This window comes from Pseudoalteromonas sp. APC 3495, assembly GCF_030407645.1.
GTDB classification, from domain to species: Bacteria; Pseudomonadota; Gammaproteobacteria; order Enterobacterales; family Alteromonadaceae; genus Pseudoalteromonas; species Pseudoalteromonas tetraodonis.
In genome coordinates, this window is the sequence record NZ_JASDDA010000015.1 from 13,631 (window position 1) to 71,301 (window position 57,671).

Consider the following 57,671-nt stretch of genomic DNA (forward strand, 5'->3'; position numbering starts at 1 on the left):
GTGGGTCATGATGGACTTGAACCATCGACCAATGGATTAAAAGTCCACTGCTCTACCAACTGAGCTAATGACCCGCTCATTGTGTTTGTTAACACATTGCGTAAATCCGCCGATTAAGAGCAAACTTTATTAACAATAAAGAATGGTGGGTCATGATGGACTTGAACCATCGACCAATGGATTAAAAGTCCACTGCTCTACCAACTGAGCTAATGACCCGCTCTTTTTGTCGCATTTCGAGTGGGGTTACCATTCGTTTGCTGCGGGCGCTTATAATACTTATTTATAAAATGAGTGCAACCGAAATTGTCTCTTTTTTTAAGTTTTTATGTCTAGTTGAGCAATTTTAGACCGCTTATGACAAAAAGCAGTCTAATCAAGCATCAACATTTATTTTGATAAGCGTTCTGTGGCTAATTTAGCAGCAGTTGTACTTGGGTACTGATTGATAAGCTCATTCAGTATTTTTTGTGCTTCTGCCTTCAAACCTTGCTCTTGTAAAAGTGTACCAAGCTTTAACATCGCATCTGGGCGTTTATTTGAATTTGGAAATTCGTTAACAACTACTTTAAAGTGCTCGGCTGCTTTTACACCGTCATTTTTAATCGTTAATAGTTGCCCTAGCCAATAATGTGCGTTTGAGGTGTACACTGAATTTGGATACGTTGTTAAGAACGCTTGAAATTCTGGAATAGCTTGGTCGTAGCGTTTATCTTTCATTATAAGCGCAACAGCACGTTCGTACGCTTCGTTTTCAGATAAATCGCTGCTGTAGCTCTGCTCATTACTAGGTTGTGTGTAGTCTGTTGTAGGCGCTGGAGCGGTCGGCTTTGCATACGCTTGGCTAACACGGTTCTCAATTTCTTGATAAAGCTCGCGTTGACGCTGGAGTACTTTTTCAAGCTTATAGCTTTGCTCTTCAGTTACTCCGCGTATTTGACTAACTTCATCTTGCAGTAAATTGAGCTGTTGCTGTAACTCTACTTGTAAAAAATTACGCTGTTGCATCATACTTTCAAGTGTTGCTAAACGCTTTTCAATGCTTGACTGTGAACTTGCAGCTTCTGAAACAGGAGCGGGAGCAGCCATTAACTGGGTGCTCCCGCTCAATATCATGGCTGCCAAAATAATTTTCGGCTTCATAATATCTCTTATCTTAGTAAACTAGTACCGCACGGCGGTTTTTAGCGAAAGCTGCTTCTGTGCGAGTCTTAACCATTGGCTTTTCTTCGCCGTAGCTAACTACTGACATTTGGCTTGCAGAAACACCTAAGCTTTGTAGGTATTTTTCAACTGCTTGTCCACGGTGCTCACCAAGTGCAATGTTGTACTCTGGCGTACCGCGCTCATCTGCGTGGCCTTCAATTAATACTTTAACAGAAGGATTTTTAACTAAAAACTCAGCGTGTGCACGAAGTAAGTCTGCATATTTGCTTTCAACCGTCGCTTTATCAAAGTCAAAGTAGATAATTTGCTCTTGACGAAGCGCTTCGTACTTTTGACGAAGTTGCTCTTCTGCTTGTTGCTCTGGCGTCATTGTGGCTACTTCAACTGTATCCGTTGTTGTTTGCTCAACAGTTGCTTGGTTTGACTGGTTAGCTGCATTTTCGTCGATATCTGAAGATGAGCTACAAGCTGCTAGTGTCATTACTGGCACAGCAATTAGCAGGCCTTTAAGTATTTTGTTAAGTTGCATTGAGTAGATTCCTATTTTGAGTAAACCAGCAATTATTACTGTAAATATGGCGACCAAGCCGGTGCCTTTACTTGTCCATCAAGCACAGGTAAACGTGCTTTAAAACGGCCGTCCATCGATACTAGCGCAAGTACCTGTTTATTATTGTGGAGCGTGCTGTATATAATCATCGAGCCATTCGGCGCTATGCTCGGTGATTCGTCAAGGCGAGTTCGTGTTAAAACTTGAAACGCACCTGTAGCCAACTCTTTCTTAGCAAGATGATACTGTCCGTTAGTACGGTTTACCATCACTAATTCTTTTCCGTCTGGCGAAATAGAACCCGCTAGGTTCATGTCACCGTCAAAGGTTAATCTTTGCGTTCTGCCAGTTTTTAAATTTAACTTATAAATCTGAGCATTACCACCCCTTTCCGACGTAAATACTATATCTTCACCATTTGGGTACCACGAAGGTTCGGTATCTATACTACGATGGCGTGTTAATCGCGTCTCTTTACGTGTTAGTAAGTCTAATAAGTAAACCTCAGTTGCACCAGTTTTATCTTTTGACAGCACTAGCAGTAACTTTTTACCATCTGGCGAGAATTGCGGCGCGCCGTTAATTCCCTTGTAGCTGGTGATCAATTCGCGTTTACCCGTATAAATGTCTTGAATATAAATTTGGCTCTGGCGATTTTCAAAGGTTACATACGCTAACTTAGTACCGTCAGGTGACCAAACCGGCGACATTAATGGCTCTTTTGAACGCAATAATACTTGTTCATTAAAACCATCGTAATCAGCAACCACTAACTGATAAGGCTTTTCTTCGGTATCACGTACAATAACATAGGCTATTTTTGTTAAAAACGCGCCTTTTTCGCCAGTTAGCTTTTCATAAATAACATCACTAATGCGGTGCGAGTATCGACGAAATCCAGTTTCACCAATTACGCTTTGACGTGCTTCTAAAATATGGTCTTGGCTTTGAACAAGCTTACCGTTGCTCATCATTTGTGTTTCACCGCCAGTAATTTGGCCGCGAATAACATCAACAAGCTCATAACGTACTAAGTAACGTCCGTTGGTTTGCTGTTCTACTTCACCCACTAAAACCGCTTCAACGCCTTTATTAACCCAAGCGCCGTAATCAATATCGCCGTCTTTATGTGGTTGTTGAGGCATTTGTGAAACGCTAACTGGCTTAAATTTGCCACTGCGCATTAAATCAGCAGCAATAACATCGCTAAGCTGCTCTGGAATAGGGCCAATACCTTGGTATTTAAAAGGCACAATCGCAATCGGTCTTGCACCGTCTATACCTTCAGTAATAACAATTTCAAGTGCCGCGTGTGCAACACCCTGAAACCCTAATATTAAAACTAAACAGGCTATTTTAATTTTGTTAAACATGTCATCCCTTAAAACTCTGGCGCGATGGTTATATTAATATTCTTTAATTGTTCGAATACGTCTTTATCTTTCGATACCGGTAATGTGTCGGCCATGCGAACCGCTCTTAAAGCAGCTTCACATACTAACTTATCACCACCTAACGACTTAACCTGCGTAACCAAGCCATTAAACCCAAGACGGAGATTAATGCGGCATTGCTGGTTTTTCATTTTTTCATCAATTAATAAGTTTTGCTGAATACGCGCCATAATTAATGCACGGTATTTATCAACTTCACTCACTACTTGCTGTTGACGTATTTTATTGCGTGCAGCCTGCTCTTTGGCAAGTTGCTCTTGCAGTATTTGTTCTTGCAATGCTTGCTGACGTTTACGCTCAGCTTCTTCAGCACGTTTTTTACGCTCTTCTTCCGCTTTTTTAAGCGCGGCTTCTTCGGCTTTGCGTTTGTCGGCAGCCGCTTTAGCAGCATCTTCAGCTTCTTGCTTTTGCTTTTGCGCTTGTTTGGCTTTTGCTCGCTCACGTTGTTCTATTTCGCGGGCTTTTTTAGCTTGAGCTTCGGCTTCGGCTCTTTCTTTCTCTTTAGCTTTGCGCTGCTGCTCTAGCTTTTTAATGCGTCTTGCTTCAGATTCACTTTGCTTACGTGCATCGGCTGCACGGCGCTCTAAATCACGAATGCGTTTATCTTCAGCGCGCTTTTTATCTTCTTCTTTTTTGCGTAACTCAGCAATTTTTTGCTCAACCTGCTGTTGATCCACGGTTACAGCAGACACCGCATTTTCTGGCTCAGGAATGGCGGCATTAAGCGTCACTTCCATTACTTTAGGTTTAGGTGGATGAATGTTTGCTGATGCATACAAAAATCCCCCTAATGCTAAATGCAGTATTACTGATTTGATTAACGACGTATTCATATGACTACTTGGTCCCCTCAAAGGATTCGGTCATTAAGCCTACCGATGGTACACCTGCATTTTTCAAAAAATCCATGAGCAGTAACACTTCTTGATACGACACTTTACCTGAGCCTTTAATCATTACTGGGGTATCAGGGTTTTTCATTAGTTGTAGTTTAATTACAGCGGCTACATCTAATGCTTCCATTGGCTCTTCCGGATCAGTACCTATGCTTACATAATACTTACCTTGCGAATCAATAGAGGCAATAATGGGCGGCGTATCTTTGGTATCAACCAAGTCTGACTCTTCCATTTTTGGTAGGTCTACTTTTACGCCATGGGTTATTAATGGCGCAGTGGCCATAAATATAATAAGCAACACCAACATTACATCAATGTATGGTACTACATTAATTTCTGCGACTGGGCGACGCTTTTTACGCTGGTACATTCGCTTGAGCCTCTATTTGGGTAGCTGCTTGACGGTGTAAAATATTGGCAAATTCTTCCATAAAGTTAATGTAATGAGATTCTAACTTTTCAACTTTATTAGCAAATCGGTTATAGGCAATAACGGCAGGAATAGCCGCAAATAAACCCATTGCTGTTGCAATCAAAGCTTCTGCTATACCTGGTGCAACCATTTGTAAGGTTGCTTGTTTTACTTCACCTAAGGCAATAAAGGCATTCATAATACCCCATACTGTACCAAACAAACCTATGTAGGGGCTAATTGACCCAACGGTTGCTAAAAACGATAAGCTTGATTCTAGTTTTTCTATTTCACGAGAAAGCGCAACCCGCATTGAACGGTGCGTGCCTTCCATAACAATGCCTGCACTTTGAAAGGTATTTTTTTTGTGGCGTGCAAACTCTTTAAAACCTGAGGTGAATAACGCTTCAATACCCGTTGATTGACCACCGCGTGATGAAATTTCGTTATATAGCTTACTTAAGTCAACACCAGACCAAAAACGTTGCTCAAATTTTTTGGCATTTGCTAAGGCGTCAGAGATGGCTTTTTTACGTTGAAAAATAATAGCCCACGACATAACCGACATAGCAACCAACGCTAGCATTACTAATTGCACAAGCAAACTGGCTTCTAGAATTAGATCTAAAAAATTAAGCCCTGATCCCACGTTAAACTCCTAAATAATTAAAAACATCAAATTGATTTATTTGAGTAAGGTAACTTTGTAACACATTAGCCACCATTAAAGTTCAGCTAGTGTATCTAGTGTATTTCCTGCTGACAACGATATTGCTGTGAATAGCCAACAAAAAACGTTAAAAAAAATAGTTTTACTACTTAACTCTTGTTTTACTGTATAAATAAATAACAATAAAGCTATCTGTAAGCCCGCTTAACTTCACTAAAGAGTCACAAAAATACGCTGTTTATTCAAAATTAATGCATAAGCACTCATAAACACTACACGCTTACCTTAACGTAATAGTAAAACTAATACCGAACGTTTATATGTTAATATACATAAACAAAGCATTTCATTAACTTATAGAATTAATGGTTAATTAACAGGCAACATTAAGTAAAAACAGAAAACCCCTGCTATTAGTTTTTTTAATCTGAAAATATAAATTTTCTAGTTTGAACAAATTCTGCCGCTTCGGTATTATTCTTCCATACCGAGCTAGCGCATTAAATGAAAGCTATTTCATTGAATCCAGTTCTTCGTAATATGATTTATTTCGTATTACTTTTTTACTTCTTGGGGTATGACCTCAATAAGTAAAACGTAGTTCCCTAGATTACTTCCTTAAACTTGTTGTTTGCCCGCATTATTTGCGGGCTTTTTTTTGCCCGCAATTTGTCAAATCAGCTACACTCAGCCTCAGTAACGTTACAGCAGGCGCACAATAGCCTGATATGTCTTAACGCTCAGTGAATTATTGGCAAAGTAAAATACGTCTAAATTTAGCCTTTGCTCATACTAAAAAGCCACTGTCGTTAAAATGACAGTGGCTTTAGAAAGAGTCTAGTTATTCTGGTTATTTAATCTTTTTTAGGTAACAAGCCAAAATGGTGGTACGCATTATCAGAGACAATTCGCCCTCGCGGCGTACGCTGAATAAATCCTTGTTGAATTAAAAAGGGTTCAATCACATCTTCTATGGTTTCTTTCTCTTCGCCTATTGCCGCGGCTAAGTTGTCAAGGCCAACAGGGCCACCCATAAACTTTTCGATGATGGCGAGTAAATATTTACGATCCATGTAATCAAAACCGCTTTTATCAACGTCAATCATGTCGAGGGCTTGTTGAGCTACCTCAGCATTAACCGTACCGTCTGACTTTACTTGGGTGTAATCGCGCACTCGGCGCAATAAACGATTTGCAATACGTGGCGTACCGCGCGAACGTTTGGCTATTTCGGCCGCGCCATCGTCACACATTTCTAAACTAAGATAATGCGCTGAGCGCCCCACAATATGCGATAAGTCTTCCACAGAGTAAAACTCTAAGCGCTGAACAATACCAAAACGGTCACGCAGTGGAGAAGTTAATGATCCCGCACGGGTAGTTGCACCAATGAGTGTAAATGCGGGTAAATCAAGCTTAATAGAACGCGCTGCAGGGCCTTCACCTATCATAATATCGAGCTGGTAATCTTCCATTGCGGGGTAGAGTATTTCTTCAACTTGCGGGCTCAAACGGTGAATTTCATCAATAAACAGTACATCACCTTCTTCAAGGTTAGTGAGCAATGCGGCTAAATCGCCCGCTTTTTCAAGCACAGGCCCAGACGTGGTTTTAATATTTACGTTTAATTCGTTCGCCACAATATTAGCAAGCGTGGTTTTACCTAAGCCTGGTGGGCCAAATATCAATAAGTGATCCAACGCTTCGCTGCGGCTACGCGCAGCTTCAATAAATATTTCCATTTGTTGCTTAACATGCGGCTGACCACGATAGTCGGCCAGTAACTTAGGCCTAATAGCACGGTCTATGGTGTCTTCGTTGGTTTTTTCAGCAGCATCTATTAAGCGATCAGCTTCGATCATAATTTACTCACAGCATTGATTTCAAAGATTCTTTAATTAGAACCTCAGTCGACATATCGGGTTTGCTTACTGATTTTACTGCTTTTTGCGCTTGTGGCAATTTATAACCGAGCGCCACTAACGCCGAAACCGCATCATCGGCCGCATTATTGGCTATAGTTGCATCGCTCGCAGGCTCTATTACGGCGCTATCGCTAAATGGGGTAAATAAGTCATTACCCCAATTTTTTAATCTGTCTTTCATTTCGAGCACTAAGCGCTCTGCGGTCTTTTTGCCCACCCCTGGCAGTTTAACCAAGGCAGTGGCATCTTCATTATTTACACAACTTACAAACTGCTGCGCCGACATGCCCGACAAAATGGCTAAGCCTAATTTAGGCCCTACTCCATTGGCTTTTAACAGCTCTCTAAATAACGCACGTTCGGTTTTATTATTAAAGCCAAACAATAACTGTGCGTCTTCGCGTACTACAAAATGAGTGTACACAATGGCGTTGTCGCCTACTTTAGGCAAATCGTAAAAACAGGTCATTGGCATTTGTACTTCGTAGCCAACGCCGCTCACTTCTAATAGTATTTCTGGGGGCTGTTTTTCAACTAACACGCCGTTTAAGCGACCTATCATTGTTATTTCCTTAGACGTCCTCTAACGGTTTTGCTTGCGCTACCCGCTAGTTTTATTAAATTTTGTTCAGAGTGGGCATGGCAAATTGCAATTGCAAGCGCATCCGCCGCATCGGCTTGCGGCGTACCTGGCAGTTTAAGTATGTTTTTAACCATATGTTGAACTTGCGATTTATCTGCCCCACCGTTACCCACAACGGCTTGCTTTATTTGCCGTGCTGAGTATTCAAAAACCGGTAAGTCGGCCATAGAGGCACCGACAATCGCAGCACCACGGGCTTGACCTAGCTTTAAAGCAGAATCAGGGTTATGCGCCATAAATACTTTTTCTATAGCAAATGTTTCAGGCGAAAATTGCTCTATAAGTTGCGTAATGCCCTGGTAAATCATTTTAAGTCGGGTGGGAAAGTCATGATCGGCTAATTTAATACAGCCACTGCCTAAGTATGTAAACTTGGCACCTTGATGCGCAACCACACCGTAACCCGTTAAACGCGAGCCCGGATCGATCCCTAAAATTATGGCCAAACAGCACTCTCATTATTGTTATTTATTAATAGTGCTAATAATGCCAGAGCACTGTATAAATTACCAGTACAAAGCAAAAACAAAAATGCCTACTTAAAAAGTAGGCATTTAAACGCTATTTGGCTGGAAAGTTTACGCTAAAGCGCGCACTAAGCCTTGAGTATTTTGTTTAAGCGTACGGGCAATCATAAAATAGCCTAACCCTGCTACAAACACGCCACCAGCAACGGGGCCAATAACCCAAATATTAGGATGCAGCTTACCTGCCAAATCAAACATTTGCTGCTGTACTATTAACAGTGCTATATCACTGAAAAATGCAGCAACTAGTCCGGCTAAACCGCCCAGTAATAAAAACTCATACAAGGTGGCATTTTTTATTAATCGGCTTTTAGCACCTAACGTACGCAATATTACAATTTCTTGCATGCGCTCACCTAAGCTTGCTTGCACCTGCGATATAAGTACCAACGCGCCACACAACACCACAATAGCCAGTACAAAGCCAATAGCTAACGACACTTGCTCAATAGTCGATTGAATTTGTTTAACAAAGTTGTCTACATCAATCGCTGTAATAGTAGGGTATGCTCGCAATAGCTGGCTAAAGTCGCGCTTTTGCTCAGGCTCAATACGTACTGATGAAATATACGTGGCCGGAAAGCTGCTCAACACATCAGGGCTTAAAATAATGAAAAAGTTAGGTTTAAGCGTGGCCCAATTAACTTTACGTACACTGGTAATTTTAGCGTCGAACGACTGCGCACCAATTAAAAACGTGAGGGTATCGCCCATTTTCACATCAAGGCGCTTCATCATCGACTCTTCAAGTGAGGCCTCAGCTACTGCGTCATCGCCAAACCACTGGCCATCTATAATGTCATTTTGTGAGGGGACTTCGTTAAGCCAAGTTAAGTTAAGCTCGCGGCCAATGCCTGAGCGGGCTTCTTCGTCTTTTTTCTCGTTGTCTTGCAATGACACTTCACGTGCTACTGCTTCGCCATTTACTGCATTCACGCGGCCACGAATCGTTGGGTAAAACTCCGACACTTGAATGCCTTTTTGCGCTAAGTATTCATTTACCGGATCCAGCTCATTTTGCGTAATATTAACCAAAAAGGCATTAGGTGCATCGCTTGGTAACTGAGACTGCCAATCCGAAATAATGTCGTTTTTTAGCACAATTAAAAACAACAGTAATTTAATCGCTAGCGAAAAACTAATTAGCTGCACCGCATTAACATTGGCGCGCTTTTGAATAGACGCAATAGCCAACGACCAGCTGTTACCTGGCTTTAAGCCAAGCTTGCGGCCCCCGCCAAATATTAATTTAGAAATTAAAAACAACACTAAAATAAGCGCAAGCGTTGAGGCAAATAAAATAAGGGTAATTTTAATATTGTTACTAAATAACCACATTAATAAAAATACCGTTAAGGCGCTAAGTCCTAAATGGATTTTACTTACCGCAAGGCGATCGCCTAAATTACGGCGAAGCACTCTAAGTGGTGGAATATCAAATAAATCTAACAATGGCTTAATAGAAAACATAACCGCACAAATAACTCCGGTGCTAATGGCCACTAACCACGGTTTAAACCCTGCCATAGGCAGTTCGGTTCCCATGCTTTTTGCAAGGTAACCAGTTGCAACTTCTTGTAAGCCGTAACCAATAGCAAGGCCAACAACTACCGCCATCGTACACACCATTAATAAGTGCATAAGGTAAATTTTGCGGATCATATCGCGGCTGCCGCCTAAAGTTTTCATCATTGCGACAGGGTCGTATTGGCGCTCACAATAACGTTTAGCTGACACCGCAATGGCTACTGCAGCTAAAATAATGCCCAGTAAACCTGCTAACAATAAAAAGCTTTCGGCTCTGTTTAAGCTATTTGAAATAGGAGACTGGCGGTCTTTTACACCATACCAGTTTTGGTTTTCTTTGAGTTGCGGCTTTAACCAATCGTAAAAACTATTGATGTCGTTTTCATCACCTGCATATAACTGGCGGTAAAATACACGACTGCCTGGCTGTATTACTTCGGTTTTTGCCACATCATCTATGTTTATAAGCACCCTGCGGCTACTTGAAAACACATTAAATGGCGCATCGGGTTCTTCTACAATCACCTTTTCAACATTAAATAACGCGGCACCTAATTCAACTTGGTCGCCTACGTTTATGTTTAAGCTATAAAAAACTGACTCACTTAACCATACGTTACCAGGGCTTGGCGCACCGGGTGCAACCTCAGTTTGAGCATTCAAACCCGACTTAACTTTCAATTGGCCTTTAAGCGGGTAACTGTTTGATGCAGCCTTTACCGAGCTAAACTGCATTTGATCGTTTGCAAACAGCATAGTGTCAAAGTACACCATTTGTGCAGTTTGTAAGTTTTGTTGTTCTGCTTTGGTTATAAAGGCGGTATCTATGGCGTGATTGCTGGCAAGAACACGATCTGCTGCTATAAATGCACTGCTTTTTTGCGCAATACTTTGTGCAATTCGCTCAGTTACCATAGATAAAGTAAGCACGGTTAATACTGCCAGTGCAATGGCTGCGCTTATTACGGTTAGTTCACCACGGCGAAACTCACGAGAAAATAGTTTAAGCGCTAATTTAGCCCACATTTGCCATTTCCTCTGTTGAATTTTGTACCAGCTCCCCCGCCTCTATTTGAATAATGCGTTCACATTTTTGCGCTAAGGCTTCATCGTGAGTGACTAAAATGAGGGTTGTTCCGTTTTGCTTATTTAAATCAAATAATAACGACTCAATCATATGGCCATTTTTGCTATCTAAGTTAGCTGATGGCTCATCGGCAAACAATATTTTTGGCGAACCCACAAACGCACGGGCAATCGCAACACGCTGCTGCTCACCACCAGATAACTGCGACGGGTAATGATCAACCCGATGGCTTAAGCCTACTTTTTCAAGCAAAGCGAGCGCTTGTTCTTTGGCGTCTTCTTTACCTGCAAGCTCTGCCGGTAGCATCACGTTTTCAAGTGCAGTTAAACTTTGTACCAACATAAAAGACTGAAACACAAAGCCAACTTTTGCAGCTCTGAGTGCGGCCCGCGCTTCTTCGTCTAATTCGTGCAGCGGCTCCCCATCTAACATTACTTCGCCGCTGCTTGCCGTATCAAGCCCTGCTAATAAACTTAATAAAGTGGATTTACCTGAGCCCGACGTGCCAACAACAGCAACAGACTCACCGTGCTTGACATTAAAGCTGATGTCGCTGAGGATGGACAACTCACCTTCAAGGGTAGATACAACTTTAGACAAACCATTTACTTGAATTATATTTAATTGAGAAAGCGCTGACATATGACTCATTCAATCCTACGTTTTGTATTTATTTTATTTTTAATTATTAACCCGCTTACTGCGGCAGCTAACAACACGATTTTAATACTTGGTGACAGTTTAAGCGCAGCCTATGGCTTAAAACAAGAACAAGGCTGGGTGCAATTGTTACAAGATAAATACGATGCCGAGCAACGCAATATCAACTTAGTTAATGCCAGTATTAGTGGTGAAACCACTGGTGGCGCCCTGCGCAGACTTGATGCATTGCTTGAGCAATATCAACCAACTCATGTGCTCATAGAGCTTGGCGCTAATGACGGTCTACGCGGTTTTCCAGTTACTAAAATGCAAGACAACTTGACCGCTCTAATTGAAAAAAGCCAAGCAATAGATGCACAAACCGCGCTAATGGAAATTTATATTCCACCTAACTATGGCCCACGTTACAGTAAAATGTTCACCGATAGCTTTGCCAGTGTTAGTAAAGCCACAGGCTCGTATTTAATGCCGTTTTTTGTACTTAAAGTAGCAGGCAAAAGCGAGCTAATGCAAAACGATAACTTACACCCTAACAAAACTGCGCAACCAATACTACGAGATGAAATGTATAACACGATCAACCAGTGGTTAAATAAAGAGTAAAGCCGTGTAAAACTTCTGGCGCAAGCGCTTAATATTAAACGCTTGCGCAATAAACATCCAAACAAACAAAAGCTTATTGATTTTTTTAAAAATACACGTACTATTGCAGTCGAAGTCGGTATGTGGCGCAGCTTGGTAGCGCACTGTCATGGGGTGGCAGGGGTCGAGAGTTCGAATCTCTCCATACCGACCATTTAAATCCCTTCAAAACTTAGTTTTATTCAATAAAAACCATTTTCCTTTCGTACTAGCTAATTTAATAATAAAAAATATCGCACATTTATCGCACCAACCAATTTATTGACTGTTTTCCTGCTTTTTATGATTTCAAAGATATTGAGATTATGCGACCCCACAGTTAAATACTTTTCAAATAATAAAGAAGCACGTAACTGCTTTAATTATTGATGTATTGGTTTGAGGTCATTGATATGCAGCTATGAGTAGATGCTAAATAGCCGTAATGTCTGAAGTCAAGATTTACCCCTATGGTTTTCTTCAACTCAAGCTCAACGGTGTAACAAAATAACGTATGTTATACATACAGCTCACCGAATGTTCCATAGATACCGGCGGGAGTTAGAAAGCGTTTGAGAAGAAGTTTCATTTTGGAGCTTTCTTACACGCATAGCCCCCCCGCAGGGTGCGGGTTACAAACTATTCAAATAAACTACTCTTTCAATATTTTGTCAATATTTCTTAAGCTTTGTATTGCTAGTATCAATTCATTCTTTGTTGGTGTAGTTATATTGCTTAGTGTATTAAGCTTAAATACGTTATTAAGCTTACATGTTTCAGATTTAATTAAATCCATCTTTCCATTAAGTGATTCATTATCGAATACAAGCTTTCGGTATGCATTTCTATTTTTCTCAAGCTCTTTTGTTAATTCTATAGTTTTATTATGAGCATTGAGATAAAGTTTATCAGCTTCAAGCAGTATTAGCTTATTGCACCAATAAGTATCGCAATTAAAAATCGCGACAAAGCTGCTGCCGTTTGTGTTAAGACTTCAGGCAAAGTTTACTTTGGTAGCGAGTGCCACACATAAATAGGCGTTTGGTAGAAATATTTAAGTTTGATCACTTTAGTTGGTTTATGTAATGGCAAAGCGAAGGTATTACTCACCATGGTCATTTTGTTAGCTACATCATATTTGAGTCTATCTTCAAACGCTAGCATACCAACAGGAAACAAGTAACACACCTGAGTAGACGCAGTACTGTGATAAGCATTTTTGAAGTCTTTGCGATAAAGAGTAAGGTTATTTAAACCCAAACTATATTTAATACGCACTAAAACCAACATACCCCAACCCGATCCTAAATCAATGTGCCTTTTTTAACCATAATGACTCGCTAAAATATAAGAAGAAACTATTAAAATGGGCATTTATATAACATGATCTTTCGCTAGATTTGCTGTTCATTACTTGTTCGACTATTACTATATTATGGGAACTAAATTTACTTGCGGGATGCTTGATGGACCTTAAAAAAGTAAATAAAAAATCTAACTCACCAAGTTTAACTGTAAATATGGATGAAGCATTTTTAACTCAACTAGTTAATTGTTTACCCATGGGGGCAATGGTAGTTAATACTGATGCTCAGATCCTTTTTGCCAATAATCAACTGTCTGAAATACTGGGCTATGAGGATTCAGAACTCATAGGGATGAACATAGATAATTTACTTCCAGCTCAATTTAAAGCCAATCATACCCACTTGATGAGTCAGTTTTTTGCTAACCCTCGAAAACGCTTAATGGGTGAAGGCCGTGAGTTATTTGCGAGTCAAAAAAGTGGTAAGCAAATCCCAATTGAAATAGGTTTAAACCCAATACAAGGACAACAAGAATTAGTTTTAGCCACACTGGTTGATATATCGCAAAGGCTGCGCGCTAATAATATGTTTCAACGCTCTATTCAAGCTGCACCACATGGTGTGTTAATAGTTGACCAAGCGGGCATTATTCAAGCGGTTAATCAATCGTTATGTAAATCTTTTGGTTACAGTGAAATAGAGCTACTCGATAAAAAAATGGAAATGTTATTACCGCAGCGCTACCAAGGGCATCACTCAGCACTTCGTCATTCATTTCACCGTGAACCCAGTGTAAGAAGTATGGGAGTAGGTAGAGATTTAACCGCGTTACACAAAGACGGTAAAGAATTCCCGGTTGAAGTAGGCTTGAGTCCTTTTATAAACACCAATGATGAAGACATGGTGTTTGTCTCGTTGTTAGATATAACAGAACGAAAACAAATGGAAACTGAGCTAAGAGAAAATAACACTAGCCTGAAAGAGTTTACCTATGTGGCCTCTCATGATTTACGCTCTCCATTGCGTGGCATTTCAAACTTAATTGAATGGATAAAAGAAGATTTAGGCACTACCACGCCTGAAGTAGAGTACAACTTAACGCGTATTGATGATCGTATTCATAAAATGGAGACGTTAATTGATAATTTATTGGCCTATGCAAGAGCTGGCAAAGCTACCCTAGATACTCAAGTAATCGATATGCATAAATTAATCTCTAACGTTACCGAACTATTAGATTTACCTGCTGGAATGAAGCTTCATAAAGACGTTCAATTAGATACTATCGTCACTGCATGGACGCCACTTGAAACCGTTGTCCGCAATTTATTAAGTAACGCCATTAAACATCACGACAGTAAAGAGGGAACTATAGAGATTCGTTGTGTAGCAGAAAATACGCTTTGCCATATCACTGTGACTGATGATGGCCCCGGTATACCACCAGAAGCTTACGAACGTATTTTTAGTTTATTTCAAACAACCTCTGACGATAAGTCAGGCTCAGGTATTGGGCTGTCTATTAGTCGGCGTCTGGCACAAGCTCATGGTGGGCGCATTTCCGTTAGCTCAAATGAACCGCAAAAAGGGTCTACATTTCATGTTTGGTGGCCGCGCTTTGCAAGGAAAGAGAATTTATGATCAAAAATCTATCTATACTGCTTGTTGAAGACGATGATGTTGCCGCGGAAGCCGTAACAAGAAGCCTAAAAAAAGTGGATCCTAAAATTAAAATAATTTGGAAACAAAATGGAAAACTTGCGTTAGATGCGTTACGAGAAAAAGCACAACAAAAAGTAATATCAGAGCCCTACTTAGTATTGTTAGACCTGAATATGCCAGTGATGAATGGGTTTGAATTTTTAGAGCATATTCGTAAAGATAAAAAATTAAACGATACCGTTGTATTTATACTCACGACCTCCAATGAGGATAACGATCGTACTCGCGCGTACCATAACAACGTAGCAGGTTACATGGTTAAACATGCAATTGGCCCGCAGTTTGCCAAATTAGCGACACTTATGGATGCTTATATACATGCCGTTGAGCTTGAATAAGCCATTTTGCAAGAGATATGGATATGATAACTTCAATAGATAATTTTGAAACCTGCGACAGTATTAACCTACTCATTGTTGATGACGATGCGGTTGATAGAGAACAAATACGTCGTATGATATCTCGCTCAAATATACAGGCGAAAATTTCAGAGGCATCCTCTATTGAAAGTTCGATGTCTTACCTTGAACATGGTGAGTTTGATTGTGTCATAGTTGATTACCGATTAGGTATCGGATCGGGGCTTACCCTGCTAAATAATATTAGAAAGACTGAAAATAACCACTGTGCTGTGATTATGATCACGGGCTTAGGAGATGAAAAAATAGCAGCAGAAGCTATGCGGCTAGGAGCAAGCGATTATTTACTTAAAAATCAATTAAAAAGCGATCAGTTGATACACTCTATATCTAGCTCAATTCAACGCGCAAACTTAGAAAAAAAACTTCATGACATGGCACACTACGATAGCCTAACAGGCTTAGCAAGCCGCCCTATTTTAATTGATCAACTCCAACAGGCCATTACATCTGAGCAAAAGCTCGCCGTTGCCTATTTAGATTTAGATAATTTTAAACCCATTAATGACAAATACGGTCACGAAACCGGTGACTTCGTTTTGAAAACTATTGCCCAAAGACTAAAAAGCACATTACGCAAAGAAGATACACTCGCGCGTATTGGCGGAGATGAGTTTATCTTTTTATTAAGAGGGGCTGCGCACACGATACAAGAATATGAGACTCTGTTACAAGAGGTGCTGATTGAGGTAAACGACCCAATAAAATTAGCAGAGTTTTCGTGCTCCGTTCAAATTTCAGTCAGCATCGGCGTTGCACTTCCCAGTGATGATGGCTTAACTTGTGATGACATTTTACGCAGAGCCGATCAAACAATGTACCAAGCAAAAAGATCAGGAACAAACCGAATTCTGTTTTTTGATCCAGAAGAAGAAAGCCTAAGGCATGCAAAACATGATTTATTATTGGCTGCTGAAAAAGGCATTGCTCGCAAAGAGTTTATTTTACATTATCAACCAAAGGTAAATTTGATGGATCACCAGTTGATTGGCGTTGAAGCCTTAATACGCTGGAATCACCCTACTTTGGGTTTACTTTATCCTGGTCACTTTTCAGAGGCATTAGAGCATCCACACATTGGTATTTTAATTGGTGAATGGGTACTTGCTGAGGCCTTAAAACAGCATAAAATTTGGACAAGAAATCATCTTTCTATGAGTGTAAACATCTCTCCAGCTCATTTACTTAGTGAGGGCTTTGTTGAAAACCTCAGAGAGTTACTCATCAGCACTAATAATATAAAACCAAAAACCCTCGAATTGGAAATTTTAGAGAGCACTACAATTGGAAACGTTGACCAAGCAGTCGACGTTCTCAATGGCTGCCGCGATTTAGGGGTAAGTATTGCGCTAGACGACTTTGGTACAGGTTATGCTTCGTTGAGTTACTTAAAAAAATTACCTTTAGATACATTAAAAATAGATCAAAGCTTTGTTAAAAAGCTCCTATCAGACCATGAAGACAAGTCCATCGTTACGTGTATCGTGGCGCTAAGTAAAGCATTTGGGTATAACCTAGTTGCAGAGGGGATAGAGTCACAAGAGCTCGAAAAAGTACTTATAGGCATGGGTTGCTATCATGGGCAAGGTTATTATATTGCCAAACCAATGTCTGCAGAGAAGATGAACTTATGGATAAAAAATATGACATCCACTAAGCACTGACCCTAAATAATACTCATCTATTTGGGTTGCCAGTGATACACATAAATCGGTGTTTGGTAAAAATCTTTAAGCTTGATAACGTTAGTTGGTTTGTATGATGGCAAAGCGAAGGTGTTACTCACAATAGTGATTTTATTATTAACTACGTCATGTTTTAACTTTTCTTCAAGCGCTACCATACCACCTGGAAACAAGTAACACACCAGAGTAGACACTGTACTAAAATCGGCATTTTTAAAGTCTTTACGATAGAGGGTAAGGTTATCTAAACCTAAACTATATTTAAAAAGCATTGAAATTAACCAGGGAAACCACGATAACTCATAGCCAATAACCTGTTTATTAGGATACTTTTTGGCAACCGCTATAACGAGCGTTCCCCAACCTGAACCTAAATCAATTAATGCGCCTTTTTCATCCATGCTTATTGCATTAAGCATAGCTTGTCGCGCTTTGCTTGAGCTCATCATCGGTGAAATTCCCGTTTTTAGCGTGCTCCAAACAATAGATAAAGCGATTAGAAGAACTAAAAAGAAAAATGCGGTAGCAATAAAGTCCATACTAACTAACACCTAATAACGGTTGAATCATCATAATCTCACCTTATCGATTATTTGTTTCTATATAGTAAAACCATTACAAAGAGCACCGTTAGTATAAATTTATTTTATATTTAACAACTGTTTAAAATAAACCACAAAAAAAGCGCCATTTGGCGCTTTTTAGATTAGTAGCAAGGAATTAATGCTTACGCCCTACGCCGTTGCGCACCATGTCTTGGCCGCTTTGAAAAATCTCTTCGGTAATTTCGCGTGCTAATAAAAGTTGTTGCTTGTCATCAAACACCGCAACAAAACGGCTGCCGTCAGCATTGTTAGTTGCCATGCCCACGCCTGCTACGCCGGTTAAACCTAAGCCGCCGTTTTCAACTTGCAGTAAAAAGCTTTCAAGTTCAGCGAGGGTGTCGATTGCAGTTAGTTTGTTTTCCATTGTGGTTGCTCTATGTGTTGCTCGCCATAGCGAGTCTGTCAATAATATGCGGTTATTTTACAGCACACAGTAAAAACTTAAACCACCTTATAGGCAAAGTCATAACAACATTCTGTAAAGCAAAATTAAAAGTATTTGTAAAAACCCCGCAAATGCGGGGTTTTAAGTATTAGCTTTGCTTCATTGTGCCTTGTTGTTCAAGGCGGGTATGCCAGCTGAATGCTTCTTCTAAAATATGAGGCGTATGGCCGCCACGTACACAAGCACGCTCGTAGTAATCAAGCATAGCGTTGCGATAATCTGGGTGTACACAGTGTTTAATTACTTCAACAGCCCGTTCGCGTGGCGCTAATCCACGTAAATCAGCAAGGCCTTGCTCGGTCACTAAAATATCAACATCGTGCTCGGTATGATCGACGTGGCTTACCATAGGTACCACGCTTGAAATAGCGCCGCCTTTAGCAATTGATTTAGTTACAAACACCGATACATGGGCATTACGTGCAAAGTCGCCTGAACCACCAATACCGTTCATCATTTTAGTACCGCATACATGGGTTGAGTTAACGTTGCCATATATATCAAACTCAAGTGCCGTGTTAATTGCAATAATACCTAAACGACGCACAATTTCAGGGTGATTCGACATTTCTTGTGGGCGAAGTACTAGCTTATCGCGGTACTTTTCAAGGTTATTAAATACTTGTGCGTTACAACGCTCTGATAAAATAATTGAACAGCCAGAGGCAAAATTAAGTTTACCCGCATCAATTAAATCAAAGGTAGAATCTTGTAGTACCTCTGAGTACATAGTGAGGTCTTTAAAATCTGAGTCTAATAAACCCATCATGACTGCATTGGCTATGTTACCAATACCCGCTTGTAATGGGCCTAAGTTTGCAGGCATGCGCTGTTGCGCTACTTCTTCTTTAAAAAAGTTAACTAAATGGCGGGCAATAGAGGCGGTATCGGCATCTGGGTCGGTTACTGTTGAAAATGAGTCACTTTGATTGGTAAATACAATACCCACAATTTTAGCCGGATCGATTGGAATAGCAGTACTACCGATACGGTCATCTACTTTCACTAGCGGCACTGGAGTACGCGTAGGACGATACGATGGAATGTATATGTCGTGCAGCCCTTCAAGCTCTGGCTGATGTAACATGTTAATTTCTACAATTACTTCTTTAGCAAAAATAGCAAAGCTTGCTGAGTTCCCCACTGACGTTGTAGGTACTATGTGGCCTTCTTCTGTAATAGCTACGGCTTCAATGACCGCTACATCTGGCATAGTTAACTGATGATTACGTAACTGTTCAACAGTTTCTGATAAATGCTGGTCAATAAACATGACCTCACCGTTGTTAATTGCTTTACGTAATGTGCTGTCTACCTGAAATGGCATACGACGCGCTAACGCACCTGATTCAGTAAGTAGCTTATCTAAATCGTTACCTAATGACGCGCCCGTCATTAGGTTAATTTTCATTGGGTTTTCACGTACACGCTCGGCAAGTGCACGTGGTACAGCTTTCGCTTCACCAGCACGAGTAAAGCCACTCATGCCCACGGTCATGCCGTCTTTAATAAATAAACTGGCCTGCTCTGCAGACATCACTTTGTTGTGTAAGTCAATACGACGAATTCGTTCTAATTGCATTTGGAACCCCTTAAACCCCATTATTATTTGGGCGCTATTCTAAGTATTTCCTTATGCTTCGTAAGCTAGACCTAAGTCTCATTTACGCATAGTTGGTATAAAAACGTTGCAGAGCGCTTTAATTTTGTACACTTTATTACTTAACTTATTGCTGTTATTGGGGTTAGAATACCAAAAGATTTATTCAGTGATTTAACTAAACAAGCTTAAAAGAAAATATAATTAATTTAAATCAATTGCTTATAAATCCAGCCAGGAAAGCTGAGATTATAAATTGTATAAAAATAAAGCCGTACAGGCCAAATCTTACGAAATAATAAACTGGTCATTCATTGGGCAGTAACCTTGTAAGGAATAGAATCTAGGATTTACGTATTAAGGAAAATACATGGATTTGTCTGACGAAGAAATTAACTTTTTATCTGGGTTGTTTGAACCTAGTCAAAGTACAGCATTAATTAATGAAACAAAACTAACAGTACAAACATCAATACCAGATGGTATTGCGCATTTACTTGGTCAGGCTAAATTAACCCTATTAGCAGAAGTAGCTCATTACCAACTGTGGTTTCCACTTCAATTTAAAACCGATGAATTAGGCCATTTCAGTACTGTATTAGCAGCCCCAGAAGTGATTGATACTAAAGGCACTCAACGTAGCTGGCGATTAAGTGAATTAAATATTCAAAGCCAAGGTTTTTGCATTGAATCTATCTCAAGCACAGGAATATTTTTAAAACCCACATCAATAAACAGTGAACTTGATGAGTTGCAAAATATGCAATTTATTTTACCCAATGAAGCGGCTATATCATTAGACATAGAACCCGTTAGGCACAGTGAGTGTGGCATAGCAGCTAAAATAAAGCATATTCACCATGGTAAAGAGCAGTTAAGAGCGTATTTATTTGAAGTGCATAAACGTGAATATTCAAGCTTATATCAACTTGAGCATAAGCAAGAACTGGGGCTATCAAACTAAAAAGCCACACTAATTAAGTGTGGCTTTACGGATTAAATAAACTTAATTTAGGTCATTTTTACTTTAATCGTTTTGCTATTTCAGCAACGCGCTCACCGTATAAACGAGCCGTTTCTAAATCGCCTGATGGAATAGCCGTTTCATCTGCATCAGTAGGTGATTGTACTAATACGCCAACCGAACCGCCTAAGTTATTGATGTCTTGACGGGTTGATTCCAATTTATTGGCGGGTGGTAACCCTAGGCTTACCCAAATTCCACCATGCTGTGAAGCTAACGTTTGCATACTAATTAGGGTGACTTGTTTGTCGCCATTTAGGCTGCCGCTATTAGTAAAACCGCCAAACACTTTATCTTTCCAACCCATGGTAAACCACACTTTAGAGGTGGCATCGACAAACTTTTTAAACTGCCAAGGGTATGAGCCCATATAGGTAGGTGCACCAAAAATAATGGCGTCTGCATTGTTTAATGCATCCCAATCGGTGTCTTTAATATCACCATTTTCATCGATTGCAATAAGCTGAGCGTTTGCTCCATCAGCCACAAATTCCGCCACTTTTTTGGTATGGCCATATCCAGAAAAATAAATAACCGCTACTTTACTCATGAACCTTCCTTTTGTTGTGATTTAATAACACGCTTTAAATATAGTATGGCCGCTTAATCTAAAATCAACTAAGCAGCGTGTTTAATTAAATTAAAAGGTACTCACTGAAATTTCTAAATTACTCACCGCACAGCCATACTGCTCAGCACTAATACGGTGATAAGCCGACTCAGGCTTAGTTGATAGACTAATAATAAACGCATCTTGCTGACCAACAGCTGTTTGTTCTTGGCTCAAGCACATGGCTTGCGTTAAAGAGCGCAATTTGGCATCCGTTAAAATATTGCCGAAACGCTGAACCGGCAAAGGCGGTATTTTAATTGCTGGCAATGCTTGGCTAATACTGCGCTGACTTAAGGTAAAATCATTATTTTTAATATCAATCACACTGCCAGCAGGCCAGTACGAGTAACTGTAGGTTTTAGTTTCAGCCTGAGCCTGCCCTGTTGATTTAACCATCACCACACCATTTTTACCAATTACGGTCATTAAATTCCCTGATTCAGATTTAATAACCACTAAGGCTGTGGTTTCGTCTACACCAAAACCAAATGCGGGTTGAGCTTGATTTGCACCAAAGCTGTCGAGCAAAGTGCCTAGTCTTAATGTACGGTTTCGCTCGCTAAAGTGTGTATCGAGTACACCGTAACTAAATGTGCCTAAACCCCCAAAGCGGTTGTAAGTTAAACTATCGCTGTTTGAGCGCTCACTGGGCGCATCAATGGCTTGCGCGCCTTCTTTCAATGCCGATAAACTTGTGCCATTAGTGATCATAACCACATTACCACCGTGCGCTTGCCCGCCACTTTGCACTGCGGTGCCTGCACTTGTACCTACAACAACAGGGCGAGACTGTAACGCTTTTGTCCATGGATATGGCTGATTATTTTCATCAAACAATACCTTGCGCGTTAAGCTTTGATCGCCGCCATTAAACATAACACCGGTACTATTTTTGATTAGCTGCACTAAAGCGTCTGTGCCGTTTTTACACAGCAAATATTCTGCTTGAGTGCGATCAGGGTAAATATGTTCACGTTGATATAGCCCCATTTCAGAGTGCCTAAGCGTGTTTAAATCATCACATTTATTGGTAGTTATTGCTTTAGCAAGCGCAGGAGTTAATGCAAGCCATTGTGAATTTACATTGGGAAAACGAAGTAATCCTTCGTAAAAATCAGCAGATTCATAAGGGTCTCTGCTTGAGGCGGTAATGGCTAGTATGCTCGGGTTAGTACTTTTTACTTTTAAACTGCCCGATATAAATTGCAAAATATCTGTCGCGGCGGATTCGCTATTAAGCGCGGTATTGACCTGCTCTTTTAGTCGCGTATTGTCGCCCTGCAGCTGCGCTACTTCAAGCATATCTATTACAAAATTGTATTCTTGATCCGTTAAACTATTGAGCTGTTTACTATCAATATCGCGCCATAACCATAACAGCTCTTTTTTTGACAATGTAGGTGATGATTTAGCCTGCATTGTTGCTAAATTTTTAATAGTTTTGTTTTTAGCTTGCGTATTTTTACTTGGCCATTGTTGCTTTATTTGACTAATTTTAGCGTGGGAGAGCGCAAATACATTATGTATTTTACCCGGAATTTGTGTGTTTTTTTCACAATTTTTAGGGCTTAAACTAGCACACGTTGTGAGTGCACCGCCGACTAATACTAACGTTTGTTCAGATTCTTTTGCGCTTAACTGCAGCGAAAAAGCAATAAAAAACGAAAAAAGAGCCGTTATTATGCGCGATTTAGCTAACCGTTTGTTTGGTAAATATATTCGTTCCATTATGTTATACTCATGTAAAAAATTATAAGAAATAACTTGCGAGAGCGTCTCTCACTTGCTATAAAAAAAAGGAACTTTAAAACGCGAGTAAGCTAGCACCCCTTTGCTGGCTTTGTCAAAAACCTTTTGGAATGAGAATTATGTTTAAAAAAGCACGTTTGCTTACAACATATTTCTACTCACCACACTACCTTTCGGAGTGGTTTGACGAGTAGCCCACCACCTCACTTTTTCACAGTGAGGGGCTTAGCGTGTCATTTCACCACTGCCCTGTCTAAAAATATAACAATTAAAAGCCACAGATCTGTTTGTATGTTTTTGTGCGCTTAAAAGACAAAAGGTATTTAAGATGTTTCGTCAACTAACAATTGCGGCCACAGTAAGCGCATTACTGAACCCGATCACTTTTGCACATGCACAAGAAACCAACACCGACACCAACATTGAACGAGTAGAAGTAACAGGATCTCGCTTAAAAGGCGTTGATCTTGAAGGAACTATCCCATTAACCGTACTAGACCAAGATGCAATCAAACGCTCTGGCGCTAATACCATTCATGAATTACTCAAAGATTTATCTGTTTTTAAGGGCGGAAGCGGCACATTTTCAACCTCTGAAAGTGGCGGTACGTCTACCTCAACACCAGCGGGTCAATCAGCTGCGAGCTTAAGAGGCATGGGGCCATCAGCAACGCTGACATTAATAAATGGCCGCCGAGTTGCGCCTAGTTCATTTGCTGCAGGTACTGAAAACTTTGTAGATGTGAATTCTATTCCGCTAGCGGCCATTGAACGTATTGATATTTTAGCCACCGGTGCATCAGCCGTTTATGGTGCCGATGCTGTAGCGGGTGTTATTAACTACATTTTAAAAGATGATTTTGAAGGCGCTGAAATCAATACTTCGTTTGCCGATAGCTTTGATCAGCATGACGAAAGTAAAAAACAATTAAACTTAGTTTATGGTACAAAAATAGGCGAAAGTAACTTAACGGTATTTGCTGATATATATGACCGTAACGCTTTTAAAGCGACCGATCGTAATTACACGGCCTCTCCCTCTTTAGTGAATGGTTACTCCTATTTACCTAAGCTGGAGAACTCACCTAATATTTATTATTTTAGCAGCCGAGATGGTAACGAACTTCCATCACCAAACTGCAAAACCGAATTAGTTACTACTGAATTTGATGAACAAATTTGTGCTTACTACCCTAATCAAGATGATTACCTAGAAACGCCATTTGAAAGCCTTTCAACCGGCTTTATGTTTAATAGTGAGCTTGGTGGTATGCAATGGCATACTGACTTTTTTTACAGTCAGACCAAGGCAAAAGCGTACTCATCGCCCTCACCTATTAACCAAATTAATGACGACGATGGCCCGTATGTTTTAGAGGACGCCTTATTTATTTACGATAATGCCGATGGTAGTAATGATTTATTAGATCAACTCTACATTGACCCATTTGATACCCAAAGTGGTCGAGAAGTGTATGGTTTTGCATTTGATGCGCGCTTTAATGCCCCAAGAACGGTGGAAGTAGAAACGAAAAACTTTCGCTTGGTAAGCAGTCTAAGTGGTGAAATTGGTGACTGGGGTTGGGAATCTGGGGTAACCTTTTCTCGCTCACGTTCAGAGCAGGAGGCGATTGCAGGGGTTTATAATCGTTACCAGTTCCATGGCGCTATCACCGGCGAGCTATGTTCAGACGGTACGCTGGCAAGTTTTGACGGTAGTGACTTAAACTGTGCATCGGGAGAACTGCTGCCTTTTTACAACCCTTTCCTTCAAGGCGACGCCGCTAATGATGCCGTTTTAGCAACAGCGCAAGCTCGCCCAACACGCAGCGGAGAAAGTACAGTTTACGGCTGGGATGCTAATTTTAATGGTGAGCTATTTACCTTTAATGACCTACCTGCCTATGCCTCATTTGGGGTAGAAGCACGCCGTGAAGAGCTAAGCGACATTCCTTCGCTTGATTCACAAGCTCAAGCAGATAAAGACTACCTTGTTGATGTATTTGGCTTTGGCTCTAGTTTATCAGAAGCCGATCGCACTCAATATGCAGCGTTTGCTGAATTAAGTATTTCACTCACAGAGCAAATAGAGCTGCAAGCAGCAGGTCGATACGATCATTACGATGATTTTGGTGGCACCTTTAATCCTAAAATAGGTTTGAGCTATCGCCCAACTGATTCGTTAGTTGTTCGTGGTTCATGGTCAACCTCGTTTAGAGCACCATCATTAACACAGGCTGGCGTTAAATTAAGAACCACACAATCTACTTTTGACTGTGGTGCAAACCAAGCTGTAGCCGATTTATACTGTATGGGTGATGGCACCCAAGTGAGTGTTAATTCGTTAGAGTTAGGTAACCCAAACCTAAATGCAGAAGAATCTGAGGCTATTAGTGTTGGTTTTGCATGGAGTCCCTCGGCTAATACTAATTTAACCATTGATTATTGGCAGTTTGATCATGAAGAAGTAATCGATACCAACATGACCGCTGTGTTAGATCGCGCCATAACCGATGCATCACTTCGTCACTGTGGCATTGTACCACCGGGCGAGCAAGGCATATCGTACGATGAAGCATTATGTGATGTCACCGACAACAGTGGTTTAAACATAGAGCAAGACGGCGCTAATTTAACTGAGATTTTAAGCAGTTATATAGATGAATTTAACCCACGTGATGACGAGCTATTTTTACCGTTGTTTCGCGATCATGCAATCCCACTTGAAAACACTGGTACACAAACATTAGCTGGCATAGACTTTAAGTTTGACCATAGGTTTGTATTACCAAGCGGCGATTTGACCTTTGCCTTTGACGGCACTCATTACCTTGAGTTTGAACGTAATAAACCGGGGTCTGACTCGTTAGAGAAGCTGGTGGGAACTTATCGCTACCCTGAAAATATTGCGCGTATGTCAATAGATTGGGAAGCGCAAAGTTACTACCTTAACTTAGGTGCAAACTACACCAGCAGCTACGAAGATGATATAGAAGGCCTGCGTAGCCGTGAAATTGATGAGCTAGATTCACTTGGCGTATTAGACTCAAAAGGTGAGCATCAGGTTGATGACTGGCTCGTTTGGGATTTATCAGCGGGTTACTATGTTAATAAATCGCTGACTTTGCGCGCGCGCATCAATAATATTTTTGATAAAGAGCCACCCACACTTTATGGTTCAAGCCGTGGCTTTGATTCAATCAACCATAATGCCCTAGGTGCTAATTACAAATTAAGTATTAGCTACCGTTTTTAACCGCTTAGCCGCAAAGCAAACGCTTTGCGGCATTCCTTTTATTACAGGTCATGGCTACAGTGACACTGCCTATTAAGTGCTAAAGTACGTTTAAGCGTTTATTTACGCATCAACACAATGACCTTTTATTAAAGTGAAATTATGAAACAAAAACAATTTTCTATGCCCGATGCAAGCATCATTTTGCTTTGCGTGGCTGTGATTGCCTATATGGCCACGGTATTTATTACCCCTGGGGTATTTAATGCAGAGCCTGACAGCCATACTGTGCAGCTTTCACAATATCAAGCAGTTAACGACCAACAATCACCACCTGTTTTTGCACAAGGTGGCGAGATTGGTTTAGCTAATGTATTGTTTGAAGGCCTCGTATCGGGTGATAAATATGGTGCAGCGATTGGCGTAATGGCGTTTATTTTAATCACTGGCGGTGCCTTTGGCATTATTATGAAAACCGGTGCGATTAATAACGGCATTATGGCACTTATTAATAAGACCCAGCGGGTTGAATGGCTGTTTATTCCCTTACTGTTTTTACTATTTTCGTTAGGCGGCGCGGTATTTGGTATGGGTGAAGAGGCTATTGCCTTTTGTATTGTGCTGCTCCCTATTATGCAACAACTTGGCTACGACGCTAAAGTCACTGTACTTACAACTTATGTGGCCACGCAAATAGGCTTTGCCACCTCATGGATGAACCCGTTTAGCATTGCTATAGCGCAATCGATAGCTGAAATCCCAGTGTTTTCAGGTGCGGGCTTTCGTATGTTAGCATGGGCTTGTTTTACCCTTGTAGGCCTTGTGTTTACTATGCGCTATGCAAAACGGATAAAAACACAACCCCAAAAAACGGGTGATCAGCCAACGATTAAACTTAGCCTAGCCGATGCACTCACATTATTAGTGTTTGTATTGGGCATAGCTTGGGTTGTATGGGGGGTGATGGCGCGCCAATATTATATTCCTGAGCTTGCTGCACAGTTTTTTTGCATTGGCCTTATCAGTGCAATAATTGCCATCGTGTTTAAAAAGCTAACCGCGAATGAGTGCGCGGATGCGTTTAAACACGGTGCACAAGAATTATTGCCAGCGGCGTTATTGGTCGCATTGGCTAAAGGCATTGTATTACTATTAGGGGGTAGTGATTTAACCACTCCCTCAACCCTCAACACCCTGCTTTATTACTGTGCAAACAGCATAGCCAGTGTGCCAGATTACATTGCAGCTTGGGGAATGCTGGTGTTTCAAAGTGTATTTAACTTTTTTGTTTCATCGGGTTCAGGGCAAGCTGCCATCACTATGCCACTGATGTCTCCACTTGGCGATTTGCTCAATGTATCAAGGCAAATTGTGGTATTGGCCTTTCAATTAGGCGATGGATTAACCAACATTTTAATTCCCACCTCAGCTAGTTTAATTGGTTGTTTAGGGGTAGTGAAATTAGATTGGGGAGAATGGGCTGCGTTTATTTGGCGCTTTGCCCTAGCACTTTTTGTATTAGCAAGCGGCTTTATATTTCTTGCTTACTTTATTAATTATCAATAAAAAGAATTTGTTATGTTAACTTTAATTCAAGGTGCAACCGTTTATGCACCTACCTTCCTAGGCACACAAGATGTTTTAATTGGCGGTGGTAAAATCATTGCTATTGACGAAAATATAACCCTCGACAGCAGTGTACTCGTCAAACGGATTGCCGGTAAAAATAAGCTGGTTGCGCCGGGGTTTGTTGATTCTTTAGTGCATATTACCGGTGGCGGTGGCGAGGCTGGATTTGCCAGCCGCACCCCTGAAATGAACCTAACCGATGCAACCTTATCGGGCACCACCACGGTGGTGGCCGCACTGGGTACCGATTCAAGCTCACGTACACTGACCAACTTGGTTGCCAAAGCAAAAGGCCTAAAAGAGCAAGGGCTGAATGTATTTTGCCATACCGGTTCGTATCATTTACCCGCGAAAACACTCACCCACTCAATTACTGACGACATCATGTATATAGAGGAGTTTATAGGTGTTGGCGAAGTGGCGATTTCTGATCATCGTAGTAGCCAACCTACGGTACAGCAATTAGCAGAATTGGCAGCAGAGGCCAAAGTAGCCGGTATGCTCAGTGGTAAAAAAGGCACTGTGAGTATTCATGTTGGCCCTGTTGATAGCCATTTAACTATTTTACATCAGGTGGCTGAGCAAAGTGATATTAAGCTTAAACAGTTTTATCCTACGCATATGAACCGCAATAAAGCACTTCTTGATGCCGGTATTCACTTTTGTGATCAGGGCGGTACTATCGACTTTACCACCAGCACAACCGACTATGATTTAGCCCATGGTGAATATGCAGCAGCCCATGCCCTTGCCTACTGCTTAGAACAAGGCGTAGCACCAAATCAACTCACTATGAGCTCAGATGGCCATGCCAGTTTACCTATTTTTGATAAAGACTTTAATTTATTAGGGCTTGAGGTGGGCAAAGAGGCATCTTTATTAACCTCGTTTCAGCAAGCAGTCAAAGAATATAACGTCCCTATTGAGCACGCTTTAATGAGCATAACCAGTAATCCTGCCGATATTTTAGGAGTTGATAAAGGCCGTCTTAAAGCAGCGAGCGACGCGGATGTTGTCCTTCTCGATAAAGAGACCCTAACCCCTGAGTATGTATGGGCTAACGGCACATTAATGGTGCAAAACACCCATGCAGTTATAAAAGGAGTGTTTGAATAAGCTAGTACAGCTAAAATGCTGCTGAGATATTTCAGCAGCATTTAACACCAAAGAGTTTTTTACCCTAGTTTAAACAAATATCAATCCAACAAGGTCACTAGAACCTAGTTGTTAAATTCAGCTACTTTTCGCCGTAGCTAAGTTTTTTGTCGTAAAAAGCAGACCATTTTGATTTATATATTCAGCATAAACCTGAGCACTCATAGGTTTAGAAAAGTAATAGCCTTGAAACTCTTTACATCCCATTTCGGACATTATTAGGACCTGTTCTTCGGTTTCTACTCCCTCGGCTACACACTTAATATTAAGTTCATCACACATCACATGCACGGCTTTAACTAAGCTTTTTTGGCGTGTAGAGCTTGTAACCTTACTTATTAAAGAGCGATCCAATTTAAGTTTATCAATGGGATAATCAGCAAGTCGTGCAATATTCGAGTATCCAACACCAAAATCATCCACTGTAATAGTGAACCCCCAATCTTGCAGAGTTTGCATAAGTTTTAGAGAGTGAACTTGGTTAGCCTCAAGTGACGTTTCAGTAAGCTCTAATTCTATTTGATTCGGTTTTACATTAAAATCCGCCAAATATTTTACCAACTTTGACATAAAATCAGCTTGGCTAAAATCGAGTAAAGATATGTTTATTGCTACGGGTAAAAGTGGCAAACCAACTTTACTCCATTGGGCAATTTGAGCGCAGACTTTTTGAATAATTAAGTCCGTTAATCGGCTAATCATTCTATACTCTTCTGCAATAGGAATAAATACAGCGGGCGATACACTGCCAAGTACAGAGCTATGCCAACGAGCTAATGCTTCAAGCCCTATACATTCACCTTTTGCATTCACTTTAGGTTGATAATGTACTGACAGATCATTTTGTTGCAAAGCTTCATCAAGTAACATGGAAATTTCATACTTTTCCATAAAGGCCTGTGATTGTTTTTGATTGTAACCATTAAATGGCGAGTTATAGTCTGCGAGTTTGAGCGCCTCACACGCATTACTAAGAACAATCGCACTATTTTCACCATGCTCAGGACACTTAGCAAAACCAAATAAAAATGATTGTTGGTAATTAGTACCAAACACATCATAAGCTTGATCTAAGGTGCTTTTAATTTGTATTAATAACTTGTTTTGCTGTTCACTTGAGCTTGAACCAATAATAAAGCCAAGTTTGCCACCTTCTATAGACGCACAAAGCAAAGGCCCCTCTGACATTGCTTTTAAGCGCTTATAAGCAGTAATTAGCAATGATTGCGAGTCAGCTTTGTTAAGTTTTAAATTTAAATATTCACTATTTGCGCTTTGTGTAACGACAATATAAAACCCTTTTTGGTATTTAGACGTTAACCTATCGCATTGCATTTCAAACCACTCTCGATTAGGCAATTTCGTTTGCGAGTCTCTAAACCTTAGACGTTTGTTCTCTTGCTCCATCATAGACAAGTTTTGTTTAATTAACTGCTCTTGCGTGCAATCATAAAAGTCATACACTCGATAATTTGTACTCATTGCTATTTGCTGATAATTACTCTTATAGTAGCGACTCTTATATTCTATGATTTGATTTTTTATATTTAACTCTTTGCTATTAAGTGCAGGGAATAACCCATCAATTCTGACAGCCTTTTCTTTCAAGCTGTTTTTTAATCCAAACATTTCAATAGCATGTTGATTTAAATCTGTAATTACTAAATTTTCGTCGACAATAATTTTAGCTTTATTAGATTCAGTAAATAAGGTGCGATAAAGCTCGTTTTTATCTTTAAGGAAGCTATTAGCATTTAACATGGTTTTGTTTAAACGTTTGGCAGCAACAATTGTTCGCGCAGTGGCAAGTGGGATACAAATATTAAAAAATAAAAATATTAGGCCTGTAATATATAAGTCAGCTTCTGGTAATTGGCTTGCTATTCCTGAATAGCCGGATAAATCAACATTATTAATAATCATGTAAAAAGGTATGATGTTTAAAATACCGTAGGCCAAAGCCGTTCTGTAACCGAGTAGCATAAGAGCAATGATGGGACATGAATACATAAACATAGAACCCACCTTGGCAAGCTCTAAGTCAGTTAAAAATAAATTCATTGATAAACTACCGGCAACGATAGTTAATAGAAGTGCATTTGCACTAAATGTGTAAAATCGCTTACTTGCTAATAAAAGACTAAAAGCAATAGTGAAAAAACTAATAGTAATAACTGCAATATAAATTAGGTTAAATTCAATTGCGCGGGTGTATGTATAACAAACGACCAAAAAACATAGCAAAGTAACGAGCGTTAAAATTATCCGTAGTGCACTCACCCGCCAGTGTGCGACTTCATCATGGGCAGTATGATGATCGTTAAGTAAGAAGTACTTATTGAGAAAGTGCATAATAAAAATCAGTTAAGACATATCGCCTCATTAAACATTGATAAGTTGTTAAGATCAATTAAATAAGCTCAAATATCAATCCAATTGAAGTAGCTTATAAAATAAACCTAATACAAAAAGCTAAACAATATGCCCGCTTTCAACTATAGGCGTAACCCAATATTTTAACGGCGTGTACTTACAAACAGGGCTTAACGCCGTTTTTACTATGGCAAGTTCAGGTAATAATATATGCACCTCAAACTGATAAAAGCTGCGATGCCCTTCTACTTGCTCGGCAATGTCAAATTCACTGTGCTCTTTACTGTAGCCTTCAATGTTTTTTAAGTTAAAGCCGGTAATGCAGTCTATGCCAATTAATATATCAACCACGTCATCTTTTATGTTTGTGGGTACATTTAGGGTAAAAAGTAACTGTTCAGCCATGTTTTTTCTCCAACCAACCATAAAAGATAGGTAATAAATAAAGTGTTGTAATTGTTGAGGTAATTAACCCGCCAATAACCACAATCGCCAATGGCTTTTGAATCTCAGCGCCGGGGCCGGTGGCAAATACCAGTGGCAGTAAACCAAACATGGCGGTTGTGGCTGTCATTAACACTGGGCGAAGGCGTCTGCTTGCGCCATCTAAAATGCGCTGCGTTACATTGGCAGAAAACATTTTTATTTGCTCAAAGTAGCTGATCATCACAATACCATTGAGTACCGCTACGCCAAGTAAAGCAACAAAACCAACCGATGCAGGCACCGAGAGGTATTCATTACTAATAAATAGGGCAATCACTCCCCCCATTAATGCAAACGGAATATTAGCAATTATCAGCGTTGATTTAGATAAGGATTTAAACGTGGTAAATAAAATAATGAAAATCAGTATTAATGCCACAGGAATAAGCACCAGCAAGTTTTGTGTTGCACGTTGCTGGCTTTCAAATTCGCCACCAAACGACAAGGTAAAACCACTGGGTAACTTTATGCTGCTATTAATTTTAGCTTCCAGTTCATTTACATAACTAACCACATCGCGGTTATCCACATTAACGCTTACAGAAGCAAAGCGCTTTGCTTTTTCTCGCTCTATTAACAATGGCCCCGTTTTAAAGCTAATATTAGCCACCTCTTCAAGTGGTAGTAGGCTGTTGTCGGGCATTAAAATTAACTTTTGTTTTAATGCGCTCATTGACGATAACTCAAAGTGTGCTGCGCTTTCGCCTTTTTGTGCATTAAACACAATAGGGATCACGCGGTTTCCTTCTTGCAGTGCCGATACCTGTAGGCCTTCTAATTGCGACTTTAAATAATCGCTTAATCCTTCGGTGGTTAAACCAAACTGACTGGCAATCTCAGGAATAAGTTTAATATTTACGTATTTACCCCCTTCGATAAGCGCCATTTGCACATCACTTGCACCGTCAATATTAGTGGCAAGTGCCGTGATTTTTTCAGCTAATGAGGCAAGTGTCGCAATGTTATTACCGAATACTTTAATCGAAATATCACCGGTGCCACCGGTGAGCATTTCTGATACCCGCATTTGTATTGGCTGAGTAAAGCCAATATTTACCCCTGGAAATTGCGTAAGTGTTTGTCGAATATCCTCGATTAGCAGCGCTTTGGAGTCAAAACGCCACGTATCTTTTGGCGCTAATTCCATAAACACATCGGTTTCGTTTAAACCCATAGGATCAAGCCCGAGTTCATCGGATCCGGTACGGGCAACAATTTGTACGATTTCTGGGGTGTTTTTTAACAGTGTGGCTTCAATTTGTTTATCGATATCCAGCGAGGCTTGCAAGGAAATACTCGGCGATTTTTCCAGTTGCACAATAATGTCGCCTTCATCTAAAACGGGCATAAAGCTTTTACCAAGTCCCTGAAATAACACCCCACTGAGCACTAAAACAGCTACCGATATAACACTAATAGCCACCGGCTTTTTAATTGCTTGGGCAAGTGTTTTAGTATAAAAACCTTGTAATAGCGTGACCATTTTAGGCTGGGTTACGGGTTCATTTTTTAATAACAATGAGGCTAAAATTGGAATAACCGTTAACGACAACAACAGCGCACTTAGCATGGCAAACACGATAGTGAGCGCCACTGGGGTAAATAACTTGCCCTCTAACCCTGTTAACATTAATAGCGGTGAAAACACGATAATAATAATAATTGTGCCTGAGAACACTGGCGCCGCGACTTCTTTACAGGCGCGATAAATAACATGCAGCCGAGGGAGGTGCTGATTGTTAGCCAACCGATTCACTATATTTTCAACAATAACTACCGATGAGTCCACCAGCATACCAATGGCAATCACTAAGCCGCCTAAACTCATTAAATTAGCCGATAAATCAAACTGCTTCATCATTATAAATGTCAGCAATGCCGACATAGGTAAAGACAAAGACACCACCAATGAAGAGCGAATATCACCTAAAAACAAGGCAAGTAGCACTATCACTAAAATAATCGCTTGGCCTAATGCGCTGGTAATGGTGCTAATTGCGGTATTTATTAAGTTAGAACGGTCGTAAAACACATTAATTTTTGTGCCTTGCGGTAATGACGCTTCAATAGTGCGAAGTTTATCTTTTACATCTGCAACAACTTGCGCTGTATTACTATTTTTAAGCGCAATTATAAGCCCTTGTACCGCCTCTTCACTGTTTTTAGTGACTGCGCCATAACGGGTTAAACTGCCAACATGTACCGTGGCAATATCACTTAACCGAATAACCTTATTTTGAGTGGACTTAATCACGGTATTTTCAATGGCGGTTATATCGGTGTATTTGCCCTCAGTGCGCAGAATTAAGGTGTCGTTGCCTTTTTCTAAGCGCCCTATGCCACCGTTTTGATTCGTTTGCGTGATTGCCAACTTCATTTCATCAAAGCTGACTTGATGCTGTTGCATCAATAAAGTATTGGGAAGTATTTCATAGGTTTTTGAAAAGCCGCCAAGGCTATTTACATCAGCAACGCCGGTTACAGTGCGCAGTAATGGACGAATTTGCCAATCTAAAAGCTCTCTTTTTTCAATCAGCGATAAGTGAGTACTTTCTATAGTAAACATGAACACCTCGCTCAAAGGCGTGCTCATTGGCGCCATGCCGCCACTAATATTACTGGGCAAGGTGGGCAAAATATTTAATAAACGCTCATTAACTTGCTGACGGGCCCAATAAATGTCGGTGCCCTCTTCAAAGTCAATGGTAATATCGGTAATAGAATACTTAGTGGTAGAGCGCAGCATTTGCTGTGACGGAATACCCAGTAATTCGGTTTCAATCACCCGTGTTACTTGCGATTCTATTTCAAGGGCGTTCATGCCGGGTAATTTGTAAACTATTTTAACTTGGGTGGGCGATATTTCTGGAAAAGCATCCACCGGAATACTTAACCAAGATTTAGCACCAATGGCCATAGCAACAATAACAAAAATACTAACAAACAAACGCTGAGTAAGTGAAAACTTAATAAGCTGGTTTAACATTTACTCTCTCCCTAAGTGAAGCAACATACCCTGTAGCGCACTTACCGAGCTTATTAGTACCTGCTGATCATCTAGGTTTTTGTTAGCAGTAAATACATAGTCTTTGCCTTGTGTACCCTTGAGCTCAATCGGCAGTAACTCAAGCTTATCGCCAGACTTTAAAGCAATGTAATTAACATCTTCAAATTCAAACACCGCTGACTTTGCTATTTTAAAGCCCGTTAATTTATTTACCGGTGTGACTTTGATAGTTTGCCCCAGTCTAAGCTGGCACTCATTTGAGCTTGGCGACGCCCACACTATTTGATGGTATTTATCTGCAATACTGTCATAGCTCTCAATATTTAAGCTGCAACTTTGTGACAGCTTGAAATGCGCTAACGTGTTGGAAAAACTAAGAGGGACTTTAATCTTAACGCGAATACTACTTGCATCGATAATATCAAACGCGGTGTCACCCATCACACGGTTTCCCGACTCATTAGTGAGTTTTAAAATGCCCGTTTTTGGACTCACTAAGGTCACGTTTTCATTATCATCAATGTTTAAAAATGCCATTTGATGTTGCATATGTTCAAAATTTAGCTTGGCTTCAAAATAGCTTTTTGTGATTTCAACCCATTCAGAACTTCTTATTATTTTGTTTTTTAAGTGTTGTTGGTTTATGTCGTAATGGCTTTTAGCAATAGCGAGCATGTCTTTTGCTGATTGATAGGCATCTAAAAAATGGTGTACATCACTGCCCTCAACGCTTGCAATAGTGGCGCCCTTTTCAACCATGCTGCCGTTAGGGTATAAGTAACGAACCTGCTGTACATCAAACGCAAACAGCACCGTATAATTGACCCCAGGTTTGAAATTGACTTCACCAATTAAACTTTGCCCGTTAATAAACTCTGTTTTTTGAATCGGCGCAAATTCAACATCAAAACCACTGAGTGACGAAAGCCTTACAGGTGCTAAATTTTGCGAAGCAAACACAGGATTAAATGTTAATAAAGTCACCGTAAAGAAGAAAAATAACGTATATTGAATACGCAAAAAATGACGCATTTTTTTTGTAAAATTTAACAGCATTTCGTTTGTTCACATTTGATTAATTTTATAGAATCAACCATGACTTTTTTAGACGGTTAAATCATCAGGCAAACGCCTTAACGTACCCAAAAATAGCGAAAATTACGCTATGGTACATTTGTCCATTGTATTTATAAGGCATTGATAATAGAGGTTTTAATGAGAGACAAGTTAATAGCAGCCACCTTGTTAATAATAATGGTGCTAAACTTTTTTGATGTACTAACGGATATACATTTAGGCGTGCCGCAGTGGCATATTTTTTCTGAGGGCTTAATCGTTGTCATTTCTGCAGCCTGTGCTATTTACTTAATTAGCGATATTCGTGCGCGTACTGCCAATATTAATGCGCTGAAACAAGAATTAGTGCATTCAAAAAAAGAACTTAAAAACATATCACAGGCAATGATGGATGCGCGTCATGAATACAGTGGTGTTATTCAAACCCAATTTTCACAATGGACATTGACTCGCAGTGAGCAAGAAGTCGCGATGTTATTACTTAAAGGCTTAAGCTTTAAAGAAATAAGCGTACTAAGAAACACAAAAGAAAAAACCGTACGCCAACAAGCGTCCGATATTTACAGCAAAGCCGATGTAGAAGGCCGACATGAATTTGCTGCATGGTTTTTAGAAGACTTTATGCAACAAAGGCACTATCCGCATTCAAGCTCAGCCATTAACTAATGCAGTGACTATCGCATATACTTGCGCGCTATTTTAGTCAGCGTTAAGCTAACGCTTTATTTTCGTCATTATGGTCTATGTGCTCTATAGCCCGCAGAGATAATTCAACGTAAAGGTTTAATATGAATAACAGTACCTACCCTATTGGCAACCCTGGTGAAAAGTGGAATAACAATCATAAACTCCAATGGCTTGAAGCCCAGAAAATTAAACGTAGTTATAACGATGAAGTATTAACGCTAATTAATGAGCTAAAAGATACGCTTGTTGTAGATCAATATGGTGAACTTAATTATGCTCAAAACAGTTACCCTTTGTTTGCATTAAAAACCCAACACTTTGATAAAAATAAACACACAGTGCTAATCACTGGCGGCGTACATGGCTACGAAACCAGCGGAGTACACGGTGCGTTAAGGTTTGCAAAAACATTGGCAACTCAATACGCAGAGAAATTTAATCTAGTGATTACTCCCTGCATTAGCCCATGGGGTTATGAAACAATAAACCGCTGGAACCCAGAGGCAATTGATCCAAACCGTTCTTTTTATGAAGGCAGCCCAGCGCAAGAATCTGCATTGGTAATGAATTATGTGCAATCTTTAAATACTGATTTAATCGCGCATATCGATTTGCATGAAACCACTGATTCAGATAACAGTGAATTTCGCCCTGCACTTGCAGCGCGCGAAGGTAAAATAAATACTAATTGGAATATACCAGACGGTTTTTATTTAGTCGCTGACAGCAACAAACCAGAGCCTGCTTTTCAAAAAGCTATTATTGAATGTGTTGAAAAGGTCACACACATCGCTCCAAGCGATGAAAATAAACAATTAATTGGTGTACCTCAAGAACAATTTGGGGTAATAAACTATGCAGCAAAAGAGTTAGGTTTATGCATGGGGTTATCTGATGCAACCTACGTTACAACCACTGAAGTTTACCCAGATAGTGCAACGGCCAACCCTGAAGAGTGCATATTAGCGCAAGTTGCGGCAATTTCGGGTGCGTTGGACTACATTATTAATAAGTAATAGTTATGGTATTCATCAGCACATAGTAAGGTGCAGACAAAGGAGCGGTTATTGGAATTTAAAAATAATTACGGCAGTTACAGTTTTTATGTTGAGGGTAATATTGTTATTGCGCAATTTAAAGGCAACTTAAACCCTGAGTTATTAAATCACTTTAAAGCCGCTCTGTTAGACACCATTGCAACGTTTAAACATCAACCTTGGGGCTATATTAGCCACTCGCCCGACGTTGTGGCCGCCACCCCTGACGCTGAAAAAAATATGATCGATGTTAGCCAAACAATGGGGATAAATAATTGCATAATGAGTGCCTTTATACTCACCTCTCCCATAGCCATAAGGCAACTACAACGTATTATGCACAGCTCAGGACGTGACGCTCATTTACAAGATTGCTTATTTGATGACTTGCCAAGCGCTAAGGCATTTATAAAAAGTCAGCTTACCTCAGCCGAGTAAATTAATTACACGACCGAGGTATAGTCAACGAAAAACCGAATGGGCTAGTTTTTATAAAACTGACTCTCTTTAGTAATTGAAATGCTATTGTCCTCTTGTGCGGTAATTTTAAACTGCAGCTTACTCACCTTCGTGGGTATATCATATCCATCGGCAGTAACCGTTACAGGAACACTTTTCATCAACCCTGGCTCTACCAACACAGCGTTAGGACTTTGCAAGCTCGCACCTTCTAACCCACTAATTGAAATAGAATAATGCAGAGGTTGCTGCGTTTTGTTAATGATGGTGAGTGTATAAGGGTTTTCTACTAACCCTTCATAATTTACCCGATACAGTGCGTTTCTGTCTCTAAGTACTGAGGCTTCGATAGGCGTACGTTGTAGCATCCAAGCAAACATAGAAATAATTAACAGCGCAGTTAAAGCGCCATAGCCCACTAACTTGAGCCTAAATGGATTAGTTTTTTGCCCCGCCATTTGCTTTTCACTGGCGTATTTAATTAAGCCTTTTTCGTAGCCAAACTTATCCATGGTATCGTCACAGGCATCAATACATAAGCCACAGTTAATACATTCATATTGCAGTCCATTGCGAATATCAATCCCAGCAGGACATACTTCAACACATAAGTTACAGTCTACACAGTCACCTAAATTAAGCGCTTTAGGATCGGCTTTACGTTTACGTGGGCCGCGGTTTTCACCTCGTTCGCTATCATAGGTTACCACCAGCGTGTATTTATCAAACATAACAGATTGAAAGCGCGAATACGGACACGCTACTGTACACATTTTTTCTCGTAAAAAACCTGCGTTGCCATAGGTACAAAATGCAAATAAAAACACCCAAAAACTGGTGATCCCAGACCATTCAAAATTAACCATTTCTAGGTATAAGGTTTTAGCTGGAATAAAATACGCTAAAAAAGAAGTGGCAGTTAAGAGTGAAATAACCAGCCATGCACTGTGCTTAATAATTTTTTTACGCCACTTGGTAATATCCCATGGGCTTTTATCAAGCTTAATACGCTGGTTACGCGTCCCCTCAATACGTTGTTCCACCCAAGAGAACATCAACATCCAAATTGTTTGCGGGCAAGTATAGCCGCACCACACACGGCCAAGCCAATTGGTCACAAAAAATAACGCAAACGCCCCCACCATAAATAGCATGGCGAGAATCATAAAGTCTTGAGGTAATAAGGTTAGGCCAAAAATAGTAAACTTTTGAGTGGCCACATCCAATAAAACCGCTTGCTGACCGTTATATTGAATCCAAGGAATGGCGATAAAGCTGAGCATTAGTAGCCAACCTAAATTACGGCGTATACGCTGAAAAAACCCTTTTTGCTCGCGTATATAAATCGGCCCTTCTTCTTTGTAGGGCTTAATGATCATGTCTTCTTCTTTAATATCAAACTTCATGTTACTTACTTAATAGTGACGGGTATTAAGTACGATTTTGCAACTTTCAGACCACAGTGAAAGTTAATTTAACTTATTGATATTAATTGATTTTACACATACCACCAAAGCGAAAATTCGCGACATTTAACGACATGCACGATATATCGCGAGTTAACGTGTGCGATGCACTGCTAATTTTCGCATTTTTGAGCGAAGCGTACTCTCTGGTAAGCCCAACTTATTTGCCGCGCCTTGTTCGCCTGCAATTTTCCAGTTACATAACATCAGTACGGAGATAATATGCTGTCTTTGCGCCTCATCCAGTGTAAGCGTTGGGTTAACAGCATTCGCATCACCGGCTTTTAGCGGCTGACTTAACTGCAGTGTGGGTTGTGTAGATAAAATAGCTTCTCGCTCTAACACGTTTTGCAGCTCTCTGATATTGCCGGGCCAGTCATAGGCTTGTAGTTGCCTAATAGCTTTGTTACTTAATCCCTGTAATTGCTTACCTAGCCGCTTGTTTATTTGCACAATTAAGTTTTGACATAAACAAGGTATATCTTCTTTTCGCTCTTTTAGTGCTGGCACTTTGATAGGAAACACGTTTAAACGGTAATATAAGTCCATTCTAAACAGCCCTGCTTGTACCATTTCCCACAAGTTACGATTGGTTGCAGCAATGATACGAATATCGACTTTTAGGGTTTGGCTGCCCCCTACTCGCTCAAATTCGCGCTCTTGTAATACTCGTAATAATTTACTTTGTGACTCTAACGGCAGCTCTGCCACTTCATCTAAAAATAAAGTGCCCTTATCAGCAAGTTCAAAACGCCCTTTACGTCGCTCATTTGCGCCGGTAAACGAGCCTCGTTCGTGTCCAAACAACTCCGATTCTAATAAGCTAGGGGTAAACGCCGCACAATTAACTTTTATAAACGCCTGCTCATTGCGCTTGCTTAATCTATGTAAGTTACGCGCCACCAGCTCTTTGCCAGTACCGTTTTCGCCAAGTATCAACACCGTACTGTCGGTTTCGCTCACTAACTGTATTTGCTGCAACATACGTTGAAATACATCACTGCGCCCTACTAGCCCTGAGTCTTGCCAATCCTGATTTAGCTCGGCAGTAAGATAGTCGTTTTCATCTTTGAGCTGCTCGCTTAAATGCTTTACTTGCGCTAAAGCATCTTGGAGCGCGGTTTGGGTTCGCTGCTGCGCTGATATATCGCGAAAAACGGCCACGGCACCAATAAGCTGGCTATTTTTATAAACAGGGGTGGAGGTATATTCAACAGCAAAGGCGCTGCCATCTTTACGCCAAAATACTTCGTTTTTAACCTCGCGGCGTTTGCCATCAAACATGGTGCAGTAAATTTGGCATTCATCGGCAGGATAAGGCGTGCCATCGGCATGGCTATGATGATGATATTGATGTATTTTTTTTCCTAATAATTCATCGGCCGTCCAACCCGTCATTCGCTCTGCGGCTGGGTTTACAAACACCGCATTACCAGATAAATCAAATCCATATATGCCCTCACCTACCGCATTAAGTAATAAAGTAGGATCGTTTAAAAAGTTTTTTATCATTGCAGACCTCGCGAAATATCGCGAGTATTATGCCAATTCTCTCTTGCTTTAGCACCTAGTAATAGCTAAATAATGCCTTAATATCTATTTTTGCTTCTAGCCGTGCTGCGATTAAATACAAGCCCGCTAGCTTACGGTGAATAAACAACGCATCAACAGGAGGCGTATGCCATTGCTGCGACTGTGCGCTTAACTGCAAGCCTGCATCTTTAATATTGCTAGCAAGCGCGCTATTTTTAAAATCAAACTCGCCGTTATAGCGCAGTGGCTCGCAGGCCATTAAAAATAAATCAATCACTTTTTCTTTGTAATTGTCTTTGAGGGAATCTTTAAAATAGCCAATATCGGTGGCGGCATTGAGCACCCCCTCACGATCGTTATTACTACCAGCTTTAAATAAAGCTAGATAGGCATTACTTAGTGCTGGGGTAATTTCTCGTGTGGCACCAAAATCAAATAATACTATTTTTTGTGATTCAGGTTGGTAATGAAAATTTGCAAAGTTAGGGTCGGTTTGGATTAAATTAAAGACAAACATTTCTTTAAAAAATAAATCAATCAGTTGCTCAGCAACCCGACTTCGCTCTGATTGTGGTAAATATGTAATGCCCTCTATAGGCTTGGCATCTACATACTCCATGGTTAGCACTTGCGCAGTAATGTGCTGAGGATACACGCTAGGGACTTTGAAATGCGCGTTATCTGCTAACAGGTTTTTGTAACGTGCTAAATACTCAGCTTCTCGAGTGTAGTCGGCCTCGGCTAATAGCTGTGCCTTGGCTTCTGCCACTAAGGGTTTAATATCCAGCTCTTTAGGTAATAACCGCGATAAGGTAAGTAAAGTGATCACGTTATCTACGTCACTCACTACACTTTTTGCGATTCCAGGGTATTGAATTTTAACTGCCAGTTGCGCGCCATTTTCTTTATAAGCTAAATGAACCTGGCCAATGGACGCCGCCGCAAACGGCCTGAGCTCAATATGAGAAAAACGCGATAACCAATCCTCTCCCCACTGCTCTTTTAAAACACTAACCAGTTGTTTGTGTGGCATCGGGTTGGCATCTGAGCGCAATAAAGACAGCAATTGAGCAAGTTCGGGGGTTAGTAGGTCGCCAGCATCCATTGAAAGCAGCTGCCCAAGCTTCATTGCCGCACCGCGCAGGTGTGAGAGTTGAGTGGCTAGGTTTTCAATATTTTTAGGCTGAAGCAATAAGCTTTTATTATCCCAGCCTTTACCAGAAAGCGCACTTTTAGCCCCGCCCACTAACATATTCGTGGCGACGCCAGTGGCTAATGAGCCTAACTTTGCAAAACGTGAAAGTCGAGATGTGGGAACGGATCGCTCATTAGCCATAATTAACCTAATCTATTAATAATAAGGTCAACTAATACGTTTTATTACGCCTATTGGATCTAAATTATAACCGAGGGACTAGCTTAATAGCGCCTTCTACTACTTTTAAATCTAAAGGTAAATTACTTAATAATGCCATTTTAGGATCGTTCATATTTAACTTATAAACGGGGTTAACGGCTAAAAAAGCATTCATTACATCCATGGCCTCGTTATCCAGCACTTCTAAATTACCTTTAAAGCCACCGGCATCAATGCTTGAGTCGAGTAACTTAACATTACGTAAAAATACCGCTTTTTTCTCGCTGTCATAAAAAGGAGTGCCCTGTATTTGCAGCTTTAAGCGAACTGGGTACTTTAATGCAAAAGCATTAATCTCGGCGCTAGAATCTGCACCTAATAAAACATAATCACTATTATCTGGGCCAATATTAACGCTTAAATCATTCACATCAAACTGCACAGGTAAGCCCATCAGGCTAACTTTTTCACTTAATTTAGGTAACTGTTTATTTAGTAACGACTCAACCTCTGAATTTGTAAATGAATAAACCGAAATACCCTGCGTACTGTTACAGGCAGTTAAAAATAGTAGTGAAATAAAAACAAAAATTTTCATGCAAAACCCTATTGGTTAATCGTATAGGCAGTAAGTAACCATAATAAAAAGCCGCTTTAATAGCGGCTTTTTCATTTTAGTTGATAAAAGTGATTGCGCTTAATTTATAGCAAAAATAACTTTTAACCTTGCTAGTGTGTCAGCTGTGACTGAACCCTCGCTGAGTGCTAATAACTGCTTTAAATAATAATTTAAATCAGCGTGTTCGCCACGGTGCTTATCATCAAGCATGGCTACTTGCTCTACCATTCTTTGCGATGAGTTTTGCGAACTTACGCTCGCAAGTATTTCCATACGCGTTAACAGCTGCTCACAGCTCAATGCTGTTTTAACTGCACCATTAAATTGACTCGGGATTGGCTCGTTGTTCTCAAGTGCAACAAATAAAGCATCTAAATTAGCTTGCTCATTTTTAGCCGCTAAGCCTGTCAGTTTTTCATCTATGGCTGATAACAAAGCAGACACTTTAGGGGTTAACGATTTAAACTGTGTATACCCTTTAACTTTGGTTTGCAAGTCAAGTAATTGGGCTTTACCTTCTACACTATTTAATGCTGCTTCAAGCTCATTCAGCTCAGTTGTTGCCAGCTTATCTGACTCGCTTTGTTCGCGCTTTTGCTGTTCAAATTCTTCGCTTCGTTTAGTGAAAGTTGCATCATTAAACTGACGGAATTTTTGCCACAATGCGTTTTCAGCTTTTAAGCCTGCAAACCCTATGGTTTGCCACTGTTGCTGTAACTGCTTTAGCTGTTGGCAAGCGTCTGCTAAATTATCGCTTTGTGATAATTGCTGTGCTTGCTCAACGAGCTCATTTTTAAGTGCGGCATTGCCTTTATGAAACGCGTTAAGTGACGCTACAACCTGTTGCTGCTCTGCCTTATAACGCTCGTTCAACACGCGGTATGTTTTCGGATCAACTTTACCCACACTTCGCCATGCTTTTTGCAAACGGTTATAGTTGCTTTCTAGTTGTTTCCAATCTAAATCAGCCGTATCAGTTGCTTGTAAATGCAGTGCATGCATATCAGCAATCAATTGCTCGCGCTCTGCTTTTGCTGCCTCACGTTGCACTTCTTGCTCAGCGAAGTAGCTGCGACAAGGAGCAAATAAAAGCTCAATTTTTTCATCAAACTCGTTGCCCTGTTGTTTCTCTTGCTCTGTATCAAGGCGTCCTAGCTCGTTCCAACGCTTGCGAAGTACTTTAACTTGATCAGCGCGCTGTTGTGGATCGTTACACGGCTCATCAACTAACGCTGTTACTTCTTCTAAAAGTGCTGCACGTTTTGGTGCGGCCGCATATTTTTGCCAATCTTTAGCATCGGCTAATTGCGCTTCTAGGTCTGATTTTAAATTAACCAGCGGCTGTTGGTATTTCTCAGTTAGGGCATTAAATAACTCTTCGAAGCCTTTAAATACACCAAATGCAACGTTAAAGCGCCCTTCTTCAATTAAACGTTTTACATCACGTGCCTTGCGTTTAGCTTGGCTTTGCGTTTTTTCAAGCGGCTTAGTGAGTTCGCTCATTGCGGCTAAAAATTGCTTTTTATGGCTGTTAAGCTGAGTTTTGAATGACGCTTGTAAATCAGTGCTAAGTACATTTAGGTGACTACGTGCAGTTTTAAATGTGTCATTGAACGCTGTTAACTGTTGATCGTAATCGCTAAGTTGCTCTGCAGGTTTTATTTCAATAAGCGTACTGTAGGCAATTTTATATTCTTTGATCGCCGTAGTTAGCTCAGGTAACTTGGCTACTTGTAAAAATAGTTGCTCAAGCTTATTAATCACTTGTTTTGATTGCTGATCAGCCATCAATTGCGTTTTATCTAGTGTGTCTTTTGCTTGTGCTACTTTTGCATTAAGCCAATCTTGCTGAATTTGCTCTGGGGTTTCTAATCCAAGTTGCAATGCATTTTCAATTTCTTCACTTAATGCTTCTAACGTAGCTAACGCTAACACTTGGCGCTGTTGCTGCGCTAAACGTTGCTGCTCTATTTCATGTTGCGCTTTTAATGTGGCAATGTGAGCATCAAGCTTATCGGTAATTGATATATATTTAGCATCAAGGGTTTTTACATGTTCTTCACTTAGCCATTTTAATTCAAGAGCTTGCCACTGCGCCATGAGTTCTGCAGCTTGTGGGTCAACAATGGCGTAGTCATTTTTATCACGCAATGCATTAAGCTTGGCTAAAATAACACGGGTTGCGTTTTCAACTTGCGATGGCATTTCAAGCGCTAAACGTTCGTTTTCAAGATGACTTTCTAGCGCAACTTTGGCTTCACCTTGAGCATGCTTTAACAGTGCTTTAGTTAACTGCTGAGTAATGACTAAATCAACTAACTGTTTTTGCAGCTCTTCGTTTGCTTCTTTAAAGGCTTTTTCAATCAGTTTAGGGTTAGCTAGGCGTTTTAATAGCTTAACTCTCACTTGCAGTTCTTTTTCAGCAAATGCTAGTTTTTCAAGGGTTTTAACCGGTGCAAAGCGTTCAATGTACTCATTTTTAATCTGCGCCGACAAGCTACTTTCACTGTTTAATACAGCCGATGAGATTTGTTGTTCAGCAACATCTTTCAATGCCTGATCTTGTTTGTAAGCTTTCCACCACAGTGGTAAGTCGTTTACTTTTTGCAGTGCTTTACGACGAATTTCAGCCGATGAGTCTTCAAGGGCTAAGGTGCTTAAAATTGTTACGTCACGTGCCACATCAAGTTTTTCAATCGCATCTAAACGAACTTGTTGCTTTGGGTGTTTCCATTTTGGTGTAAAAAGGTGTTTAAAGATCATTTTCACTGAACCTAGCTATTTCGTTATCTGATTTGAATTCTTTTTGTAGTTGCGCTTTGGTTTTTTGGATCATTTCTCCATTTGCACCAATGGTAAACTGCTCGTTTGATTGTGCTACTTTTGCTTGGTACAACATCACTAGTTGCACTGTTTGTTGCTTTTGCTCATCTGATAAAGGCGTGCCATCTGGCCACTTTCCCGTTGCCGCGCCATACTGTAAGCGCTCAAATAATTCTGGAGTAATATTCTGTACTAGGTTGTCAATATTCATGTCATTTTTTCTTTTTCAGAGTCACTAAAATAATACGGTTAATAAGGTACCAAATACAGCCAATGCCAATGGCCGAGGTATACGCATACCACTGAAGTGTTTTTTCTTGAGGTTGTAGGAAGTACAAACAAAAGAAGCCACCTAAAAATAAGATCAGCGCTAAAAAGGAGTGGTTCATAAACATTTGCTGCTTTTTAATTCGCTGCTCACGTTGAAGTTGTTGAACTTGCTCGGCATTTAATTCAGCAACGTTACTTTGGCAATGTGGACACTGCGAATGTTTATCTGAAATTGATTTTGCACATTTGGGGCAACGAATAATCGCCATACATCTCTCTCCATACTACGCATAAAAAAAGCGCCTTTCGGCGCTTTTCATTGTACTTGTTTTATTGCTCTTTGTCTTTTTTGAATTTAACCCAATAGATGATATTAGGTTATTGGGATCTGTTTATTCAGCGTCTTTAGATTGCTTTTCAAGGCGCTTTTCCCAGAAGGTAGCATTTTTAATCCCTAACTTAACGGGATCAAATGTGATTTGGGCACCTTTTTTCTTCTGGTCTTCATAATCACTCAAACATGTTAAGGCCGGTTTAGCGACAAAGAAAATGGCTAATATACCCAATATGTTGATCCACGCCATTAAGCCAACGCCTATGTCGCCAATAGTCCATATATAACCGGAACTGTTAACCATGCCGTAGGCTACCATAAACATAATCATAAGTTTTACTACTACAAGCGGAATACTTCCTTTAAAGTAGCGATTTAAGTACGCGATATTCGTCTCAGCAATGAAGTAATAAGCCAGTATGGTGGTAAAAGCAAAGAAGAATAAAGCGATACCTACAAACGCTTCGCCAAAGCTACCAAATACACTAAACAACGCCATTTGGGTAAATGCTGCTGACCCCACTTCAGTTGCCGCATCAACATTTTGTATAATGAATTGCCCTTCTGGCAAAGTACCGACTACATTGTATTGCTGCGTCATTAAAATCATTAATGCCGTTGCTGTACATACAAAAAGTGTATCAACATATACAGAAAAAGCTTGCACTAAACCTTGCTGTGCAGGGTGATCAACTTCTGCCGCCGCCGCCGCATGAGGACCTGTACCTTGGCCGGCTTCATTAGAGTATATTCCACGCTTAACACCCCAGCCAATTGCAGCACCAAAACCTGCTTGGGCTGTAAATGCATCACCAATAATGAGCGAGAAAATACCCGGGACTTTGTCTATATTTAAAAATACGATAATTAAGGCCAATACGATGTAACCAAGCGCCATAAATGGCACTACAATTTGCGTAAAATTAGCAATGCGCCTTATACCACCAAAGATAATAAACGCTAAAACGATTAGAATAATGGCCAACGCAACCAGTTTAAAACTACCTACGTCACCAAAACTTGTAGACACCATAGTGCCATCGCCAAATACTTGAGTGAATGCGTTGCCCACAGCATTTGCTTGCACGCCCGGCAGGAAAACCCCACAGGCTATAATTGCCGACACAGCAAATAATACAGCCAGCCACTTTTGCCCTAAACAACGATCAAAATAATACGCTGGACCACCGCGGTATTGGCCGTCTTCTTCTAACTTATAAATTTGACCTAATGTTGACTCCGCGTATGCAGTACTTGCACCTAAAAAAGCAACAACCCACATCCAGAAAATAGCGCCAGGGCCTCCAAAACCAATTGCGGCTGCCACACCGGCAATATTACCAACCCCTACTCGGCCAGATAATGAAACAGCAAGAGCTTGAAAAGATGAAATTCCTTTTTCTGAGGTGTTAGGGCTAAATAATAGCTTACACATTTCTTTAAAATGTCTAACTTGAGCAAATCGAGTTAGTACGGAGTAAAATAAACCTGCGCCTAGGCATAAATAGATGAGTGCATCACTCCAAACAACATCATTAACGGCGCTTACAAAAGCTTCCATGAACATCCTCACAGTTATATTTATTATTATTAATTACCATACTCTGCTACTCAGAATACCTGTCATAAGCTTTACGAAATAAGGGGTTAATCTTTTTCGTTTTTCTTATTGTTCAATCGATATTAACTTAAGTGCCCAACCTTGTTAACAGTTAATTTTCAAAACAACTTATTGTTTATTTATATTGAGCCTTCCAGATCAACGTTTAACTAAGTGCAAATTGATTTAGACTATATGGTATTAAATCTGTCGAGAAGGTGTATTGAAACGTTTTAGTGCTGTGGTGGGTAAATGATTCTTATTTTTTGGTACGGTTGGTTTAGCTAAAAGTAAAAAGGGTATCAATATTTATTGATACCCTTTGAAACAAACGTTTTATCTTAAGTTGTCTACAACATTAACAATGGCTGCTAAAGTATCTTGACCAAATTGATATGAACGACGATCTGACCAACCATAATCTGGATCGGGTAAGTCATTATTATCTTTAAATGGCATTTCAACTGTGTAAGTTAGTGCTTTAAATTCTTCTGCTGTGGCTGATGAACCTACTGTTAAGTTAGCTTGACCTGGTTCGTCTTTATCGTAGCCATGCGTATCTTGAAACTCTGGAGTAATAGTTAAAAGCGCGGCCTTAAAGCTATCCTCTAGGCCTTTTAGGCGTGCATCATAGCTTGGTATGCCTTCGCTACCGGCAACAAAATTATATGGAATGGCTTCATCACCATGAATGTCTAGGTGCATGTCTAAGCCGGCTTCGCGCATTTTATTAAGCACTAAGTAAACTTCTGGGCTGTTTTCCATGCTGGGTGTTTGCCATTCACGGTTTAAGTTAACCCCTTTAGCGTTAGTGCGTAGGTGACCGCGTACACTGCCATCTGGATTCATGTTTGGCACGATATAAAATACCGCTTTTGATAGTAACGCTGCTGCATGAGGGTCTTCATCATCAAGTAGCTTGTGTACTAAGCCTTCTACAAACCACTCTGCCATTGTTTCACCTGGGTGTTGACGAGCAGTGATCCAAATTACTTTTTTATCGGCGCTTGGCTGACCAATTTTAAGCACGCTCATGTCACGCCCATCAAGCGTTTGACCTAGTGTTTCTAGTTGGCAAATTTCTTGGCTTTGCGCCCATGCTAATAAGTCTAAATGACGATCGTAGCTGTAAGGTGCAAAGTAGGCGAAGTAAACGCTGCTGCACTCAGGCTCAAGCTCAAATGTTAATGTGCCATTTTCATACGAAGACGGTACACGGAACCATGTTTGACGGTCGTATGAAGCGACAGCTTGGTAGTCTACCCAACCATCAGGGTATGCAGACTTATCAAGATTATTAATATTTAACTGATGAAGTTGATAAGGCGTTGTCTCAAGACGAAAGTGAAACCACTGATAAAACTCAGACTGGTGATCTTTATTAATTTCTAGCTGAATATTTAACGGATCGGTGGCTTCAATAACTTTAATATTACCACTGTCGAAATTGCTACTGATTTTCATTACAACAAACCTATTAGTTAACTGTGTGTCTTTGACTAAGGCACTTAGCCAAGAGGTAAATACGTGTCACTGCACTTTAAAAGTGTATAAACGCGTACCCAATTTAATAAAGCGTACCATAACCGCTTCACTTTAAAAATCTTCAGGCCTAAAAAAGCCAGCAAGTGCTGGCTTTTCTTAATAGCTCATGTGTTTATCGAGGTAAACTTGGGAATGAGACTTCTGCCATGTCGCGCATACAGCGAACTACCTGGCAGCTATAACCAAACTCATTGTCGTACCATACGTAAAGTACAACACGGTTATCATCAACAATCGTTGCTTGAGAATCAACAACACCTGCGTAACGGCTACCCACTAAATCGGTAGAGACGATTTCAGTTGATGCTGTGTAATCAATTTGATCACGTAGGTCTGAGTGAAGTGCTGTTTCACGTAAAAACGCATTAAGCTCTTCAACCGTTGTACTCTTTTCAAGGTTCAAGTTTAAGATAGCTAACGATACGTTTGGTGTAGGTACACGGATTGCGTTACCTGTTAGTTTACCTTCAAGCTCTGGTAATGCTTTAGATACCGCTTTCGCTGCACCTGTTTCAGTGATAACCATGTTTAATGCCGCAGCACGACCACGACGTTCTGCTTTATGGTAGTTATCAATTAAGTTTTGGTCATTAGTGTATGAGTGAACTGTTTCAACATGGCCATTCTTAATACCAAACTGATCGTTTAATGCTTTAAGTGTTGGCGTAATCGCATTGGTTGTACAGCTTGCTGCACAGACGATTTTGTCTTCAGGTAAAATATCTTGGTTGTTTACACCGTAAACGATATTTTTAATATTACCTTTAGCAGGCGCTGTTAATAATACTTTTGCAGCCCCTTTAGATTCTAAGTGTTGACCAAGGCCGGCTTCATCTTTCCAAATACCTGTGTTATCAACAACAAGTGCGTTTTCGATGCCGTAGGCGCTGTAATCAACTTCACTTGGCGAGTTAGCGTAGATAACTTGAATGTAGCTACCGTTCGCTTTAATTGCATTACGCTCTTTATCGATAGTGATAGAACCATTAAATGGACCATGGATAGAGTCACGACGTAATAAGCTTGCACGTTTCTCTAAATCGCCATCTTTACCGCCACGCACAACAATAGCGCGAAGGTTTAAATCGGCATACGGGCCTGATTTTTCAATTAATAAACGCGCTAATAAGCGACCGATACGACCAAAACCGTAAAGTACAACGTCACGTGGTGCTTTTGGTTTAGAGTCAACAATTTCAGCAAGTTCATCTTTAACAAACTCTTCTACTGAACGACCATTCGCTGCATCTGTGTATAAATAGCTGTATGCTAATTTACCAATATCGATACGGGCAGAATTTAATTCCATTTTGCTGATAGCTTCTAAGAATGGGAAGCTTTCACGTAGGCGTAGTTTAGTCCCTTCAAATTGAGCTACTGATTTGTGAGACTTGATAATATCAATAGTGCTTGAATTTACTAATGGACGGCCGTAAACAGCGATTTCGATACCACGATTACGGTACAATTTACCAATAATAGGCTGCATGCTTTCTGCGTAATCTTGACGTTCTTGCCAGCTACTTGTGTATTCTAACTCGTGAGATGAGGTCATTTTTTTTACCTAATTAAACAATTTTGAACGGATAGCCTAAGAATGCATCGAATTTTGAGAGCAACGCATTCCTTCGGGCAGGTCTATTCTAATTTAATCTCATTTTATTCTCTACTGTTAGAGACTAAAGTTTAGGCTAGAATAATACTATATGAGGGTCTGTTGACCTTTGCGGATTAAAATTTGTTCAAACTAGGGACAATTTAATCGCGGTGCGAGGTTTGTAACCTAGTGGGCTAAGTCAAAACCGAGCAAAGCTTCCGCGTCCTGCTCACGCCCCTTACCTACATCCATGTAGGCAGCAAAGAGTAAATCGCCCCTAGGCAGAACCCTTCGGGCAGCGCCTGTTTGGCATTGATGCAACGTTATCGCCTATTTATGGGGAATAACCACACCACATAGGCTCTGCCTTGTCTCAATACCAAACAGACTGCTGCAAATTCAACCTTGAAAGGTCAACAGACCCTAATAATTTGAGAGACTCGGATGGCTTTTAAGCGCATAACCCTCGCCTTTGCAATTTTGCTTACAGGCTGTGAAGAATCTTTAACCGTTGAAGATATTTGCGTTCAATCGCCGGCCATATGTAATGATCTTAACCAAGATAGTCACTGTAAAGCGCAGCGAGAACGTACTATTTTTTCTCGTCACCTTGAATCTTTACAACCAACCGATGAACACAAATATCAATTACTTAAAGCGTTTGAGCATTACAATCAATGTATTGCTTTGGCAGCCAACATTCAGCACATAAAACTAAAAAGCAAAACCACGGCTCGCCGACATGCCCACTTAACGAGCATGAGGGAAATGGCACGGATTTATCAACAGACAAAACACACCAGCCACCCGGGCTTGCTTTATTATCATTGGTCAAGAAACAATGACGAAAGTGCATTAACACGTTTGCTCGCTTTAGAACATACTGCAGAAGTTGAACAAAGTGCTGAGATGCAATTTTACTTAGCGTCTTATTACATTAAGGTTGATGAAGAAAAAGCGATTAATTTTTTATACAACACGCTAGCGCTGAATAAAGCGAAGCATGAACCGAACCCTGAAATATATATGTCTTTAATCAGCCTGTTTTATAAACATCAACAATATAAACATGCTTATATTTTTGCCAAAATAGCTCAGTTTTCTGGTATTGAACATATTGATATACTGTTAATTGAGCAGCAGTTAATAGCACAAGGAAAGAATTTAGAGAGTTTAGATAGGTTAGCCGAGCAGACTTTGCAGCAAATAGATCAAGGAACGTTTATCTCCCCCCGGAAATAATAAAACAGATACAAAAAAGGCAGCTTACGCTGCCTTTTTGTTTATTTTTTGCTAGTGCCTACTTCGACACGGGTTTTTAACTTTTGCCCCGGTCTAAAGGTAACCACGCGACGTGCTGAAATTGGGATATCTTCTCCCGTTTTCGGATTACGTCCCGGCCTTTCTTTCTTATCTCGAAGATCAAAGTTACCAAATCCAGAGAGCTTAATCTGCTCGCCTTTTTCAAGCGCTGAGCGGATTTCTTCAAAAAACGCTTCAACTAAATCTTTGGCATCTTTTTTATTGATCCCGAGCTTTTCAAATAGGTGTTCAGCTATGTCGGCTTTAGTAAGCGCCATATCTAGTCCCTCAACGATGCATTAAACTTTTCGGCCAGTGCGGCCACCACGTTATCAACTACCTGATTGATATCTTTCTCTTCGAGTGTTCTATCAACCGCTTGCAGTGTTAGAGCAATCGCCAAACTCTTATAATTTGGCTCAATACCTTTGCCCTTATACACATCGAATAAGTTTAGGTCAACCAATTGATTTCCGCCAACTTTTCCGATGACGTTTAAAATATCACCTATTTTAACGCTGTCTTGTACTAAAATAGCGATGTCGCGGCGATTTGATGGGAATTTAGACACCCCAACAGCCTGCGGTAAATTTCTTTTTTCTAATGCCGACATTTCAATTTCAAACACAAAAGTAGCGTTATTGATATCTAACGATTTTTGCGCTTGAGGGTGTAATGCACCAAAGAAACCTACTTTTTTTCCATCAACATAAATAACGGCTGATTGACCAGGATGAAGGCCATCTGATTGCTCGGCTTTAATTTCAAAGCGGCTAACATCATTGGTAATAGCAAGTAATGCTTCAACATCCCCTTTTAGGTCGTAAAAATCAACGTTACGTTTTTCTTCAACCCAATGCTCGCCATGCACAAGCCCAGTAATAACACCACCAATAACCGGCACTTGGTAAACGCCATTTTCTGCGCTTTCATCGCTGATAAATTTAAGGCCATGTTCAAATAAGCGAATACGTGGTTGCTGGCGGTTTTGGTTATAGGCAACAGATGCTAATAAGCCAGGCATTAAACTTACACGCATCGCTGACATTTCAATTGAAATTGGGTGCGGCAATACCAATGCATTACACTCAGGGTGTAAAATAGCTTGCGCTTTAGGATCAACAAAACTGTAAGTAATGGCTTCTTGATAGCCACGGGTTACTAGCGCATTACGAAAACGGCTCAGTGCAACAGTTGACTCATCATGTGTGGTCATTTTAAGTTTTGCAGTTGGTGCCACATTAGGAATACTGTTATAACCGTATACACGTGCTACTTCTTCAATTAAATCTTCTTCAATACGAATATCAAAACGGTAGCTTGGTACATCAGCGCTCCAGCTATCATTGTCAAATTTAACATCAAGACCTAAACGCGTAAGAATATCGGTTACTTTTGCATCGTCAATGTGATGACCAATAACACGGTCTAAACGTGAACGACGTAAACGTACTTCAGTTACTTTTGGTAACTTATCTGCAGCAACAGCTTCAACGATTGGACCTGCGTTACCACCTACAATCTCCAGAAGTAACGCTGTAGCGCGCTCCATGGCATCGTGTTGTAGTGCAAAGTCGACGCCACGCTCATAGCGATGAGATGCATCAGTGTGCAAACCATAGCTGCGTGCTTGTCCTGCAATAGCCACTGGGTTGAAGAATGCACTTTCTAGTAAAATATCAGTTGTTTTTTCAGTAACACCCGATTGCTCACCGCCAAAAATACCAGCAATGGCTAGCGCTTTATGATGATCGGCAATCACTAATGTCGATTCATTTAATTTAGCCGTATTACCGTCTAATAAAACCAGCTCTTCACCTGGGGTTGCACTACGTACTTTAATTCCACCATCAATCGCATTTAAATCAAATGCATGCATTGGGTGGCCAAGCTCTAATAATACAAAGTTAGTCACATCAACAACCGGATCAATTGAACGTACACCACTACGACGTAGCTTTTCAACCATCCATAATGGCGTCTCAGCGTCTAGGTTAATGCCCTTAATAACACGCCCTAAATAGCGAGGACAGGCATCATCGTTAACCAACTCAATAGATACTTTGTCTTCAATTGTCGGGGTTACCGCTGGAATGCTTAATGTATTTACATCAATACTGTTAAGTACGCCGACTTCACGGGCAAGCCCTTTAATACCTAAACAGTCGCCACGGTTAGGTGTTAAATCTACGTCAATAATGTTGTCATCAAGCGCTAAATATTCGCGTAAATCGGCACCAATAGGCGCATCAAGTGGCAATTCCATAATGCCATCGCCTTCTTCACTAATACCTAGCTCATCAAACGCACATAACATGCCGTGTGAAGGCTGACCACGAAGTTTGGCTTTTTTAATTTTGAAATCGCCTGGTAACACTGCGCCAACAGTGGCAACTGCAACTTTAATACCTTGGCGGCAATTTGGTGCACCACAAACAATATCAAGCAGTTCATCACCACCAACATTAATTTTTGTTACACGTAGTTTATCTGCATCAGGGTGTTGGCCACACTCAACCACTTCACCTACCACAACGCCATTAAATTTGGCTGCTGCCGGCTCAACGCCATCTACTTCTAAACCAGCCATTGAAAGCTGTTCCGAAAGAGCTTGCGTATCAATTGCAGGATTTACCCACTCTCTTAACCACTTTTCACTAAATTTCATTTTATCTCTTCACTCTTAACGGAACTGGTTTAGGAATTTTAAGTCATTTTCGAAAAACGCACGTAAATCGTTTACGCCGTAACGCAACATGGTTAAGCGCTCAACACCCATACCAAAAGCGAAACCTGTGTATTTTTCAGGATCGATGCCTACAGACTTAAGTACGTTAGGATGAACCATGCCGCAGCCTAATACTTCTAACCATTTACCGTCTTTACCCATCACGTCCACTTCGGCTGAAGGCTCTGTAAACGGGAAGAATGAAGGACGAAAACGAATTTCCATGTCTTCTTCAAAAAAGTTACGTAAAAAGTCATGTAAAATACCTTTAAGCTCAGTGAAGCTTACATCAGTATCAACCATCAACCCTTCCACCTGATGGAACATAGGCGTGTGTGTTTGGTCGTAGTCATTACGGTATACACGCCCTGGCGAAATAATACGCAGTGGCGGTTGCTCAGTTTCCATTGTACGAATTTGTACACCACTGGTTTGAGTACGTAAAACCAGCTTAGGATTAAAGTAAAAGGTATCGTGATCGGCGCGAGCAGGGTGATGCTCTGGTATATTTAACGCATCAAAGTTATGAAAATCATCTTCAACTTCAGGGCCTGATTTAACAGCAAAGCCAAGTTCACCAAAGAAGCTTTCAATACGCTCAATGGTGCGAGTTACTGGGTGCAAACCACCCGATGGCATAACACGCCCAGGTAAAGTTACATCGATTGTTTCTGCTGCTAGTTTTTCTTCTAATGCTTTACTTGCTAACAATTCACGCTTGTCATTAATCGCAACTTGCACGTCTTGCTTAGCTTGGTTAATTACTTGGCCTGCTTCTTTACGTTCTTCAGGGGCAATTTTACCTAACGTTTTAAGTAAGCTGGTAATTTCGCCTTTTTTACCAAGATAGTTAACCCTGATCTCTTCTAGCTGCGCGATTTCACTGGCACTGGCTACCGCCTCAAGTGCTTGCGCTAATATGTTTTCTAAGTTCATTCGATACCTGATCTTTCACAGAAGGTGATTACAATTTAGTTAGCTAATGATAACTGAAAGCAGGGTCTAGATTCTAGACCTACTACAGCTTTAGCGTTGATTTTATAAAAGGAATAGTCAATTTTCGTTGTGCAGCCATGGATGCGTGATCTAATTTGTCTAATACATCCAATAAAGCACGCATATCACGACTCAAACGCGTTAATAAAAATCGCGCACATTCATCGCTCAGTTCAAGCCCACGCATATTTGCACGCTTAACCAGCGCCTGTGCTTTATCATCGTCACTCATAGAACGAATTTGAAACGTAGTGCCCCACTTTAAACGGGATTCTAAGTCGGGCAAGCTAATATTAAGCATGTTAGGCAGTAAATCGGCAGTCACTACCAGCATTTTATTGGGCTCATTAAAGCGATTAAAAAAGTTAAATAACGCTTTTTCCCATGCATCATTGCCTGCTACCAAGTGCACATCATCAATACACAATACATCTAATGCTTCAAGCCCATCTAAAACCATTGGTCCAAAATGAATGACCTCGCGCATGGAAAGTAGCATATTAGATAAGCCACGCTCTTGTGCCTGAATACAAGTGGCATATAGTAAGTGAGATTTACCAGAATCTCCTAAGCCACACAAATAGGTATACTGAAAAGAGTGAGCAAGCTTAGAAAAGCTATCTTTGAGATGATTTACCTCAAGTGAGTCTTCACCGCCAAAGTAGGATGCAAATGTTTCATCGTCCGGTAAAGTAACCGGCAATGCCATTTGTATTGGCTCTTGAGTTAGCATTAATTTACAACCCATTGATACTCTAGGCTTTGCTCATCAACTATGTGATAAAAAGCACGAGGATCAACATAGTCTTTAAAGGCGTTATCCAGGCCAAGGGCTTTTTTAAGGTCACTCACAGTCCCCGTATGATGAAGCTCAAACTCAACCGAATCGGGTGTTTTGCGTAGAATAACAGCTTGAGTTACTACGCTTAGATTCATTAAGCGGCGCTTAGCCAATTCAATATCAACAAAGCTCTCAGTCCCTTTTAAAGTTAAATTGGCAGTACGCTGCTCATAATAAGCATTAGGATCAATCGCATATTCA

Annotated in this window: 48 protein-coding genes and 3 tRNA genes (1 of these 51 cut by a window edge); 13 read left to right on the plus strand and 38 right to left on the minus strand. The window is 40.5% G+C overall.

Features of this window, described 5'->3' with window-relative positions; translation table 11 throughout:
* Position 1: 1 nt before the first annotated feature.
* The 13 genes from QL984_RS08220 to QL984_RS08280 all read right to left on the minus strand — a co-directional run bounded on the left by QL984_RS08220 (position 2) and on the right by QL984_RS08280 (position 11,503).
* Positions 2–74 (minus strand) — tRNA-Lys (locus QL984_RS08220).
* A gap of 69 nt (positions 75–143) precedes the next feature.
* A tRNA-Lys gene (locus QL984_RS08225) sits at positions 144–219 on the minus strand.
* 171 nt (positions 220–390) lie between these two features.
* A complete protein-coding gene (gene ybgF, locus QL984_RS08230) occupies positions 391–1,143 on the minus strand; it encodes a tol-pal system protein YbgF (RefSeq protein ID WP_013464642.1) in 753 nt (250 codons plus the stop codon).
* 13 nt (positions 1,144–1,156) lie between these two features.
* Positions 1,157–1,696: a peptidoglycan-associated lipoprotein Pal gene (gene pal / locus QL984_RS08235; RefSeq protein WP_013464641.1), complete on the minus strand. Its 540-nt coding sequence runs from the start codon at positions 1,694–1,696 to the stop codon at positions 1,157–1,159.
* A gap of 35 nt (positions 1,697–1,731) precedes the next feature.
* A complete protein-coding gene (tolB, locus tag QL984_RS08240; RefSeq protein WP_013464640.1) occupies positions 1,732–3,090 on the minus strand; it encodes a Tol-Pal system beta propeller repeat protein TolB in 1,359 nt (452 codons plus the stop codon).
* 8 nt (positions 3,091–3,098) lie between these two features.
* Positions 3,099–4,004, minus strand: coding sequence for a cell envelope integrity protein TolA (gene tolA, locus QL984_RS08245; RefSeq protein WP_024601153.1), 906 nt, complete (start codon positions 4,002–4,004; stop codon positions 3,099–3,101).
* Between the two features lie 4 nt (positions 4,005–4,008).
* A complete protein-coding gene (gene tolR / locus QL984_RS08250; protein ID WP_016899822.1) occupies positions 4,009–4,440 on the minus strand; it encodes a protein TolR in 432 nt (143 codons plus the stop codon).
* Positions 4,427–5,131 (minus strand): protein TolQ, encoded by a 705-nt coding sequence (gene tolQ, locus QL984_RS08255; RefSeq protein ID WP_016899821.1) that lies wholly within the window; start codon positions 5,129–5,131, stop codon positions 4,427–4,429. Before tolQ ends, tolR begins: the two co-directional genes overlap by 14 nt.
* Positions 5,132–6,006: 875 nt before the next feature.
* Positions 6,007–7,014 (minus strand): Holliday junction branch migration DNA helicase RuvB, encoded by a 1,008-nt coding sequence (ruvB, locus tag QL984_RS08260; RefSeq protein ID WP_013464636.1) that lies wholly within the window; start codon positions 7,012–7,014, stop codon positions 6,007–6,009.
* Positions 7,015–7,021: 7 nt separating this feature from the next.
* Positions 7,022–7,639 carry a Holliday junction branch migration protein RuvA gene (gene ruvA / locus QL984_RS08265; protein WP_008114133.1) on the minus strand — a complete coding sequence of 206 codons (618 nt, stop codon included), beginning with the start codon at positions 7,637–7,639 and terminating at the stop codon, positions 7,022–7,024.
* A gap of 2 nt (positions 7,640–7,641) precedes the next feature.
* On the minus strand, positions 7,642–8,166 hold the full coding sequence (gene ruvC / locus QL984_RS08270; RefSeq protein WP_008114131.1) for a crossover junction endodeoxyribonuclease RuvC: 525 nt from the start codon (positions 8,164–8,166) through the stop codon (positions 7,642–7,644).
* Between the two features lie 132 nt (positions 8,167–8,298).
* Positions 8,299–10,800, minus strand: a complete 2,502-nt coding sequence (locus QL984_RS08275; RefSeq protein ID WP_036956153.1) for an FtsX-like permease family protein — start codon at positions 10,798–10,800, stop codon at positions 8,299–8,301.
* A complete protein-coding gene (locus QL984_RS08280; RefSeq protein ID WP_008114127.1) occupies positions 10,790–11,503 on the minus strand; it encodes an ATP-binding cassette domain-containing protein in 714 nt (237 codons plus the stop codon). Before QL984_RS08280 ends, QL984_RS08275 begins: the two co-directional genes overlap by 11 nt.
* Here QL984_RS08280 and QL984_RS08285 point away from each other — a divergent pair, their 5' ends adjacent.
* A complete protein-coding gene (locus QL984_RS08285; RefSeq protein ID WP_036956152.1) occupies positions 11,504–12,127 on the plus strand; it encodes an arylesterase in 624 nt (207 codons plus the stop codon). It begins immediately after the preceding gene.
* 116 nt (positions 12,128–12,243) lie between these two features.
* A tRNA-Pro gene (locus QL984_RS08290) sits at positions 12,244–12,320 on the plus strand.
* A gap of 830 nt (positions 12,321–13,150) precedes the next feature.
* Here the strand turns inward: QL984_RS08290 and QL984_RS08295 are convergent.
* Entirely contained in the window at positions 13,151–13,435 is a 285-nt protein-coding gene (locus QL984_RS08295; RefSeq protein WP_013464631.1) for a hypothetical protein, read from the minus strand.
* A 176-nt stretch (positions 13,436–13,611) separates the two neighbouring features.
* Between QL984_RS08295 and QL984_RS08300 the strand changes: the two genes are divergently transcribed.
* From QL984_RS08300 to QL984_RS08310, 3 genes are read left to right on the plus strand one after another with little or no spacing between them, the layout of a single operon-like run.
* Positions 13,612–15,093 (plus strand): PAS domain-containing sensor histidine kinase, encoded by a 1,482-nt coding sequence (locus tag QL984_RS08300; protein WP_013464630.1) that lies wholly within the window; start codon positions 13,612–13,614, stop codon positions 15,091–15,093.
* Positions 15,090–15,512: a response regulator gene (locus QL984_RS08305; RefSeq protein WP_013464629.1), complete on the plus strand. Its 423-nt coding sequence runs from the start codon at positions 15,090–15,092 to the stop codon at positions 15,510–15,512. Before QL984_RS08300 ends, QL984_RS08305 begins: the two co-directional genes overlap by 4 nt.
* A 23-nt stretch (positions 15,513–15,535) precedes the next feature.
* Entirely contained in the window at positions 15,536–17,257 is a 1,722-nt protein-coding gene (locus QL984_RS08310; protein WP_235190276.1) for a GGDEF domain-containing response regulator, read from the plus strand.
* 17 nt (positions 17,258–17,274) lie between these two features.
* On the opposite strand, the gene QL984_RS08315 is transcribed toward QL984_RS08310, so the two are convergent.
* The 3 genes from QL984_RS08315 to QL984_RS08325 all read right to left on the minus strand — a co-directional run bounded on the left by QL984_RS08315 (position 17,275) and on the right by QL984_RS08325 (position 19,910).
* Positions 17,275–17,817, minus strand: a complete 543-nt coding sequence (locus tag QL984_RS08315) for a methyltransferase (protein WP_138687204.1) — start codon at positions 17,815–17,817, stop codon at positions 17,275–17,277.
* A gap of 181 nt (positions 17,818–17,998) precedes the next feature.
* Positions 17,999–18,247 carry a hypothetical protein gene (locus QL984_RS08320; protein ID WP_008114111.1) on the minus strand — a complete coding sequence of 83 codons (249 nt, stop codon included), beginning with the start codon at positions 18,245–18,247 and terminating at the stop codon, positions 17,999–18,001.
* Between the two features lie 169 nt (positions 18,248–18,416).
* Complete coding sequence (locus QL984_RS08325) at positions 18,417–19,910, minus strand: acetyl-CoA hydrolase/transferase family protein (RefSeq protein ID WP_128583752.1); 1,494 nt, start codon at positions 19,908–19,910, stop codon at positions 18,417–18,419.
* Positions 19,911–20,298: 388 nt separating this feature from the next.
* On the opposite strand from QL984_RS08325, the gene QL984_RS08330 reads away from it, so the two are divergent.
* Positions 20,299–20,892, plus strand: coding sequence for a hypothetical protein (locus tag QL984_RS08330; protein ID WP_013464625.1), 594 nt, complete (start codon positions 20,299–20,301; stop codon positions 20,890–20,892).
* Positions 20,893–20,950: 58 nt separating this feature from the next.
* On the opposite strand, the gene QL984_RS08335 is transcribed toward QL984_RS08330, so the two are convergent.
* Positions 20,951–21,502: a flavodoxin family protein gene (locus QL984_RS08335; RefSeq protein ID WP_024601163.1), complete on the minus strand. Its 552-nt coding sequence runs from the start codon at positions 21,500–21,502 to the stop codon at positions 20,951–20,953.
* Between the two features lie 90 nt (positions 21,503–21,592).
* Positions 21,593–23,293, minus strand: a complete 1,701-nt coding sequence (locus QL984_RS08340) for a cyanophycinase (RefSeq protein ID WP_036956150.1) — start codon at positions 23,291–23,293, stop codon at positions 21,593–21,595.
* 349 nt (positions 23,294–23,642) lie between these two features.
* Here QL984_RS08340 and QL984_RS08345 point away from each other — a divergent pair, with 349 nt between their 5' ends.
* The 3 genes from QL984_RS08345 to iadA all read left to right on the plus strand — a co-directional run bounded on the left by QL984_RS08345 (position 23,643) and on the right by iadA (position 29,294).
* Positions 23,643–26,570 (plus strand): TonB-dependent receptor, encoded by a 2,928-nt coding sequence (locus tag QL984_RS08345; RefSeq protein WP_036956148.1) that lies wholly within the window; start codon positions 23,643–23,645, stop codon positions 26,568–26,570.
* Positions 26,571–26,711: 141 nt separating this feature from the next.
* A complete protein-coding gene (yfcC, locus tag QL984_RS08350; protein ID WP_036956147.1) occupies positions 26,712–28,115 on the plus strand; it encodes a putative basic amino acid antiporter YfcC in 1,404 nt (467 codons plus the stop codon).
* Between the two features lie 12 nt (positions 28,116–28,127).
* Positions 28,128–29,294: a beta-aspartyl-peptidase gene (iadA, locus tag QL984_RS08355; protein ID WP_013464620.1), complete on the plus strand. Its 1,167-nt coding sequence runs from the start codon at positions 28,128–28,130 to the stop codon at positions 29,292–29,294.
* Between the two features lie 117 nt (positions 29,295–29,411).
* Here the strand turns inward: iadA and QL984_RS08360 are convergent, their stop codons facing one another.
* From QL984_RS08360 to QL984_RS08375, 4 genes are all read right to left on the minus strand, one after another.
* The gene (locus tag QL984_RS08360) at positions 29,412–31,685 is read right to left on the minus strand and encodes an EAL domain-containing protein (RefSeq protein ID WP_016899758.1); all 2,274 of its coding nucleotides are present in this window, start codon (positions 31,683–31,685) and stop codon (positions 29,412–29,414) included.
* Between the two features lie 120 nt (positions 31,686–31,805).
* Positions 31,806–32,111 carry a DUF3240 family protein gene (locus QL984_RS08365; RefSeq protein WP_013464618.1) on the minus strand — a complete coding sequence of 102 codons (306 nt, stop codon included), beginning with the start codon at positions 32,109–32,111 and terminating at the stop codon, positions 31,806–31,808.
* Positions 32,104–35,178 (minus strand): CusA/CzcA family heavy metal efflux RND transporter, encoded by a 3,075-nt coding sequence (locus QL984_RS08370; RefSeq protein ID WP_036956145.1) that lies wholly within the window; start codon positions 35,176–35,178, stop codon positions 32,104–32,106. Before QL984_RS08370 ends, QL984_RS08365 begins: the two co-directional genes overlap by 8 nt.
* Complete coding sequence (locus QL984_RS08375) at positions 35,179–36,231, minus strand: hypothetical protein (RefSeq protein ID WP_232311340.1); 1,053 nt, start codon at positions 36,229–36,231, stop codon at positions 35,179–35,181.
* A gap of 183 nt (positions 36,232–36,414) precedes the next feature.
* Between QL984_RS08375 and QL984_RS08380 the strand changes: the two genes are divergently transcribed.
* From QL984_RS08380 to QL984_RS08390, 3 genes are all read left to right on the plus strand, one after another.
* Complete coding sequence (locus QL984_RS08380) at positions 36,415–36,942, plus strand: LuxR C-terminal-related transcriptional regulator (protein WP_138764277.1); 528 nt, start codon at positions 36,415–36,417, stop codon at positions 36,940–36,942.
* Positions 36,943–37,064: 122 nt separating this feature from the next.
* The gene (locus QL984_RS08385; protein ID WP_036956142.1) at positions 37,065–37,979 is read left to right on the plus strand and encodes a M14 family metallocarboxypeptidase; all 915 of its coding nucleotides are present in this window, start codon (positions 37,065–37,067) and stop codon (positions 37,977–37,979) included.
* A gap of 51 nt (positions 37,980–38,030) precedes the next feature.
* Positions 38,031–38,438 carry a hypothetical protein gene (locus tag QL984_RS08390; protein ID WP_024601174.1) on the plus strand — a complete coding sequence of 136 codons (408 nt, stop codon included), beginning with the start codon at positions 38,031–38,033 and terminating at the stop codon, positions 38,436–38,438.
* A gap of 44 nt (positions 38,439–38,482) precedes the next feature.
* Here QL984_RS08390 and ccoG read toward each other — a convergent pair whose 3' ends face one another.
* The 10 genes from ccoG to QL984_RS08440 form a co-directional block, all read right to left on the minus strand.
* Positions 38,483–39,865, minus strand: a complete 1,383-nt coding sequence (gene ccoG, locus QL984_RS08395; RefSeq protein ID WP_036956140.1) for a cytochrome c oxidase accessory protein CcoG — start codon at positions 39,863–39,865, stop codon at positions 38,483–38,485.
* 153 nt (positions 39,866–40,018) lie between these two features.
* On the minus strand, positions 40,019–41,437 hold the full coding sequence (locus QL984_RS08400; protein WP_036956139.1) for a sigma 54-interacting transcriptional regulator: 1,419 nt from the start codon (positions 41,435–41,437) through the stop codon (positions 40,019–40,021).
* A gap of 55 nt (positions 41,438–41,492) precedes the next feature.
* Positions 41,493–42,794, minus strand: a complete 1,302-nt coding sequence (locus tag QL984_RS08405; RefSeq protein WP_036956137.1) for an AarF/ABC1/UbiB kinase family protein — start codon at positions 42,792–42,794, stop codon at positions 41,493–41,495.
* 64 nt (positions 42,795–42,858) lie between these two features.
* Positions 42,859–43,413 (minus strand): DUF1439 domain-containing protein, encoded by a 555-nt coding sequence (locus tag QL984_RS08410; protein WP_036956135.1) that lies wholly within the window; start codon positions 43,411–43,413, stop codon positions 42,859–42,861.
* A gap of 99 nt (positions 43,414–43,512) precedes the next feature.
* Positions 43,513–46,197, minus strand: a complete 2,685-nt coding sequence (locus QL984_RS08415; protein WP_036956133.1) for a DUF349 domain-containing protein — start codon at positions 46,195–46,197, stop codon at positions 43,513–43,515.
* On the minus strand, positions 46,187–46,468 hold the full coding sequence (locus QL984_RS08420; protein WP_013464607.1) for a DUF1315 family protein: 282 nt from the start codon (positions 46,466–46,468) through the stop codon (positions 46,187–46,189). Before QL984_RS08420 ends, QL984_RS08415 begins: the two co-directional genes overlap by 11 nt.
* Position 46,469: 1 nt before the next feature.
* Complete coding sequence (locus tag QL984_RS08425) at positions 46,470–46,796, minus strand: hypothetical protein (RefSeq protein ID WP_013464606.1); 327 nt, start codon at positions 46,794–46,796, stop codon at positions 46,470–46,472.
* A 123-nt stretch (positions 46,797–46,919) separates the two neighbouring features.
* Positions 46,920–48,422: an alanine/glycine:cation symporter family protein gene (locus tag QL984_RS08430; RefSeq protein ID WP_138764278.1), complete on the minus strand. Its 1,503-nt coding sequence runs from the start codon at positions 48,420–48,422 to the stop codon at positions 46,920–46,922.
* 375 nt (positions 48,423–48,797) lie between these two features.
* Positions 48,798–49,925 (minus strand): M14-type cytosolic carboxypeptidase, encoded by a 1,128-nt coding sequence (locus QL984_RS08435; protein WP_036956129.1) that lies wholly within the window; start codon positions 49,923–49,925, stop codon positions 48,798–48,800.
* Positions 49,926–50,118: 193 nt separating this feature from the next.
* On the minus strand, positions 50,119–51,561 hold the full coding sequence (locus tag QL984_RS08440; protein ID WP_013464603.1) for a glyceraldehyde-3-phosphate dehydrogenase: 1,443 nt from the start codon (positions 51,559–51,561) through the stop codon (positions 50,119–50,121).
* Positions 51,562–52,047: 486 nt separating this feature from the next.
* On the opposite strand from QL984_RS08440, the gene QL984_RS08445 reads away from it, so the two are divergent.
* Positions 52,048–52,845, plus strand: a complete 798-nt coding sequence (locus QL984_RS08445; RefSeq protein ID WP_024603129.1) for a DUF2989 domain-containing protein — start codon at positions 52,048–52,050, stop codon at positions 52,843–52,845.
* 41 nt (positions 52,846–52,886) lie between these two features.
* Here QL984_RS08445 and ihfA read toward each other — a convergent pair whose 3' ends face one another.
* The 5 genes from ihfA to QL984_RS08470 all read right to left on the minus strand — a co-directional run.
* The gene (gene ihfA, locus QL984_RS08450) at positions 52,887–53,183 is read right to left on the minus strand and encodes an integration host factor subunit alpha (RefSeq protein ID WP_008114070.1); all 297 of its coding nucleotides are present in this window, start codon (positions 53,181–53,183) and stop codon (positions 52,887–52,889) included.
* 2 nt (positions 53,184–53,185) lie between these two features.
* The gene (pheT, locus tag QL984_RS08455; protein WP_036956126.1) at positions 53,186–55,573 is read right to left on the minus strand and encodes a phenylalanine--tRNA ligase subunit beta; all 2,388 of its coding nucleotides are present in this window, start codon (positions 55,571–55,573) and stop codon (positions 53,186–53,188) included.
* Between the two features lie 15 nt (positions 55,574–55,588).
* The gene (pheS, locus tag QL984_RS08460) at positions 55,589–56,569 is read right to left on the minus strand and encodes a phenylalanine--tRNA ligase subunit alpha (protein ID WP_013464600.1); all 981 of its coding nucleotides are present in this window, start codon (positions 56,567–56,569) and stop codon (positions 55,589–55,591) included.
* 82 nt (positions 56,570–56,651) lie between these two features.
* Entirely contained in the window at positions 56,652–57,362 is a 711-nt protein-coding gene (gene hda / locus QL984_RS08465) for a DnaA inactivator Hda (protein WP_024603126.1), read from the minus strand.
* Positions 57,362–57,671 carry the end of a DUF2066 domain-containing protein gene (locus QL984_RS08470; protein ID WP_024603125.1) on the minus strand. It continues 746 nt past the right edge of the window, so the window shows 310 of its 1,056 coding nt (coding positions 747–1,056); its start codon lies beyond the right edge, outside the window — the gene reads right to left on this strand; it ends in the stop codon at positions 57,362–57,364. The genes hda and QL984_RS08470 overlap by 1 nt, the downstream gene beginning before the upstream one ends.

Excerpts from the sequence above, each read along its gene's own strand:
- ybgF (WP_013464642.1), bottom strand. The coding sequence starts at position 1,143 with ATGAAGCCGAAAATTATTTTGGCAGCCATGATATTGAGCGGGAGCACC.
- pal (WP_013464641.1), bottom strand. The coding sequence starts at position 1,696 with ATGCAACTTAACAAAATACTTAAAGGCCTGCTAATTGCTGTGCCAGTA.
- tolB (WP_013464640.1), bottom strand. The coding sequence starts at position 3,090 with ATGTTTAACAAAATTAAAATAGCCTGTTTAGTTTTAATATTAGGGTTT.
- tolA (WP_024601153.1), bottom strand. The coding sequence starts at position 4,004 with ATGAATACGTCGTTAATCAAATCAGTAATACTGCATTTAGCATTAGGG.
- tolR (WP_016899822.1), bottom strand. The coding sequence starts at position 4,440 with ATGTACCAGCGTAAAAAGCGTCGCCCAGTCGCAGAAATTAATGTAGTA.
- ruvB (WP_013464636.1), bottom strand. The coding sequence starts at position 7,014 with ATGATCGAAGCTGATCGCTTAATAGATGCTGCTGAAAAAACCAACGAA.
- ruvA (WP_008114133.1), bottom strand. The coding sequence starts at position 7,639 with ATGATAGGTCGCTTAAACGGCGTGTTAGTTGAAAAACAGCCCCCAGAA.
- QL984_RS08275 (WP_036956153.1), bottom strand. The coding sequence starts at position 10,800 with ATGTGGGCTAAATTAGCGCTTAAACTATTTTCTCGTGAGTTTCGCCGT.
- QL984_RS08280 (WP_008114127.1), bottom strand. The coding sequence starts at position 11,503 with ATGTCAGCGCTTTCTCAATTAAATATAATTCAAGTAAATGGTTTGTCT.
- QL984_RS08285 (WP_036956152.1), top strand. The coding sequence starts at position 11,504 with ATGACTCATTCAATCCTACGTTTTGTATTTATTTTATTTTTAATTATT.
- QL984_RS08295 (WP_013464631.1), bottom strand. The coding sequence starts at position 13,435 with ATGTTGGTTTTAGTGCGTATTAAATATAGTTTGGGTTTAAATAACCTT.
- QL984_RS08300 (WP_013464630.1), top strand. The coding sequence starts at position 13,612 with ATGGACCTTAAAAAAGTAAATAAAAAATCTAACTCACCAAGTTTAACT.
- QL984_RS08305 (WP_013464629.1), top strand. The coding sequence starts at position 15,090 with ATGATCAAAAATCTATCTATACTGCTTGTTGAAGACGATGATGTTGCC.
- QL984_RS08310 (WP_235190276.1), top strand. The coding sequence starts at position 15,536 with ATGATAACTTCAATAGATAATTTTGAAACCTGCGACAGTATTAACCTA.
- QL984_RS08315 (WP_138687204.1), bottom strand. The coding sequence starts at position 17,817 with ATGGACTTTATTGCTACCGCATTTTTCTTTTTAGTTCTTCTAATCGCT.
- QL984_RS08320 (WP_008114111.1), bottom strand. The coding sequence starts at position 18,247 with ATGGAAAACAAACTAACTGCAATCGACACCCTCGCTGAACTTGAAAGC.
- QL984_RS08325 (WP_128583752.1), bottom strand. The coding sequence starts at position 19,910 with ATGCAATTAGAACGAATTCGTCGTATTGACTTACACAACAAAGTGATG.
- QL984_RS08330 (WP_013464625.1), top strand. The coding sequence starts at position 20,299 with ATGGATTTGTCTGACGAAGAAATTAACTTTTTATCTGGGTTGTTTGAA.
- QL984_RS08335 (WP_024601163.1), bottom strand. The coding sequence starts at position 21,502 with ATGAGTAAAGTAGCGGTTATTTATTTTTCTGGATATGGCCATACCAAA.
- QL984_RS08340 (WP_036956150.1), bottom strand. The coding sequence starts at position 23,293 with ATGGAACGAATATATTTACCAAACAAACGGTTAGCTAAATCGCGCATA.
- QL984_RS08345 (WP_036956148.1), top strand. The coding sequence starts at position 23,643 with ATGTTTCGTCAACTAACAATTGCGGCCACAGTAAGCGCATTACTGAAC.
- yfcC (WP_036956147.1), top strand. The coding sequence starts at position 26,712 with ATGAAACAAAAACAATTTTCTATGCCCGATGCAAGCATCATTTTGCTT.
- iadA (WP_013464620.1), top strand. The coding sequence starts at position 28,128 with ATGTTAACTTTAATTCAAGGTGCAACCGTTTATGCACCTACCTTCCTA.
- QL984_RS08360 (WP_016899758.1), bottom strand. The coding sequence starts at position 31,685 with ATGCACTTTCTCAATAAGTACTTCTTACTTAACGATCATCATACTGCC.
- QL984_RS08365 (WP_013464618.1), bottom strand. The coding sequence starts at position 32,111 with ATGGCTGAACAGTTACTTTTTACCCTAAATGTACCCACAAACATAAAA.
- QL984_RS08370 (WP_036956145.1), bottom strand. The coding sequence starts at position 35,178 with ATGTTAAACCAGCTTATTAAGTTTTCACTTACTCAGCGTTTGTTTGTT.
- QL984_RS08375 (WP_232311340.1), bottom strand. The coding sequence starts at position 36,231 with ATGCGTCATTTTTTGCGTATTCAATATACGTTATTTTTCTTCTTTACG.
- QL984_RS08380 (WP_138764277.1), top strand. The coding sequence starts at position 36,415 with ATGAGAGACAAGTTAATAGCAGCCACCTTGTTAATAATAATGGTGCTA.
- QL984_RS08385 (WP_036956142.1), top strand. The coding sequence starts at position 37,065 with ATGAATAACAGTACCTACCCTATTGGCAACCCTGGTGAAAAGTGGAAT.
- ccoG (WP_036956140.1), bottom strand. The coding sequence starts at position 39,865 with ATGAAGTTTGATATTAAAGAAGAAGACATGATCATTAAGCCCTACAAA.
- QL984_RS08400 (WP_036956139.1), bottom strand. The coding sequence starts at position 41,437 with ATGATAAAAAACTTTTTAAACGATCCTACTTTATTACTTAATGCGGTA.
- QL984_RS08405 (WP_036956137.1), bottom strand. The coding sequence starts at position 42,794 with ATGGCTAATGAGCGATCCGTTCCCACATCTCGACTTTCACGTTTTGCA.
- QL984_RS08410 (WP_036956135.1), bottom strand. The coding sequence starts at position 43,413 with ATGAAAATTTTTGTTTTTATTTCACTACTATTTTTAACTGCCTGTAAC.
- QL984_RS08415 (WP_036956133.1), bottom strand. The coding sequence starts at position 46,197 with ATGATCTTTAAACACCTTTTTACACCAAAATGGAAACACCCAAAGCAA.
- QL984_RS08420 (WP_013464607.1), bottom strand. The coding sequence starts at position 46,468 with ATGAATATTGACAACCTAGTACAGAATATTACTCCAGAATTATTTGAG.
- QL984_RS08425 (WP_013464606.1), bottom strand. The coding sequence starts at position 46,796 with ATGGCGATTATTCGTTGCCCCAAATGTGCAAAATCAATTTCAGATAAA.
- QL984_RS08430 (WP_138764278.1), bottom strand. The coding sequence starts at position 48,422 with ATGGAAGCTTTTGTAAGCGCCGTTAATGATGTTGTTTGGAGTGATGCA.
- QL984_RS08435 (WP_036956129.1), bottom strand. The coding sequence starts at position 49,925 with ATGAAAATCAGTAGCAATTTCGACAGTGGTAATATTAAAGTTATTGAA.
- QL984_RS08440 (WP_013464603.1), bottom strand. The coding sequence starts at position 51,561 with ATGACCTCATCTCACGAGTTAGAATACACAAGTAGCTGGCAAGAACGT.
- QL984_RS08445 (WP_024603129.1), top strand. The coding sequence starts at position 52,048 with ATGGCTTTTAAGCGCATAACCCTCGCCTTTGCAATTTTGCTTACAGGC.
- ihfA (WP_008114070.1), bottom strand. The coding sequence starts at position 53,183 with ATGGCGCTTACTAAAGCCGACATAGCTGAACACCTATTTGAAAAGCTC.
- pheT (WP_036956126.1), bottom strand. The coding sequence starts at position 55,573 with ATGAAATTTAGTGAAAAGTGGTTAAGAGAGTGGGTAAATCCTGCAATT.
- pheS (WP_013464600.1), bottom strand. The coding sequence starts at position 56,569 with ATGAACTTAGAAAACATATTAGCGCAAGCACTTGAGGCGGTAGCCAGT.
- hda (WP_024603126.1), bottom strand. The coding sequence starts at position 57,362 with ATGCTAACTCAAGAGCCAATACAAATGGCATTGCCGGTTACTTTACCG.